This window comes from Mycobacterium aquaticum, assembly GCF_002086485.1.
In the GTDB taxonomy this organism is placed as follows: Bacteria; Actinomycetota; Actinomycetes; order Mycobacteriales; family Mycobacteriaceae; genus Mycobacterium; species Mycobacterium aquaticum.
Window position 1 is genome coordinate 1 of sequence record NZ_MVHF01000004.1, and the last position, 54,337, is coordinate 54,337.

The window sequence follows — 54,337 nt, forward strand, 5'->3', positions numbered from 1 at the left end:
AACGAGGCGCCGTCGGGGTCGCTCCTCGACGGCGCCTCCCCATGCCCACTTGACAGAATTCTCTACATATCAGTTGGGCGATGGTGGTGGTTGGGGTTGGAAGGGGGTGTACCACCACCAGTCGGCGCGTTCGCCGGTCGGCCCGCGGTAGGGCGGCACCTGGGGTGGGGGTGTGGTCGGTGGTCGGGCCAGCGAACCCCGGTGTAGTTCGCGGCCGGTGGCGTCGGTGACCGTGAGTTGGTGGGCGGGGCCGGTGATGGTGATGCCGCCCTTGTGGTGCAACCGGTGGTGGTAGGGACACAGCAAGACCATGTTGTCCAGGTCGGTGGGGCCGCCGTCCTCCCAATGGACGATGTGGTGGGCGTGTAGGCCGCGGGTGGCGCCGCAGCCGGGGACTGCGCAGCAGCGGTCGCGGTGCTCCAGAGCGCGGCGCAGCCGGCGGTTGACGGTGCGGGCGGCACGTCCCGCGCCGATGGGTTGCCCGTGGCGTTCGAACCAGACTTCGCAGGTGGCGTCGCAGGTCAGGTAGCGCCGCTCGTCGTCGGTGAGCACTGGGCCCAGGTGCAATGCGGCGACGGGCTTCTCGCTATGCTTGTCGAGATCGACGTGGACGACGACGGTGGTGTGCTGGCCGTGCGGGCGGGCCGCCACATCGGCAGCCCAACCCGCTTCGACCAGGCTCATGAACGCATCGACGGTGTTGGGGAAGGGTGGTGCCTGTTCCGATACCTGGTCCCCTTCGTCGTCGTCGCGTTTCCACGCCGCGATCAGCGCCTCCTGGTGTGAGCGCATCCCGGCGTCGAGTTTCGCTGCTTCCAGCCGGGGCAGGGTGATCTGGTAGGTGGTGCTGTCGTCGTGCTCGATTTTGGTGAACGACCGTTTCGGTTCCACAGCCGGCTCCGGCTCAGTGGGCGCGTCGGGATCGGGTTGGGGTTTGGGCTCGGGTTCGAGTTTGATCGCGGTGCGTAATTGGGTGACGGTGGCGACCGCGGCCAGCTCGGCAAAGTGCGCATCGGAGCCGTCGGCGGCGCGTTCGGCGATCACCCCCACCTGATCCAGGGATAACCGGCCCTCCCGCAGGGCTTGGGTGCAGAGGGGGAATTGCTCGGCGCGGCGTGCCACCGCCACGATCGTGTCGGCGTTGTTCGGGGTGACACCGGTTTTCCACGCCACGAACGCCGTGATCGAGCGGGCTCCGGTGGCGCCACACAATTCGTCGCGTTCCAGTTCGGCGACAATGTCGACGATGCGTCCGTCGATCGCATTGCGCTGCCCGCACAACTCCGACAACTCCTCGATCAACACCTCCAACCGCTGCGCAGGGCTCGGCCCGTCATCAGCGAAAGATGTTGGCTGCGAGGACATGCCACCATTATGGCGAAGGCCACCGACAAGTTTCGGGCCTGACCGCACCGACATTCACGTCATGGACAAAAGCTTCGAAATCTGTCCCTGTGGTGAATCTCGGTGGTCGCGAGCACTGATTCGACACCGAAAGACCTGCTGGCCCGAAGCCATATACCGCACCGAACCACAAGCCGCTTGGCGCAAATAGGAGCATCACGTTCACGCGTGGCCATGCTCAGATCAGCGCCTTGTTGTGCCTGATTCGGCGGCGCAGATCGGTCATCAGCACCGCGTAATTGCCGTTGCGCAAGGACTTCGGCAGGAACCGGTTGACGAAGGACACGAACAGGAACAGGTGCTCGAACCGGCGCCGGTCGGTGTCGGTCCAGTCGAACCCCATCACGTTGCGGAATACGGGGGCCAGAAACCCGATGGTGAGGAATCGCAGCAGCGGCGCCAGCATAAGGCGCAGCACAGGGTTGATCATCTTGAGTTGTACTAGGTGCATCAGGTATTCGTGGACGAACGGCGTCATCTGCACCCGCTCGCACGCAGTGTTCCAGTACGCGTCGAAGTCCGCGCGGGTGGCGGGCCACTGCGCTTCGAGCACCTGCAACGTGGTGCCGATCGGCATGGCGCTCTGATAGAACCCTTCGGCCTGCTCGTCGGTGAGCTTGCCGTAAAGCAGCTGATGGGTGTCCTCGTAGAAGATGAACAGGCATGCGGCGACCCATAACTGGAGTTCGCGGTGGAACGCGTTGTAGGACACCGGGCTCTCGGCGGTGGAGCGGACCTGCCGGTGCGCGGTGTTGACCGCCTCGCGGTAGGCGGCACGCTCCTCGTCGGTCCCCAGGATCGCCACGGCGAGATACTGTGCGGTGGTGCGCAACCGTTTCCAGGGATGACGCACCAGACTGCCGGACTCGACGCGGCTTTCCGCCACCCCGTAGCCGACCTCGGGCCAGCTCATCTGCATGATCACGTTGGCGGCGGCACCGGCGGCCGACCAGAAGTCCAGCGCATCGGTGAGGTCGACGTCCTTCTTCCGGTTCCACCGCGGTACCCGCTGGGTGATGGTGATCCTGGTCTCCGCGGTGGTCAGCCGGGGTGGCGCCGCGAGATCGACGTAAGTGGTTGGCATGGCGGTCCTTTCGAGTCACTCACACGGTCTGCACGTCGTTGACGATCCACCGGTCCCCGCTGCGGATCAGCGACACCACCATGCGGTACTTCTGGTTGCTGCCTTGCGGTGCAGTCACGTTGGTGACGTGCTGATCGACGAATGCGAACACGGTCGCGGAGTTGTCGTCGAGCCGCTCGACGGCAACGTGGTCGGCGGTCGCGGTGGCCACACCCTTGCTGGTGACCACGATGTCGCGCAACGCCCTGACCATCTCGTCGTATTTGGTGGCGAACTCCGGGCTGGAGTCGGAGACGATACGGGCACGGTTGGCGTCGAGGTTCTGGTAGTCGAATGCGGCCATCGCCACCAGATAGTCGCGTGACATCGAAACCGCCTGCACTCGAAGCGCTTCGGTGTGCCGGTGCCGGTACTCGCCGACGGACAGCAGGGCAACCGCGGCGACGGCGGCTGCCACCAAAAGCCCCACCAGGGCGATCATCGGCAGCCGCGGTAGCCGGCGCCGTGGCGCGGAGACGTCGGCCGAATCAGGCTCAGCGTCTGGGCGTTCCAGAGTCAGAACCGTCTCGCCGGCCTCGTCGTCATCGTCAGGATTCACTGCGGTCCGCCTTTCAGGATGCTGCGCCATTTGTAGACCAGTTGGGCCAGAGTCGGAATCTTCACGGGGTCGTCGACCACCGGTGGGCCGATCGGATATCCCGGCGTCTGGGAGTGCTGCAGGCCGAGATCGTTGGGCCGCGGCGCGTTGACTGCTCCGCGCATGCCGAGATCCGGTGCGGGCGGGCAGTACATCACCAGATTGGGCAGGGTGGGGCTGACGTCGCCGATGGCCCGCCGGTCCACGTCGTAGTTGCACACCGGGCCCTGGGTTGCGATCAGCGAGAAGTCGGCCCGGGTCTGGCCGGTGGCGTCGTGCTTGACGATCGAGGTCAGAGCCTGCAGCCCTTTCGGGATCGTGGAGAGGCCGGTCTGCAGGGAATCGGTGCGGTCGGCGACGACGGGCATCACGGTGGCGAGGTTGGCCAGGGTCGCGCCGAACGTGCCGCGGTAGGTATCCAGGACACGCTGCAACGAATTGAGCGTTGCCGGGGTGTGATCGGTCAGGTAGAGGAACACTGGTCCGCTGCCATCGAGTTGGGTCGCCAGTCGCGCGCCGGCCGCTACGCCCCGCACGAACGGGCCGTTCAGCGCGGCCATCGTTGTTACCAGGTCGGCGGTGCCGTCGACCAGAAATTGCAGCTGGCCGGCCTGGGTGTGGATGCGCCGCGAGATGTCGGCGCCGTTGTCGATCAGCGCGGCCAGGCTGGGGCCGAGCCCGTCGAACGCATTCGACAGTTCGGTACCCACCTCCCGGACCGACTGTGCATCAATGCCTTTCACGAGCTGCGCGGTGTCGCCCATGATGCGGTCCATCTGCACCGGCTGGCGGTCGGCGGGTGCTGCGATGGTGTCGCCGGAAGCCAGGTACGGTCCGGCGTCGGTTTGCGGCAGGATGTCCACGCTCTGGATCCCGGCCGCGGTGCCCATGCCGATGGTCATGATGCTGTCGTGCGGGATCCGCGTCTCGGGGTCGAGCGCCAACCGCACCATTGCGGTGCCGTCGCGGTCCAGCCACACCGCATCGACCGTGCCCACCTGCACACCCCGTACCGTGACGCTGGTCCCGGCGGTCAGCCCGAATGCGTCGGACATCGTCGCGTTCAGCAGCAGTGGTGTGCGGAAGCCTTGCGGGCCTGCCACATAACGCACCCCGAACGGCACCACGATGGCCGCGATGGCCGCGAAGATCGCCAGCTGGACCACCACCAGGCGTCTCACTTCAGACCTCCCGACAGGAACCCCTCGAGCGCCTGGTCGCCGGTGATCGGTGTGCCGTTGACGATCAGGCCACCGGTGAGCAGCTTGTCGACGGTGCCCGGAATATCCAGGGCGCCATCGAACATCAGGTAGTCGCCGTGCACCGACCGGCCGAATTTCTGCAGGAAGCCGTTCATCGCTGTCAGGGTTGCGCCGATGCGGTCGTTGAAGGTACCGAGGAGCCCCGCCACGGTGTTCGCGTCGGCGACCATGGCACTCAGATCGGTTCCGGCCAGCACGTTGTTGGCCGTCGCGGACAGCGCCGTAGTCGAGGCGAACAGGCTCTGCAGCTTGGCGCGCTGAACTTCGAGCATGGCCACGACTTTCGGAACCGCATCGAGATAGCCCGTGACGGCCTGCTGTTCCCGGTCGAACTGCCCGGTGATACTGGCTGCGAGGTTCATGGCCTGATCGAATTCACCCTGGTGTTCGGCAGCTTTCGCCGTCAGCTGCGACAGTGCCTCGACAAGACCACGCACCTTCCCGCCGCGGCCGCGCAGCGCCTTGTCCAGCTCGCCGACGATGGTGGTCAGTTGGTCGACGCCGCTGCGGCTGAGCAGGGCGCCGAAAGTGGCCAGCGCGCTCTCGATCTGCGGTCCGAGCTGCGGGTGACTCGGTGGGATGACGTCGCCGTCGCGCAGCTCCCGCTGTGGTGGATGATCGGGAGCCGTCAGCCGGACGAACGGATTGCCCAGCGCCGAGGGAAGTTCCACGCTGGCCGCGGTGTTGGTGCCCAGGCCGCTGGCGTCCTGCAGGCTGAGCCGCACTGCGGCACCGGACGCGGCCATTGTCATCGCGCTGACTCGGCCGACCACTTTCTGTCCGTTGCGTACGTCGGCCCCGATGGTGATGCCGTCAGCGGTCGGCAGCACCACGGTGATGGCCATGGTGTCGCCGGGTGCGGTGCGTCCCACGGGCAGATCCTGAATTCCGATGTCGCTCAAAGACCATATCGTCGCGGTGGCGATCGCGACGGCTGCGGCGCTTGTCACCGCGGGCAAGCTTGGTCTGCGCATGCCGATCACCTCGGGTACTTCGGGTTCGGAGCCGGAGTGGTGCCAGTGACGGCCGATACGATGCCCAGTGGGTCCGACCGGCTGATCGGGTAGGAGATCGGATTGGTGATCCCGGCGCCCACACACATCGGGAGCATCCACCGGTCGCAGAAGTTCTGCGCGGCGGCGAACTGCGTGAGCACCGTCGACACGTTCAGCCGGATGCGACCGCGGCGATCCGGTCCGATGGTGTTGGAGAGGTTCTGCATCATGAGCGGGACGAGATCCATGAACTCGGCGAGTTCGGGCTGTTTGGTGGTCAATACGTCGCCGACGGCATTGAGGTTGGCGGCGATGGTCCCGAGCTCGTCGCCGTGCTCTGTGACGAACCGGTCGATCTGCTCGAGTACCGACTTGAGATCCTGCAGCGTCCCGCCGATGTCGATGTTCGCGTCCGCCCACGTCCCGCCGAGCTGGTTGACCTCGGTGATCACTTGGTTGAGTGACACCTGCCGTCTGTTGAACGCCGCCATCAGCGTGGTCAGGTTGTCGACCACGGCGCCAATGTCGTCTGCACGTGCGCCCACCACCCCGCTGGCGGCACTGAGATTGCGCATGGCCTCGTTGAACTGCTTTCCCTGGCCACGCCATTCGTCGGCGCCGCGCGTCAGCACTTGGCCGATGTCACCCTGGCCCGGGCCGATGGCCGACGTCAGCGTGCTCAGGCTGCCTAGCATGGTGTCAAAGGTGATCGGCGCGTGACTGTGGTCGGCGGGGATGACGTGACCGTCGGCGAGCGTGGGACCCGACCCGCTGTACGCCGGCCCGAGTTCGACACTGCGATCGCTGATCAGCGCGGGGCTGAGCACGTACGCGTCGACATCGGCGGGCAGCACGACGTCGCCGGGAATGCTCATGCTGACCCGCACCGTGGTGCCCTGCGGCGTGACCGCGGTGACGCGCCCGACCGGGACGCCGAGCACGGTCACCTTGCTGCCGGGGTAGATGCCGTTGATATAGCTGAAGTCCGCGTGCACGGTGGTGGCCCGGTCGCTGCGGCCGAATACGAACCAGCCTCCACCGCCGAGGAAGGCCGCGATGACGAGCACGATCAGGATGCGACGGCTCATCGGCACTCCCGCTGAACGTTCAAGAAGCACAACAGGTTGTCGGGCATCACCAGCGATGGCGAGTTGACGTCCGCCCAGGTGCCATTGCCGGTCGCGTTGGTGACCGCGCGGATTGCCGGTGGCATCTGAACGAGGGTCTGCTCGATTTTGTCGGCATTGGCCTTCAAGGTCCCGGTGACTGCAGCCAGCTTGGTGACCAGTTCGCCGAAGTCTTGTTGCTTGGCGCCGTACACCGCGGACAATTGCCGCAGGATCGCACCCAAATTGGTGACGATGTCGGTCAGCGCCTGCCGGCGCGCGGTCAGTGCCGACACGATGTGCTGCGCGTTCGCTGCGGTGGCACTCAAGGAATCGCTCTGCTGGACCAGCAGTTCCGACAGCGAGCGCGAGATCCGCAGCAGCTCATCGACCTTGTCGCCGTTCTGTGCGAAAGCCGAGCTGGCGCTGCTGATCCCGGCCAGCACGCGGCCCAGTTCGGCGCTGTCGCCGGGCATGGACTCGGTCAGGGTGTTCATCATGTCGGCGAGTGGCTGCTGCTCGACGCCGGTCGTGGCGCGCGCGGCTTGACGGCCCACTTCGTCGAGGCTGTACGGCACGGTGGTGCGGGCCAGCGGAATGGTGCGGGAGTCCTGAGGATTGACGCTTCCGGCAGGCATCACGTCGAGGAACCGTTTGCCCAGTACGGTCCGTAACCGGACGGTGACGGTGGTGCGATTACCCAATGGTTGTGCCTTGTCGAGCCGGAAACCCACCTGCACGTGATTGCCCGCCAGCGCGACCTGCTCGACGCGCCCGGCGGGTACCCCGGCGACGTAGACCGGGTCGCCACTGGTCAGTCCGCTGGCATTGGCCAGTTCGGCGGCGTAGGCGTTGGTGCGTACCTGGTAGACCAGGCGCGGCACGCCGATCGAGACGAGCATGATGGCAATCAGCGTGATGGTGCCGATCATGCCGAGCGCCAGGGGGATTGACGGGTTGTGTTTGCGTTGATCTTTGACGAAGAGAAAAATCACCGCACCGACGAACAGGTCGATCAGTTTGACGAGAAACATCTATTGGCACACCTCGGAATGTCTGCGGCCGAAGATGTTCGCCTCGTGGCTGGCGATCTTCAGAGTGAAGTTGCACAGGTACAGGCTGACGAAGCCGCCGTAGCTGGTGGTGTGGTTGATCGCGGCACCGAACTGCGGCAGGTTGCCGAGCAGCGCGGCGAACTGCTCGCTGTTGGGCTGCCAGGAGCCGAGCATGTTCTTGAGGTTGGTGATGGTGTCGCCGTAATCCGCGCCACCGCTCCCGACGGCGCCTGCCAGCGTGGCCAGCACCGCGTTGCCCTGGTCGATGAGCAGTTCGAGTTGTCCGTCCCCGCTGGTGATCGCGGCGCTGAGCCGGCCCAGCCCGCCGAGCATTTCTTCCAGCTGGGGTTGGCGGGCGTGGATCGACCGCATCAGCGTCGACATATTGTCGATGAGCTGAGTGAAGATCCCTGCGTTGTTGCTCAACGAGGTTGTCATCGAAGCGATCTGGGTGAGCAGAGTGGTGAGGGTCTGGGCTTGGCCGCTGAAGGTCTCGACGAAGCCACGGGTCAGACTGTTGACCTGTTCGGGTGCGAGCGCGTCGAACAGCGGTTTGAAGCCATTGAGCAGCGCGGTCAGATCCACCGCGGGCGCGGTGTGTGCCAGTGGGATGATGCCGCCCGCAGCAAGTTTGGCCGGGGCGTCGTCGGTCGACACGTTCATGACGACGCCGTCGGGGTCCGTCAGCGCGACGTAGCGCGCGCCGAGCATGTCGCCGTAGCGGACCGCCGCGGTCACGTCGGTGGTGAAGGTGTACTCGGACTTGACCTCGATGCCGACGTCGGCACGGCTGGTGCCGTCGGGGTTACCGGCGAACGCGATGGACTCGACGCGCCCGATCCGAATACCGTTCATGGTCACCGGGTTTCCGACGTTGAGCCCCTCCACGCTGCTGAACTGCGCCAGATAGGTCACGGTGCTGCCGCGGACCGGCACTGACAGGGTGTTGGTCACGAGCATCGCGCTGACGACACCGGCCGCACAGTAGCCGCCGAGCTTGATCCAGGACCGGCTGCGGGTATTCATGCGATCCGCACCTCCGTTCCGCGGACCAGCGGGCCGAGCATGAGCACTGTGGCGATGTTCGGTGCGGTCGAGGGGCCCGCGGCCTGTGGTGCCAAGATGTCCTGCAGCACCGCGAGTGCGTGCTCCTGCCGATCGGTGTCGATGACCGCCGCCGCCGGTGCCGCGTCCGTCGGAATCGGTGCGGATGCGGGCAATCCCGGCCCGGGCGGCAACGCGGTCTGGTTGGGCAGGTGTGGTGTTGGTGCGGTGAACGGGGTGAGCGGCAGGTCCGTGGCAGGCCGGCGCAATGGGTCCTCCGGTTGCTCGGGGACTGTGCCCGACGGTGCCGAATCAGCGCAGTGTGCACCAGATCTGGCGCCGTAGACGGGACAGTCCGACACTGCATACGGCATGGGCCCGGCGAAGGTCGCCACCGCGGTGATGTTGAACTTGCCGGTGGCGAACACCTCGGCGCCGGCCTCGCCGAAAGCCTGCGCACCGGCAAGTGTGTCCACCAGCCCGAGCGGTTGGGTGGCCGTCGTCGCAAGGATCTTTCCTGTTGCATCGACGACGGTGATCAGCTGTTCGCGATGGTCGGCCAGAAATGAGGTGAGCACACCGGAGAACCGGGCGAAACCGTCCATCGCCGAGGAGAAGTGGCGCTGGTCCGCGACCATGCGGTTGGACACTGACGTCGCCGCCGACAGGGTCGTGACGATGTCCGGGGTGGCGGTGTGCAGCGCGGTCATCACGTCGCGGAATTGCGGTGTGCTGTCCAGGAAACGCGTCAGCGAAGGCGTCAACGTGTCGGCTGCCGCGCTCAGATCGTCAATGGTCGAACCGATTTGAGCGCCGCGGTGGTCCAATGACTGACTGATCGCCGTCAGCGCGGTCTGCATGCGTTCGGGCCGAATCTGCGAGAACAGGTCGACGATCTTGGTGAACACGTCGTAGAGGGCCATCGCATCGGGGCTGTGGTCGATGGAGATGGTCTCGCCGCGCCGTAGCCCGGACAGCGACCGATCACCGGGGCCGTCGACCAGTTGCAGGTAGATGTCTCCGAAGAAGGTCCGCGGCACGATCCGGGCCAGGACCGAGGATGGGATCATTTGCAGCGCAGCGGGTTCGATGGCCAGCCGGACCCGTGACGTCGCGGTGCCCGATTCGATGGCGGCAATGCGACCGACGTTGACACCGTGATAGCGCACCGGTGATTGGCTGGTGATCAGGCCGGCCGAGACGGGTACGCCGACGAAGACGTCGTCGGTGCGGTCGAGGTTACCCGTCGCCCGCGCCACGAGCGCAGCGGCGACGGCGATGCCGGTAAGGATGGCTGCCACGCCGCGCACGGCCAGCCGGGGGCGGCTGGTCGGACGGTTCCGTCGTCTGCGCAGCCTCATACGCCCATCCCCGGGATCTGGGGGACCAGGCCCCACAGTGCGAAGGTCAGGAGCACGTCGAGGATCCCGACGGCCAGAATGGCGGTACGCAGGGCACGGCCTGCAGCCTGACCCACTCCGGCCGGCCCGCCTGAGGCGAAATAGCCGTAGGTGCAATGCACCAACGCGACCACGATCGCGAAGACCACCGCCTTGATGCCCGAGTACAACAGGTCACGCGGACCGAGGGCCAGATGGAAGAAGTAGTCGTAGGTGCCGGGTGAGGCACCGTTGAAGATCACCACCACGGTGCGGGTGGACAGGTAGCTGGCGAGCAGTCCGATCATGTAGATCGGGATGACGCAGACCACCGAGGCCAGCACCCGGGTGCCGATCAGGTACGGCACCGACCGCAACGCCATGGCATCGAGCGCGTCGATCTCATCGGAGATCCGCATGGCTCCGATCTGTGCGGTGAAACCCGTTCCTACCTTGGCGGCCAACGCGATTGCCACCACAACGGGGGCGAGCTCACGGGTGTTGGCGATCGCGGCGAGCATGCCCGACAGTGTGTTCATGCCGACCAGGTCGAGTCCGCGCTGGGTTTCGACGCCGAGCATCATCGCAGCCGCGAGCGACATGGCGAAGACGATGCCGATGGTGCCGCCGCCCGAGAGCAATGAGCTGGTGCCGAACGTGACCTCGCCGATCTGGCTGAGGGTGTGCTTGCGGTAGCGCACCGCCGCGTACGGCAGCGACATGACCACGCGGACGTAGAAGCTGACATGCCGCCCGATGACCGTCAGAGCGTCGTAACCCGCTGACACCGGCCGCGAAAACCGGTGCAATGCAGCACTTGTGGTGATCGCGGTCATCGGTAGCTGCCCACCGCGGGAACCACGACGGTGTACAGCGCCGACATGGTGGTGTTCAGCACGAAGACCAGTGCGAAGGCCAGTACCACGGCCTCGTTCACCGAGTTCGCGACACCGCCGGGTCCGCCCTTGGTGTGCAGTCCCTTGAACGTCGCCACCAGTGTTGCAGTAAGGCCGAATACGGCCGACTTGATCAGTGCCATCACGAAATCCGACACCTGGCCGTATTGGCTGAAGGTGGCCAGGAACGTTCCGGCGGGCAGGTGCTGCACGCCGATGTGGTACAGGTAGCAGGCCATCACGCCGCCGAACGTCACGATCGAGCAGAGTGCCAGCGCGACAATGACAGCGGCGACCAGTCGCGGCGCCACCAGCCGTTCGATCACGTCGAGGCCCATGACTTCCATGGCGTCGATTTCCTCGCGGATGGTGCGCGATCCGAGGTCGGTGCAGATGGCCGACCCGGCAACTCCCGCCATCATGAGCGCGCACACCAGCGCCGCGGCCTGGCCGACGATGATGAATGCCACGACCGCACCCGAGTATCCGCCCGCGCCGATCCGTCCGGCGAGTTCGCCGACCGACACCGCGATGAACACGCCGATCGGCATCATCAGCAGCAGCGCTGGGCCTGTGCAGACCCGGCCGATGAACACGGTCTGCGCCACCACCTCGTCGGCGACCAGTCGGCGCCGGAGGATTGCGACGACGACGCTGACGATGGCCTGTACCGAGAACCCGAGCACGTAGCCGCCCTGGACCAGGACGTCACGCATCGGCCCTTTAGGTGCAGGCAGCTCGTAGCTCATCGACATCCTTCCGCGACGGGGTGCGCGTGGGGAGCTTTCGACCCCCCGGCCGCGTGTGGAGCATGTCACATCCGGCGGCCTCGCGGCAAGCATTAAGTAAATGACTATTCTTCGAGCTCCCGGGATCAATACTGCTGTTCAAGCGGTATGACAGCGTGGCTTTTGTGATCGCATGATTTCAGATTCGCCATTAACTTGGCCGAGAGGGGGTTGCGTCCGGTATTTACGATGGCCGAATGGCGGCGTCGGGATCGGTACCTGTACTTGCTGTCGCCGGACACCTCGGCGCGGGCAAGACCACGTTGCTAAACCACCTGCTGCGGAACAGTCGCGGAGTACGGATCGGCGCCCTGGTCAACGACTTCGGCGCAGTCAACATCGACGCCATGTTGATCGCGGGTCAGGTGGATGCGATGGCGTCGCTGTCCAACGGCTGCATCTGCTGCGCGGTCGACGCCGACGAGGCGGCCGACATGCTGGGCAAGCTGGCGGCGGTCAAGCCTCCGCTGGACCTCATCGTGGTGGAGGCCAGCGGCGTGGCCGAACCGTCGGCGCTGGCCCGCACGCTGGCCACCGCCGACGACAGCCGGTATCACTACGCGGGTCTGGTGTTGGTGGTCGACGCGGTGGAATTCGCCCGCGCCGACCTCGGACACAGTGTGCGCGTTGCGGATCTGGTCGTGCTCAACAAGGCCGATCAGGTCAGCTCCGCCGAGCTTGCCGCCGTCACCGACAAGGTGCGCGGGTTCAATCCGCGAGTTCCGGTGCTGCCCACCGAGTTCGGGCGCGTGGATCCGGCACTGCTGATCGACGTGCCGGAGCGGGCGCCGCGCTTAGGTCAGCTCAGCCTCGACGAATTGCTCTGGGACACACATGATCACGATCATCACGAGCATGCGGCCTATCAGAGCGTGGAGTTCACCACAGACCAGGCACTCGATCCCCGCCGGCTGATGGACTTCCTGCGAGACCGGCCCGCCGGCCTGTACCGGGCCAAGGGCTTCATCGATTTCGGCGCGGCCGGTTCGGGGCGCAAGTTCCTGCTGCAGTTGGTCGGCAGCTCGTTACGGTTTTCCCGGCGGCGCTGGGACAGCTCAGAACAGCGCGCGACCACGCTCGTGTTGATCGGCACGGACATGTGCGTCGACACCGTGCGGTCAGCGCTACAGGACTGTGTCAGTGTGGAGCCGCCCGACGACCAGGCGATCCTCGGAGTGCTGCGCTACGCCGACTGACGAATCGTGGTAGCAACGAATGATGCGACCAACCACATTGATCAAGACTGCATCTGCCGCGTTGGCCACTGCCGTGATCGGTGGTCTGGCGAGCCGGCCCGCGCAGTCACCGTGGTACACCGAGCTGCGCAAGCCGTCGTTTCAGCCGCCCCGCCAAGCCTTTCCGGTGGTCTGGCCGCTGCTCTACGCCGACATCGCAGCGGTGTCGGCGACGACGCTGGACACCTTGCGCGCCGAGAACCGCGATGATCAGGCCCGCGCGTTCAGCGCAGCGCTGGCCGCCAACCTCGTCATGAACGCCGGCTGGTCGTGGATCTTCTTCTCCCGGAAACGGCTCGGCACCGCGGCCGTCGTTGCAGCGGCGCTCACCGCGAGCAGCGCCGATCTCACCCGACGTGCCGTAGCCGCTCAGGGCCCGCGCGGCGCCGTGCTCGCGCCCTATCCGCTGTGGTGCGCGTTCGCGACGGCGCTCTCGACGCGGATCTGGATGCTCAACCGCTGAACGGCCGCCGTTGCATGGCTCGGTCTTGGTCACGGAAGCGGTTGTGCAGGTTCTGTTTTGAGACGCCGAGCGCAGTACCGATCTGAGCCCACGAGAGCCCGGCGTTGCGAGCTGTGAGCACTGCCTTCTCATACCGCGTCTGTAGGCGGTCGAGTTCTTCACGTATATGGGTGAGTTGACGCAGACTGGCCGTGGGCGAGAGATTTTCGACGACCGGCTCGGCTTGCAGTCCCGGCAGTGGTGCGCAGGCTTCGATTTCGCGTTGCAACTGCTCGGTTGAGCGACGAATGATCTCCTGCAGCTCAGGATCGTTGGCCCACCACGGTTCGGTGGCCGGTCCACTTGCCGGTTCGTCGGTCGTTCCCATCGGCTGTCTCCCTTGAAGATCGTCAAAACTTTTGACGATCTTCAAGGGAAGTATGCCGCCGAGCGGCGACACGCCCGACGGGTCAGCTCACGCGAACGGCTTGCGGTGATCGAACCGTCGCGACGCAAGCCCCGCAGCCCGCCACACCCGGGCTACCCAGTCGGCGTCTTCGTCGGTGACGAGGTTGCCCATCACCCGCACGGCGATGTTCATCAGGAACGTCGAGCGCATCGCCACCGGGCCGGTCAGCGGCAGGAAGCGCGGCAGCGTCAACAAGACGCCCAGCCGACGTGCCACCGAGAACCCGCGGGCGTAGTGCTCTTGCAACACCGCGGGCCACGCCGTCGCGTAGCCGGACACCCCGCCGGCGCAAAGCAGTTCAGCGGCCAGCCGGCCGGTCTCCAGACCGTAGTCGATGCCCTCGCCGTTGAGCGGGTTCACACACGCTGCGGCGTCGCCGATCAGCATCCAGTTCGGTCCGGCCACCCCCGACACCGCACCACCCATCGGCAGAAGTGCCGAGAGCGCGGCACGCGGCTGACCGGTCAGCCCCCACTCGTCGCGACGCAGTTCGGTGTAGTGGTTCAGCAGGGGTCGCAGCGCGGCGTCGGCGGGCCGTTTCGCGGTGGCCAGCGCGCCGACCCCGATGTTCACCTCCCCGTTGCCCAGCGGGAAGATCCAGCCGTAGCCCGGCAGCACAGCGCCTTCGGGCGACCGCAGCTCCAGATGCGAGGTGATCCACGGCTCGTTGGCTCGCGGCGAGGCGATGTAGGCGCGGATCGCCACACCGTAAACCGTTTCCCGGTGCCACGTGCGGCCGAGTTCGCGACCGAGTGTCGAGCGGGCCCCGTCGGCCACGATCAGGTCTGTGCATCGGATCGTGCTGCCGTCATCGAGGTGTAGCGCATCCACCCGGCCGCGGGAATCATGGCTCACGCCAACGGCTTTGACCCCAAGTAACATCTTCGCGCCGTCATCGGCGGCCACCGAGCGGATCCGGTCGTCGAGCTCGGTGCGCGGCACGGCGCTTCCGGTCGAGGGAAACGATGGGCCGGGCCACGGCACCTCGACATCGGCACCGAAACCCGACATTCGCAATCCGCGGTGACGCAGCTTGGTATCCAGCCAACCGCCCATGCCCAGCCGCTCCAGCTCGGCCACCGCGCGTGGCGTGAGCCCGTCACCGCAGGCCTTGTCCCTGGGGAATTGCGCGGCGTCGATCACCAGCACGTCGCGGCCGCTACGCGCTGCCCACGCCGCAGCGGCCGACCCCGCCGGACCGGCGCCCACAACGACCACATCTGCATTGGTGTCCATCGGTCCCAGTATGTTGGACGAATGAGGACACCAGCGACTGTGGTGGCGGGCGTGGATTTCGGGGACGAGGCGTTTGCCGCCGAAGTCCGCGGCGGCGTGGCCCGGATCGAAGATCTGATGTCCACTGAGCTGGGCAAAGCCGATGAGTTGATGGCCGAGGCCGTTCAGCACCTGTTCCAGGCCGGTGGGAAGCGTTTCCGCCCGCTGTTCACGGTGCTGGCCGCCTCCCTGGGGCCCCGGCCCGACGATCCCGACGTCGCGATCGCGGGTTCGGTCATCGAGTTGGTGCACCTGGCCACGCTGTATCACGACGACGTGATGGACGAGGCCCAGGTCCGCCGCGGCGCACCCAGCGCCAACGCCAGGTGGGGCAACAACATCGCGATCCTGGCAGGCGACTACCTGTTCGCGACCGCGTCTCGGCTCGTGTCGCGTCTCGGCCCGGACGCCGTACGCGTGATTGCCGACACATTCGCGCAGCTGGTCACCGGCCAGATGCGGGAGACTCGCGGCGCTGCCGAGCAGGCCGACCCCATCGAGCACTACCTCAAAGTGGTGTACGAGAAGACGGCCTGCCTGATCGCGGCGTCGGGGCGGTTCGGGGCCACTTTCTCCGGTGCCGACGACGAACAGATCGAGCGGTTGGACCGGCTCGGCGGCATCGTCGGCACCGCGTTCCAGATCTCCGACGACATCATCGACATCGACAGTGATCCCGATGAGTCGGGCAAGGTTCCCGGTACTGACCTGCGGGAAGGCGTCCACACCCTGCCGGTGCTGTACGCGTTGCAGGAGACCGGGCCCGAGGCCGACCGGCTGCGGGTCCTGCTGGCCGGGCCGGTGGAGCGCGACGAGGATGTCGCCGAGGCGCTGAGACTGCTGCGGGCGTCGCCGGGCATGGTCCGCGCGAAGGAGACCGTTGCGTCCTACGCGGCACAGGCACGTGCCGAACTGGACAACCTGCCCGACGTCCCCGGCCGGCAGGCGCTGCTGTCGCTCGTCGACTACACCGTGAACCGGCACGGCTGATTCCGGAACCCAGGCAGGCTTGCTGAGCGTTTAATCGGCGAAGACTTCCCAAGCTCGAGGAGGAAGCTGATGACCTGGAATCCTCACGCCAACCGACTCAAGACATTCCTGCTGTTGGTGGGCATGTCGGCGCTCATCGTGTTCGTCGGCTCGCTGTTCGGCCGCAACGTGATGTACCTGGCGGTGCTGTTCGCCGTCGGCATGAACACCTATGTGTACTTCAACAGCGACAAGTTGGCCTTGCGGGCGATGCACGCGCAGCCCGTCACCGAGCTGCAGGCCCCCGAGATCTACCGGATCGTCCGGGAGCTGGCCACCACCGCGCATCAGCCCATGCCGCGGCTCTATATCTCCGACACGGCCAATCCGAATGCCTTCGCCACTGGCCGCAATCCGCGCAATGCCGCGGTCTGCTGTACCACCGGCATTCTGCAGATTCTCAACGAGCGTGAGCTGCGTGCCGTGCTGGGCCATGAGCTGTCCCACGTGTACAACCGCGACATCCTGATCTCGTGCGTGGCGGGCGCGATGGCGTCGGTCATCACCGCGCTGGCCAATATCGCGATGTTCGCAGGCATGTTCGGCGGTAATCGCGACAATGCGAATCCCTTTGCACTGTTGCTGGTTTCGTTGCTCGGGCCCATCGCCGCCACAGTTGTGCGGCTGGCGGTGTCGCGGTCGCGCGAGTATCAGGCCGACCAGTCCGGCGCCGAGCTGACCGGTGATCCACTGGCCTTGGCGTCGGCGCTTCGCAAGATCTCCGGCGGCGTCGAGGCGGCTCCGCTGCCCCCGCAGCCGCAGCTGGCCGACCAGGCGCATCTCATGATCGCCAGCCCGTTCCGGGCCGGCGAGCGCATCGGCAAGCTGTTCTCCACGCATCCGCCGATCGCTGACCGCATCCGGCGGCTCGAGGACATGGCGGGCCGCGGCCCGGGCCACTACTAGCAGTTCCCTCCCGTTGACGGGTCCCACGTCCGATCCGCGCCGGCGCGTCACCACCGTCAACGCTCCCGGCGCCGAGGTCGGCCCGGGCCAGGTTGCGACGTGGGGCGTGGTCACCAAGGACGACGCCGTAGGGTTCGACTTCTCACACCAGTACCGGGGCGGCTCGAGCAAGCACTTCCCGTTCGACTGGCGGCCCTGACGACGCACGACGAGCGTGCGCGTACTGCTGTCCCAACACGGAGTGTCGGGCAGCAGACGCGCACGCTCGCGGTGCAAGGTGCAAGGTGCAAGGTGCAAACGGAGCCAGCTACGCAGCGTCGGCGAGGGCCTCGATCTGTGTGGGCGTAACGCGCAGCACGCCCGCGCTCGGGATGTCGTAGAACAGCCCGATCACGTTGACCCGCCGGGCCACTGGATGCGCCTGCAGCGTCTGCACCTGTATCGCGATGTTGACCATCGACAGCTGATCGACAGTGCTGAAGCCCGCCTCGGCTGCCGACCGTGCCACGGGATGACGGCCGTCGTCGAAGGCCTCCAGAGACGGATTGCCATGGGCCAGCCAGGAATTCAGGTGCCGGTCACCGGTGTCTGCCTGGCCGAGCAGAGCTGTCATCGCACCGCAGCTGGAGTGTCCGCACACCACGATCGAGCTGACGTCGAGCTTGTCCACCGCGAACGCGATGGCTGCTTCGATCGAGGCATCGCTCTGCCCGGCCGGAACCATGTTGCCGACGTTGCGCACGGTGAACAGGTCGCCGGGCCCGCTGCTGGTGATCACGTTGGGGATCACCCGCGAATCGGCGCACGTGAGGAACAGCGTCTCTGGGCGTTGGGCGTCGACCAGGTCTTGCATGTGTGGTCGCAATACCGCGGCGGTGCGGCGCTGATAGGCGGCCAGGCCATGCAGCACCGACGGCGACTCGTCGCGCTGCCACGAACGCCACGGCACCACACCGGAGCGCTTGTCGAACGGGCTGAACCCGCGCACGGGCGGACCTGCCACGGCACTGTGCATCTCGACCGCGCCCACGTCGTGGATGTCGACTGTGCCGCCGGTGGCCACGTGCTGGCGTTGCCACTCCTCGATTGTCTGGTGCGCGGCGTGGTCCAGGAAGTCGACCGAGAGTTCGACGGTGACGGGGACCCCGGGCGGAACTTCGCCCAGTGCGTTGGTCAGCTTGGGTAGCGACAGGAACGTGCAGGAACCCTCGATCACGACGCGCCAGGCGCCGCCACCGCTGGGCTCGGCGGCGATCTTGGTGCGCACCACGCGCCCGACGGTGAACGCCACCGCCAGGGCCAGACCGATCAGCACGCCTTCGAGCAGGTTCAGGAAGACCACGGCCAGGATGGTGACCACGTACACCGCGAGATCACCTGTGCGGCGGGCGGTTTCGATGTGTGCGCGGTTGACCAACTGGCAGCCGATGACGATCAGCAGGCCGGCCAGCGCGGCGGTCGGGATGAGCTGGACCAGACCGGCGAACGGCACCGCGAACACCAGCACCCAGACGCCGTGCATGATCGCCGAGGCTCGGGTGCGGGCGCCCGCGGCCACATTGGTGGAGCTGCGGACGATGACGCCGGTGACGGGCAGGCCGCCGACCGCGCCGGACACCATGTTGGCCGCACCCTGGCCGATCATCTCGCGGTCGAAGTTGGTGCGCGGGCCCGTGTGCATCCGATCGACCGAGACTGCCGACAGCAGGCTCTCCACGCTCGCGATCAGGGCCACGGTCAAAACGCCGGTGGCAAACGCTCCCCAGTTGCCGTCGGGCAGGCTCGGCAGTGCCAGGGCGTCCAACAGCGAGCCGTTCAGCACAATGCGGCTGACGTCGCCGAACATCGGCAGCAGCGAGAACGCCGTGACGCCCGCGATGGCCACCAGCGGACCGGGCACCTTCTTGACGGCCGCGGGCATCCATCGCCACCCGACCAGGATGGCGATGACCATCGCACCGAGGATCACGCCGTGGCCGTGCGCCCCCATCAGCTGCGCGGGCAGTTCCTTGACGTTGTCCCAGGCAGAGCTGTTGGAGCTGCCGCCGAGCAGCACGTGGGCCTGCTGCAGGACGATGGTCAGGCCGATGCCGGCCAGCATCGCATGCACGACGACGGGCGAGATGGCCAATGCGGCGCGGGCCACCCGGCTCAGCCCGAACAGCACCTGCAGCACGCCCGCGAGCACCGTGATGGCGCACGTGACGGCCCAGCCGAACTGGGCGACGAGCCCGGCGACGATCACGGTGAGCCCGGCGGCAGGTCCGCTGACCTGTAGCGGGGATCCGCCCAGTGCTCCGGCGACGATGCCACCGACGATCGCGGCGATGAGTCCGGCCAGGACCGGCGCCCCGGACGCGACCGCGATGCCCAGAGATAGCGGTAATGCGACCAGGAAGACCACCAGCGAGGCGGGCAGGTCGTAGCGCAGGACGGATCTGGCCCTGTCCGCCAGTTGAGAAGTTTGCTGCATCACGTACTCCAGTTCGAGTCGGGCGGTTGTCGGTACGCGGGCGAGCGCACACCGATCGGTGAATTGACGACGGTGTCATTGAAAGATGTTGCAGCGCAGCAATACACAATCCGGAGTGTGTTCACAGCTGGCTTCAAGCATCGAATTGCTATGGGCGAGCGTATTTATGGCTGTGAACCAGCGTCAACGCGAAATGGGGGACGCATAGAGAACGCAAATCTTCTGCGCGAGCCACCTCACACTCGAATTGCCCTGCTGTGCAGGCAAAACCCGCCGCACGCGGCGAACCGCGTAACCAAGAGTTCACGTGAGTGATTGAAACCGTATGTATTGCAACAATTCTCGACTGGCTCACCAGGCGGCGTATATGGTGACTTGCGTCATAGCTTTGGCGCCGAATGGGTTTGTGTAAGAACTCGATATGAACTCCGTGACAACTAACTGTGTGCTCAGGAGAATGGCAGTATGACCACGATGTCGGTATCTCCACGTGCTCACCAGCCGCGCCAGGCCATTCTCGGGCAGTTGCCCCGGATCAATCGGGCTGACGGTTCGCCCATTCGGGTGTTGCTGGTGGACGACGAGCCGGCGCTGACCAACCTCGTCAAGATGGCGTTGCACTACGAGGGTTGGGTCGTCGAGGTGGCCCACAACGGCCAGGAGGCCCAAGCCAAGTTCGATGAGATGGAGCCCGATGTCGTGGTGCTCGACATCATGCTGCCCGACATCGACGGTTTGCAGATTCTGCAGCGGGTGCGCGAAGCCGCCGGCTATACGCCCACCTTGTTTCTCACTGCGAGGGACTCTGTGCTCGACCGGGTGTCGGGGCTGACCGCCGGTGCCGACGACTACATGACGAAGCCGTTCAGCCTCGAGGAACTGGTTGCGCGGTTGCGTGGTTTGCTTCGCCGGTCCAGTCACGCCACACCGCCGGCCGACGAGGTGCTCAGGGTGGGCGACATGGTGCTCGACGGTGCCAGCCGGGAGGTCACCCGCGGTGGTGAGCCGATCGCCCTGACCGTGACGGAGTTCGAGCTCTTGCGCTACCTCATGCGCAATCCGCGCCGCGCGTTGAGCCGCGCCGAGATCCTCGACCGGGTGTGGAACTACGGGTTCGGCGGCAAGTCGAGCATCGTCGACCTCTACATCTCCTACCTGCGCAAAAAGGTCGACGCGGACCGCGAACCGATGATTCACACGGTCCGCGGCGTCGGCTATATGCTGCGGCCCGCTGAATAGCCGCGCGATGAGCCGGGTCGGCCCTTGGTGGCGGCCACGTTCGCTCCGCAGGCAATTGGTACTCGGCGTGACGGCGATCGTCACGGTGGTGCTGGCCGCGGTCGGCGCGTTGTCCGTCTACAGCCTGCACACCTACGTGTCGACGATGAGTGATAACGAGGTGGCGCGGTCCTTGGCCGCGTTCAGCCATTCCTTCGAGAAGCTGCGTGGTCAGGATTCCGCGCATCAGATCGACGCGGCGCCCGATGCGCTGACCGCGTTCGTCGGTCAGGCTCCCGGCAACCTGATCGCGGTGGTCCGCGACGGTGAGGTGGTGCAGTCGGCGATGTTCTCCGACGGCGAGCCGCGGCCGGCGCCTGCCGCGGTGACGCAGGCGCTCGATGCGCAGTCCTGGACCGACCACAATCCCCGCACGGTCAAACTGCCGGTGCTCGGCTCCTATCGGCTGGCCAGCCAGGCGGCAGGCGACGGGGACGTGCTGGTCTCGGGGGTCTCGCTCGACAGCGCCAACCGGGTGATCGCCCGCAAGACCGTGACGGTCGCGGTGATGATCGTCATCGCGCTCATGGTGACCGCCGTGGGAACGGTTCTCGTGGTGCGCTACGCGCTGCGGCCGCTGCGCCGGGTCGCCGCGACCGCGGCCAAGGTCGCCACCCTGCGGCTCGACGGTGAGGATCACCGCATCACCGCCCGGGTGCGGGAACGTGACACCGACCCGGACAACGAGGTCGGCATCGTGGGGGAGACCCTCAACCGGCTGCTGGTCAACGTGGACAGCGCGCTGGCCGAACTGGCCGCATCGGACCGGCGCACGCGGCAGTTCCTCACCGACGCCAGCCACGAGCTGCGCACACCGCTGGCCGCGATCCAGGGCTACGCCGAGCTGACCCGGCAGGACAGCACGATGCTGCCGCCGACCACCGAATACGCGTTGGCCCGCATCGAGGCCGAAGCACGCCGGATGACGGTGCTGGTCAGTGACCTGCTGCTGTTGTCACGGCTGGGCGAGGGGCAGGACCTGGAGACCGACGACGTCGATTTCAACGATCTCGTGGTCGACGCGGTCAACGACACCGCGGTCGCGGCGCCCAGCCATCATTGGGTGACCCGGCTGCCCGACGATCCGGTCTGGGTGCGCGGCGACCTGGCCCGGCTGCACCAGGTGGTGAGCAATCTGCTGACCAACGCGAAGGTGCACACGCCGCCGGGCGTGACGGTGGTGGTGACGCTGACCGTCGCCGGGGAATTTGCCGAACTGACCGTTGCAGATGACGGTCCGGGAATTGAAGCGGAATTGTTGCCGAACCTTTTTGGGCGCTTTGTGCGTGCCGATAAAGCGCGGTCCAGAGAATTGGGCAGCACGGGCCTCGGGCTGGCAATTGTGGCGTCGATCGTACAGGCTCACGACGGCGCCGTCGCCGTCGCATCAACGCCGGGAAAGACCGTATTTACCGTGCGTATACCGCTTGCCGCCCAGTCGGCCGACGTGGCCTCTGCCACATCGTGAATGATGTGAATTCAGCCTGAATTAGTCCTATGCGCAATATCGTATGCGTTCGATATGAATTGATGGCCGACGCGTGAATGCCCACCTAGGCTGGAAGAGAATTCAGCGAAATAGGAAGGGTGAATTCGAAATGATAAAGCCTGTTGTCGCCACCGTTGCCGTCAGCCTGGCTGCCACCGGAATCGCACTGGCCGCCCCGGCCTCGGCGGCGCCGTCGGGGCAGACCGCCCGGCAGACCATCCAGCAGCTCGAATCCGAGGGTTACAAGGTGATCCAGACCAAGGTCGGCAGTGGATCGATCGACAACTGCACGGTCAGCGCTGTGCGGCCCGGACGCCCGATCACCGATCTGACCGCCGCACCGCGCGGCAACACCGTCGAGGTGGTCCGCTACACCACGGTCTACGTCGATCTGGCCTGTGGCTGATCCGGTGGCTTCACGTTAGGGTGTCCGGGTGCTGAGCAGACTGGTGATCGGCCTGATGAGCGCCGCGGGGGCGGCTGTGATGAGCGTGCCCGGGGTCGCGACGGCGGATGATCCGCCGCCGCTGCCCAACGTCAACGCGTTCGCGCCGGTGAAGACGTCGGAATACGCGGTGATGGACAACCAGTGGTACGCCTTCAGCACGCCTGATGGGATCACCTGCGTGTTGCAGCGCGACGGCGGGTACGGCTGCAGTGGCGCCATCCCCGCCGCGCCGGGCGGCGCCAACATGGTCAGCGGTGGTACCGGAGCCCCCGGGTTCGCCAGTGCCGCGGCCCCGCTGTTCTCCGTGGTCGACGGCGCCAAGCCGCTGCCTGCCAACACCCGAATCAGCTACCAGACCGTCAGCTGCGGCACCGACGGGGTGATGACGGCCTGCGTCGACGGGCGTAACCAATCGGGCTTCGTGATCAGCCCGGCGGGCAGTTACGTCGTCGGCGACCGGCCGTCGGGCATCAAGCCCTCGGTGCGGATCGGCTGATCAGCCGATCCCTTCCAGGGTCTCCACCTCACTGGTGCCGATCGCCGAAATCACGTGTGGTGAACGACGACTCAGGAACCAGTACCAGGCGAGCGCCGCGGCTACGGTCGCGATGAACAGCCATGGGATGACATTGAGTGGGTACGCCGGAACGGGATACACGTTGGCGTAGAACACATATGCCATCGACACGATCGCGACGGCCGCGGCGGGCCACACCAGCGGAACCCGCGCGTTGATGCCGCGCAGGAACACCACGGCAGCCAGCGCCGCGGCCGCATAGGCCACCATGTAGCCGTAGGTCCCGTACGTGTCCACCCACGTGACGACGTTCATCGGGTCTGCGCCGAACAGGTACATCACCACGGGCACGGCGATCACCAGCGGTCCGACCGACACGAGTGCGCGGTGCGGGGTCAGGTGCGTGGGATGGGTCCGCCCGATTGCCGGGCTGACGACGCCCTCCTTGCCCATCACGTAGAGGATGCGGCCGACGACATTCAGCGGGGCCACCACGACGGCGAAAAACGATGCGGCAACACCGAAGTTGAGGATCGGGTTGAACCATGTCGGCATGCCGACCAGTGTCGCGATGTCATCGAGCGGCTGGGCCGACGAGCCCAGTGCAGGCCCCAGGGCGGCCACCTGCGTGTAGGCGGCGAACACGTACAGCACACCGACACCGGCCGCACTCCACATGATCGCGCGCGGCACCGCACGGTAGGGGTCCTTGGCCTCCCGGGCCAGGGCGTCCGAGCTGGAGAAGCCGACGAAACCGAGGATCGCCAGCACCATGCCCACCACGATGCCCGACGGCTTCACGTCGGTGAGCTCGAACTGGTCGGCGTCGAACGCACCGCCACCCAGGTGCACCAGCGTGATCACCAGCAGCAGCGTGATGATGGACACCGAAACCAGTTCCAGCACAAGCGAAACCCGCGCCGACAGCCGGATGCCACGAATGGTGAACAGGGTCGCCAGCGCGCCGAGGACGACAGCCAGCACGATCTGCGCGACGGTGCCGTGGATCGGGATGCCGAGCTGGTTGAGCAGGGTCGCGGTGTAGGCCACCGACCCGCTGAGTGATCCGGCGGCGATGCCGAAGCAGCCGATCAGGAGGCTGACGCCGGTCAGGTAGGCGCCGAACGGACCCAGCGCGGTCGCCGCGTAGCTGTAGAGCGAACCTGCCGACGAGCGGCGTTTGGCGAACTGCGAGATGCAGTACCCGACCGACAGGATGACCACGGTTGCCAGGGCGAACGACACCCAGGTGCCGTTGGTGGCGGTGTTGTAGATCGCGGCAGCCGTGAACGCGATGACGGCACTCGGTGCGATGTTCGCGATGGCCTGGGCGGCGAGTTCGCCCCCGCCCATCACGCCGCGGCGCAGCCCGGCATCGCCGCTCGTGGCGTCGGGACCCATCTGAATGTCTTCGGACACTGGGGTTCTCGTTTCCTGTCAGGCTGAGGGGATGAGGAGTTGACGCAGTGCATGCCCGGCGGCGAGATCGTCGAGCGCGGCCGCGGCTTCATCGAGCGGGCGCCGGCCCGAGATCATCGAGGCGAGATCGAGGTTGCCCGCCATCACCTCGTCGACGAGAGCGGGGATGTCGCGCTCGGGCACCGCCGAGCCGTAGTTGGATCCGAGGATGCGCTGATCGGCTTCGGCCAGGGCGAGGGGGTCGAAGCTGGCCCGCTCGCCCTGCGGCGGCAGTCCGACGATGACCGCCGCGCCGCCGAGACCCAGTGCGGCGATGGACTGTTCGATCGTGACGATCTTGCCGATCGCGTCGAACACGTAGTCATACCCGTCGGCGACCACGTCGCGCAGCGCGGCCACCACGTCGTCGGTGGCGGATGCGTCGACGACATCGGTGGCGCCGAGTTTGCGTGCCAGGCCGAGTTTTTCGGCGACGACGTCCACTGCGACGATGCGTGCGGCCCCTGCCAGCCGGGCGCCCTGCACGCAGGCCAGGCCCACGCCGCCGCAGCCGATCACCGCCACCGTCGAATCCGGTTCTACGCCGGCAGTATTGCGGACAGCGCCGACGCCGGTGGCGATCGCGCAGCCGACGATCGCGATGTCTTCCAGTGGTGCGTCCTTGCGCACCTTGACCGCACCGCTGCGCGGGACCACGACCTCTTCGGCGTAGGACGAGACGCCCAGGTAGTGGTGGATGGTGCCGCGTTCGTTGGACAACCGGGTGGTGCCGTCGTACAGCGTTCCGCCGGTGGCGACGACTGAAGCGACCAGAGAGCACTGGGCGGGCCTGCCCGCCAGGCAGGCCCGGCACTCGCCGCAGCCGGGCACCCAGCTGAGCACGACGTGGTCGCCGGGTTCGAGATCGTCGACGCCGGCGCCGATGGCGGTGACCACGCCTGAGCCTTCATGCCCGAGCACCACCGGTGCGGGGACGTCCCACGCGCGGGTGGTGACGTGCAGATCGGAGTGGCAGACGCCGGCGGCGGCGACCTTGACGCGGACCTCGCCCGGGCCGGGGGCGGCGAGGTCGACGTCTTCGACGGAGATGCCGCCGTTCCCGTCGAACACCGCGGCTCTGATGCGGGTGCTGTCCTGGGTGTCGTGAGCTGCGGACACTACGTGCCTTTCTGGTCGGAAGGGGCCGTCACCGCGAGTAGGGTTCAATGCCATAAAACACTGCTCGGTGTTTTACACCACTAAACGAACAGGCGTCAACAGTCCAGGGGAGGGTTTTCAGTGGCGGACGGTGAGGAGACCGGAATGGGCCGCGCGGGGGCGCGGCTACGGGAATTCCGCACCCAGCGCAGGTTGAGCCTCACCGAAGTGGCAGCTCGGGCCGAGGTGACCAAGGGCTTTCTCAGCCTGGCCGAGCGGGGCATGACCAACGTGTCGGTGCCGGTCCTGATGCGCATCTGCGACGCCGTCGGGATCGGCATCGGCGATCTCTTCGAGTACCCGGCTGCGCCCATCGTCCGCAGCGGCGCGGGGGCGCCCTTGGAGATGGGCGGCCACGATGTCCGCGAAGAGCTGCTCACCCCGAAAGCCGAGCGGCACGTCCAGGTGATGCACACCGTCATGCGACCCGGCGGCGGGTCGGGCGGCGCCTATCGGCTCGATGCCACAACGATTTTCGTATATGTGCTCAAGGGGGCGCTGAGCATCACGGTCGACGGGCAGACCACGTTGTTGGAGACCGGCGACAGCATGACGTTCGGAGCGACCCAGTTGCACGACTGGCACAACCCGACCGATGGCGAGGCCGAGGTGCTGTGGACCATCGCGCCGCCGGTCGGCGCCGAGGACTTCAGCGCCGCGCTGCGCGGGAGCTGAGGCTCAGAACCCCGAGCCGTGCACCTCGTGCCCGGGCTTCTCCGCGGCGAGCCCGCGATAGGCATCCTCGACCGTCGCGCCATGGTTGATCACCCCGTCGACCTCACGGGCGATGGGCATGTTCAGGCCGTACTTCTCGGCGAACTCCATGATCACGCTCGCGGCCTTGACGCCCTCGGCCACCTGGTTCATCGAGGCGATGATCTCGTCGATCTTCTTGCCCTGGCCGAGCTGTTCGCCGACGTGCCGGTTGCGGCTGCGCTGCGATGTGCAGGTGACGATGAGGTCACCCATGCCCGCCAGGCCGGCGAAGGTGTCGCGATGGCCGCCCATGGCCTCGCCGAGCTTGGACATCTCCCGGACCGCCCTGGCCATCACCATGGCCCGGGTGTTCTCCCCGATGCCCAGCGAATACCCCATGCCGACCGAGATCGCATACACGTTCTTCAGCGCCCCTGCCATCTCGACGCCGATGACGTCGTCGGTCGTGTAGGTGCGGAAACGCTTGGTGCGGAACAACTCTGCCAGCTTAGCTGCCAGATGCTGATCGGGCATGGCCAGTACCGCGGCTGCGGCGTAGCCCTCGGCGACCTCGCGCGCGATGTTGGGTCCGGCCAGGATTCCGGCCGGATGCCCGGGCAGCACCTCGTCGACGATCTGGCTCATCCGCATGTTGGTGCCCTGCTCCAGGCCCTTGACCAGGGACACCACCGGAACCCATGGCCGCAGCTCCTTCGCCAGCTCCTGCAGCACACCGCGGAAACCGTGCGACGGCACGCCCATCACGATCACGTCGGCGCAGTTGGCCGCCTCGGAGAAATCATGGGTGGCGCGAAGGCTTTCCGGCAGCACCACCTCGTCGCCCAGATACCGCGAGTTGCGGTGATTCTCGTTGATGTCGGTAGCGGTCTCGTCCGAGCGCACCCACTGCAACGTCGGGCCCCGTCTTGCGCAGATCGAAGCCACCGTGGTGCCCCACGAGCCTCCACCGAGGACGACGACGTTCGGTTCGCGTTGCGCTGGTGCCATGGCGATCAGACTAGGTCGGCGGCGGCGGCCTGGGACGCGATTCGGTTGCTGGTTACGCAGGTCCCTGGTTCTGGGCCCGCAGTGATCGAGCTCCGATGGCGGCTGCGGTGAGGCACGCCAGCGCGACGGCCGCGGCGAACCACGGGAACACCGTGGCCAGGTCCCATCGGGTGGCCGCCCAGCCGGCGAGCAGCGTCGGCACCGCCATCGCGGTGTAGGCGAGTACGTAGAACGCCGACATGGTCTCGCCACGCTGATCGGCGGGCACCACATGCGACAGGTGACGCAGCGAGCCACCGAACCCGAGCCCGAACGTCGCGCCCAGCAGCGCGGCGGCCACGAACACCAGTGGCCAGGAATGGGTCAGCAGCACCGGCACGGTCAGCAGCAAGGTGACGGCCATGCCGACGTCGCCGGCGATCGCCGCGCGGTGCGCCGGGATCCGGGTGGCCGCCAGCTGTGCGATCGCGGCGGCGAAGGCGGTGACGCCGACGACCCCGCCGCCGAACAGCAGGTTGTCGATGTGGGTCTGGTGCGCCGCCAGTGACGGGTACAGCGACAGCAGGACGCCGAGCACCGACCAGGACGCCATCGCGCCGATCGCCGAGAACCAGAAGTCGGACCGGATATCCTGAGCCACTGCGGGTTTGGAGATGCGGATCGGGCCGGATGGGCGCACGGTGTGCGTTTCGCGCAAGGCCACCACGCCGACGCCGAGGATGGCGCACAACACCGCGACGACGGCGTACGGCGTGCGCAGCGGATGCGGGGCGTACTGGGCCAGGAGCGCGGAGCCGACGATCGCGACGGTCATCCCGATGTTGAACGCGACGCCGCTGAGTTGTCCGGATCGCACGCCGTGCTGTGGCCGCAGGTCGAGCAGGGCAGCCGCGGCGACCACGACGATCGAGCCCACCGCAGCGCCATGGATGGCCCGCGCCACGAGCAGCAGCGTCATGTTGTCGGCCGCGAGGAAGACGCCGAGCCCGGCGATCATCGCGACGAGCGCGCCCAGCAGCACGGGTTTGCGGCCGACCACGTCGGAGATCCGGCCCGAGATCAACACCGCGCCCAGCGCGGCCACCGCGTACACCGCGAACACGATGGTGGTCGCCAGCGGAGTCAGGTGCCAGACCGTCTCGTACAGCCCGTACAGCGGCGCAGGCAGGCCGGACACACCGAGCGCGACACCGCATAAGACCAGCAGTAGCGGATACGCCCATCGCTGAGCGTCACTGCCGACAGTGCGGTCTGCTTCCAGCGTCACCGGGACTCCCGTGGGGTAAGTTTGATGTTCATCGAACTTCGATGAGGCTACCCGGGGTTTGATGATGATCAAACCGAATTATCGCGTGATGGAGGGCACAGCATGGTTCAGGCGCAGTCGGCCGAGCCGGTCCGGCACCCTGTCGCGCCCCTTCGGCAGGTGCTGTGCGCACTGCAGGACCCGGTGCGGTTGGAGATGGTGCGCCGGCTCCACAACGCCGCGCGGCCGGTGAGGTGCGCGGAGCTCTACGACGGCATCAACAAATCGACGGCCACCCATCACTTCAACATTCTGCGTGACGCAGGGATCATCGAGCGCGAGCCCGTCGAGGGGCACACGCATCAGCGCCTGCGCATCGAAGACGTCGACGACGCGATCCCCGGCCTTTTGGATTCTGTTGTGGCGCAAGCCAATCGTGAGGCGCTCAGCTGATCAGCGGCGCACCACGGTTCCCCAGCGTCGGCCCGATGGCCTTCCGTGCGCCGGGCGTGCGACCCTTGCCCCATCCGATCTGCTCGCGGTAACTGCCGAGCAGGCCGCTGGTGGCCAGCGCGTGCTCGTCGGCCGACGGCGTCGGCGTGGTGAACGGGGATACGTACAGCGCGTCGACCGGGCAGTTGGCCTCGCACTGGAAACACGTCTGGCAATCAGAATGCCTGCTGATCACCGGTATTCCGGCCGGCCCGCGGTCGAAGACGTTGGTGGGGCAGACCTCGATGCACTTGTCGCAGGAGATGCACCGCTGCGCTGAGACGACCTCGATCACGAGGCCATGCCCGCGGTCGTCGGTATCGGTTCGGGTCGCACCCAGATGTCGTCGAGACCACCCGTGATGAGCCGACGGTGTTGAGCCGGGTCCTGATCGGGGAAATCGAGCCGTTTGGCCATGCCGCGCGTCTCGGTGCGAGCCAGGGCGGCGGTGTACATCCACCGGGCGTGCGCGGCCATCGCCGCGGCCTCTCGCGTCCTGAACCGCAATTAGCCATCGCCGGAGAGTGATTCGCGTACCGAGGCCCAGATGCCGTCCAGCGCGGCGAGCGCCTTGGTCAGCACGGGACCGCGCCGTAGGTAGTTCTTGTCGTAGGGCAACACTTCGCGCTGCACGGCGGTGACGACGGCTCGGTGATCGGTGCTGCGGCGGGATCCGGTGGGGCGGACCCCGCCGCAGCCGATCGGGTGCAGCCGTCGCGACTGCGCTTGCGGCCCAAGGCTGCGCGCGTGGCGCGCGGCACCGCGTCCGGCCCACGTGCCCGACGACATCGCCCATGCCGCGTTATGGCTGCCCCCGCCGGTGAACCCGCCGCAGATCAACTCGCGCGTCGCGGCATCGCCGGCCGCGTACAGGCCGGGGACCGTCGTCGCGCAATCGTCGGTGACGACGCGGATTCCGCCGGTGCCGCGCACGGTGCCCTCGGCGAGCAACGTGACCGCGAATTTCTGCGTGAACGGGTCGATGCCCATCCGGTCGAAGGTCAGGAAGAAGTTCGGCTGCGCGCGGCGCATCGCATCCCGATCAGCCGGGGCTGCCCGGTCCAGTTGGCAGAACACCTTGTCGCGCAGCAGTTCAGCGGCGATGGGGGAGCGCTGCTGGCTGCTGGCGCCGTCCAGCACGCTGCCGTCGGAGCGGTAGAACGTGGCGAAGTGATAGAAGGCCGTCTTGGTCACCGACGTGCCTGCGGGGGCGATGCCGTAGGCGTTGGAGAATTCCATGCCGGACAGTTCTGCCCCGGCCTCCACCGCGAACAGTGCGCCGTCGCCGGTGTTGACGTCACAGCCCAGTGCTTTGGATTGGAAGGCACAGCCGCCGGTCGCGGCGACGACCGCGCCGGCCCGCACCCGGAAGTCCCGCCGGGCCTGCCTGCGGTAGCCCGCTGCGCCGGAGACCGCACCCTCGGCATCGACGAGCAACTCGGTGACGGGACTGTGGTCGAGGATCCGAACACCCGCGCGTTTGACCAGAATGCGCATCCGGCGCATGTACTCGGGCCCCTGCAAGCCATTGCGCAATTGCGTACCGTCAGCAGCCGTCGGAAACGGGAATCGTGCGATGTCGGCCAATTCATTGACCCGGGCATAGGTTTCGTCGAGCACCCGCACCGACCACCGGTGATCGGCAAGATGGCCACCGAGCGCCGCCCTCGCGGCGATGGCCGCCTCACGTTCGGCGGGGCCAGGGCGGACGTACCAGACGCCGGTGCCGGCCGAGGCTGTCGCGCCGCTCGTGCCGCAGTAGCCCTTGTCGGCCAGCACGACGTCCGCGCCGTCACGTGCTGCGGTCAAGGCGGCCCAGGTTGCCGCCGGGCCACCGCCCACCACCAACACGTCCGCGACGAGATCGAGCATGCCTCGACGGTGGCAGATATCGAAAGTGATTGTCAGGGTTGTGCTCACGCCAACCGGAACTGTTCTTCGAGGAGGTGAGGTTTGACTCCGCGCGAGATTAAGGGGTTACCCCGCAGATGTTCGTTGTCACCATGGGCGAGGTGTACCGGCAGTTGCACAGGGGGAGAACCGTCATGCGGTCAACACGATCCAGGTCCGTTGCCGTGGCATTCGTGGCGCTGGCACTACTTCTCGCTGCGTGTGGCTCGTCCGGCGGTGCGGCCCGCAGTGCCGACGGCAAGACCGTGGTGCGTTATCAGGGCTGGGCCGGCGAGGTCGAGTTCCAGGAACTCGCCGAGGAACTCGGCTACTACAAGAACATCAAGCTCGACTGGGTCGGCAACACCACGAGCGGCCCGCAGGACATCCAGTCCGTGGCCACCGGGGACATCGATGTGGGCTCGGCGTTCAACGGGGCAGTGGTCAAGCTCAATGCGGCGGGCGCACCGATCACCTCGGTGCTGAGCTCATACGGCGCCGACGAGGACGAGTACACGGGCTATTACGTTTTGGCCGACAGCCCGATCCACACGGCACGGGATCTGATCGGCAAGAAGGTCGGGATGAACACTCTCGGCGCCCATCACGAGTTCCTCACCCGGGAATGGCTGGCCGAGCAAGGCCTGACCAACGACGAGATCAAGACCGTCACCCTGACCGTGGTGCCGCCCGTCAACACTGAACAAGCGTTGCGGGAAAAGCAGATCGACGTCGCCGCACTCAACACCATCTGGCGTGAGACGGCGACCGAACGTGGCGGCATCAGACCACTGTTCACCGACAAGTCGCTGTTCGGCGCGTTCAGCTACGGCACCTATGTGATGCGCGACGACTTCATCGCCAAGAACAAAGAAGCCGCAGCAGATTTCGTACAGGGCACCGCCCGGGCTATTCGCTGGGCCCAGATCACCCCACGTGACCAGGTCGTGGCCAAGTTCCACGAGATCATCAACAAGCGCAACCGCAACGAGGACACCAAGACCATCGAGTACTGGCGTAGCTCCGGTATCCCGGTGCCGGGCGCGGTGATCGCCGAGCGCGAGTTGCAGATCTGGATCGACTGGCTGGTCCGCAACGGTGAACTCAAGGACGGTCAGCTCAAGGCGAAAGACCTGTACACCAACGAGTTCAATCCGTACGCCAACGGAACCTATCCCGCGGACGGCGGTCCCGACGGCCGAGCACTGGCGCAGAAATGAGCACGACACCGAAGTTGCAGCTGCGCAACGTCACCAAACAATTCGAGATCCGCGGCGATAAAGCTCGTTTCACCGCCATCGAGGACATCAGCCTCGAGCTGGCCGCCGGAGAGTTCCTGGTGTTGGTCGGGCCCAGCGGCTGCGGCAAGTCGACGCTGCTCGACCTGCTCGGCGGCCTGAGCGCACCCACGTCGGGGGAGATCCTGCTCGACGGACGACCGATCACCGGACCGGGACTGGACCGCGGCATCGTGTTCCAGCAGTACGCGTTGCTGCCCTGGCGCACCGCCCGCAAGAACATCGAATTCGGGCTGGAAGCCAAGGGTTTACGAGCAGCCGAGCGCCGTCACCTGGCCGAGCATTACCTCGAACTGGTGGGGCTGCACGCCTTCGCTGATCGCTACCCGCATGAACTGTCGGGCGGCATGCGGCAACGCGTCGCGATCGCCCGCAGCCTGGCATTCGATCCCGAGGTGCTGTTGATGGACGAGCCGTTCGCCGCGCTCGACGCGCAGACCCGCGAATCGCTGCAAGGAGAGTTACTGCGGATCTGGCAGGCCACCGGCAAGACCATCCTGTTCATCACCCACGGCATCGACGAGGCGCTCTACCTCGGGCAGCGGGTCGCTGTTCTGACGTCACGGCCCGGCCGGGTCAAGACCGTCGTCGATGTCGACATCGACCGCAGCGCCGAGGATGTGCGGTCCAGTGCGGGCTTCCGCGCTCAGCGTCACCACATCTGGACCTTGCTGCACGACGAGGTGCAACGGGCACAGTCTCAGGAGGTTCAGCATGTCTAGTGCCATCGCGCAAGCCGCCGCTCCCGTCGTCACCCAGCCCGCCCCGCCGGCGCCGTTGCCCTCGTCTCGGCGCACCGCGGCGGTGCTCTGGCGGGTGGTCCGCTACTCCAGCGCCGTAGCCGCTTTCCTGGCACTGTGGGAGGTGGCACCGCGAATCGGGCTGGTGGACAAGGTGTTCCTGCCGCCGTTCAGCAACGTCGCGGGCGCCTTGTTCGCGCTGGCCGCCAATGGTCAGCTCTGGGAGCATGTTTCGGCGAGTCTGTCGCGCGCACTGGTCGGCCTGCTCATCGCCATCGTCGTCAGCATCCCGCTGGGTGTGGCCATCGCGTGGTATCGACCAGTCGCCGAGTTCCTCAACCCGTTGCTGGAGCTCTTTCGCAATACCGCGGCGCTGGCCCTGCTGCCGGTGTTCGTGCTCATCCTCGGGATCGGGGAAACGTCCAAGGTCGCGCTCGTGATCTACGCGTCGGCCTTCCCGATCCTGCTCAACACCATCTCCGGGGTGCGCACCGTCGACCCGTTGTTGGTGAAATCGGCACGTTCCCTCGGCCTTTCCCCGGTGCGGTTGTTCCAGAAGGTGGTGCTGCCCGCCGCGGTGCCGACGATCTTCACCGGCCTGCGGATGGCGGCCGCCTCGTCGATCCTGGTGTTGATCGCCGCGGAAATGGTCGGTGCTAAGGCCGGGCTCGGCTATCTGATCACGGCGGCACAGCTGAACTTCCAGATCCCGAACATGTACGCCGGCATCGTCACCATCGCCCTCGTCGGGGTCGCCTTCAACGGTGTGCTCGTGGCGATCGAAGGGCGCCTTTCGGGCTGGCGTCACACCACATAGAAGAGGAGTACCTTGCCGCGTCAACTGCATCTCAACGGCTTCCTGATGGGTGTCGGCCACCACGAAGCCGCGTGGCGACATCCGCGAACCGACAGCCGGAACCTCGTCAGCGTCAAGCACTTTCAGAATCTCGCACAGATCGCCGAACGCGGCCTGCTGGACTCGGTGTTCTTCGCCGACGGATTGGCCGTCGACCCGCGCGTCAAGCACAACATCCAGGCGATCTTCGAACCGATCACGCTGCTGACCGCGATCGCCTCCGCCACCGAGCACATCGGCCTGATCGCCACCGCGTCGACCGGGTACCTGCATCCCTATACGCTGGCTCGCAGTTTCGCCTCACTCGACCACATCAGCGGCGGCCGGGCCGGATGGAACATCGTCACGTCGGCCGGGGCTGACGAGGCCGCCAACTTCGGTTTCGACGGCATTCCCGATCACGCCGGAAGATATCGGCGCGCAGCGGAATTCGTCGACATAGCCACGGCTTTGTGGGACAGCTGGGAGGACGATGCGCTGGTTCTCGACGAGGCCACGGGCATCTTCGCCGACCCCGCCAAGGTCCACTCGATCGACCATGCGGGGGAGCAGTTCACGGTGGCGGGCCCGCTCAACTCGCCTCGGTCGCCGCAGGGCAGGCCGCTGCTGGTTCAGGCGGGGTCGTCGGAAACCGGTAAGGATTTCGCGGCCCGCTACGCCGAGGCGATCTTCACTGCCCAGCGGTCGGTCGAGGAAGGGCGTGCGTTCTATCGCGATGTCAAGGCCCGTGCCGTCGGGTTTGGCCGCAGTGCCGAGGAGGTGTTGATCCTGCCCGGCATCGTCCCGTTCCTGGGGCCCACCGCCGAGGCCGCCCGCGAGCTGGAGCAGGAATTCACCGACCTCATCTCTCCGGAGTACTCGCTGCGCCAGCTGTCGCAGATGCTCGGCGTGGACCTCACGGCCCACGCTCTGGACGCCCCGCTGCCCCCGCTGCCGCCCATCGAGCAGATCCAGGGCAACAAGAGCCGCTATCAACTCGTCAAGGATCTGGCGGACCACGAAGCGCTGACAGTGCGGCAGTTGATCGCCAAGCTCGGTGGCGGCCGCGGTCACCGCACCATCGCCGGCACGCCCGAGCAAGTCGCCGACGATCTGCAGGAGTGGTTCACCGCAGGCGCCGCCGACGGGTTCAACATCATGCCGCCGTATCTGCCCGGTGGTCTGGAGGACTTCGTCGAACAGGTGGTGCCGATCCTGCAACGGCGTGGGCTGTTCCGCACCGAGTACACCGCCACCACGCTGCGCGGCCACTACGGCCTCTCCCACCAGCCGAGCCGGTTCACCCTGCCTCGGCTGCATCGCTTGGGCATAACGCCTGGTCGCGCCGCTGAGCAGTCGACTAGCGCCACATCGAGTCTGCGGTGAGGGCACAAAACACCGAGAGGTGAGCGCCCTCAACGCAGAATCAACGCGTCAGCTCAGCGGTAGTTGACGAACTGCAGGGCCACGTCGAGGTCGGCGCCCTTCAGCAGGGCAATGACGGCCTGCAGATCGTCGCGCTTCTTCGAGCTGACCCGGATTTCGTCGCCCTGGATCTGGGCCTTGACGCCCTTGGGGCCGTCGTCGCGGATGATCTTGGTGATCTTCTTGGCCTGCTCGCTGCTGATGCCCTGCTTGATGTCCCCGGACACCTTGTACGTCTTGCCGCTGGCCTGAGGGTCGCCCGCATCGAAGGCCTTCATCGAGATGTCTCGGCGAACCAGTTTCTCCTTGAACACGTCGACGGCGGCCTTGACGCGCTCCTCGGTGCTGGACGTGAGTTCGATCACCTCGTCGCCCTTCCAGGCGATGGTGGTGTCGGTACCGCGGAAGTCGAACCGGGTCGCCAGCTCCTTCGCGGCCTGGTTGAGTGCGTTGTCGACCTCCTGGCGATCGACCTTGCTGACGACGTCGAAGCTGGAATCCGCCATTGGAACGCCTCTCCTCTCCCTCTGCGTGTGCTGCCGGTTTGTAACTTTGGTACATCCTCGTTGTACCCTGCTAGTCGCACCAAACCGGAGACGGGGCGGATGCGACACCAGGCAGGTTGCCCGAGCGGCCAATGGGAGCGGACTGTAAATCCGTCGGCTTACGCCTACAGTGGTTCGAATCCACTACCTGCCACACTGATCAGGCCCCCTTTCGAGGGGGCCTGACGTGTTTCTAGGACCCAGAATTGTGACGGTTTGTGACAACCCGCGTGAAACTCTGCGCCGCGATAGCCAGAGCCTCGGGCTTCGGGTTCACATAGGTCTGCAGCGTGAACGCCTTCGAAGCGTGGCCAAGCCATGCCGAGATGAGCGCGGTAGGCACCCCGCGAAGGTGCATCAGCGTGCCGCAGGTATGGCGGGCATCGTGCAATCGGACATGCCGAACCCCCGCGGCCTGAAGCATTCGGGCCCAACGGTTCTCGATCGCGTTCGGCGTCAGTGCCCGGCCAGCCTCGTTCACGACCACATAGCCGCTCGCTTCGTACTCTCCGCCCAACCGGAGTTGGTCGGCGGCCTGCGTCTTGCGCGCCGCCTTGAAGGCCACGTACAGGTCATCCGGCAGCGGCAGCTCCCGCCGGCTGGCCCGCGACTTGGGCGCCTTCTCGATGCTCTTCTTGCCGCGCTGCAGTCGGGTGTTGACCACCGCAACGGTTTTCGCTTCTAGATCCACGTCGCTCCATCGCAGGCCGCTGATCTCGGCGAGCCGGAACCCGGCCAAGGCGAGCTCCCAGGCGATGGCGTAGCGGTTGCCCGCGATGTGCGCTAGCAGCTTCTCCACCTCCACCTCTGTGAGGGGGTCGGGCGGAGCTGGGTCGGCCTCGATGCGGTCCACCAGCGCGGCGACGTTGCGCACCGTGTGGCCCTGCTTCTGCTCGGACTCGAGCATCGAGACCAACAGGCCGAGCAGGTAATTGACCGAGCGCGGCGACCACGGCTTGCGGGGTTTCCCGGTGGGCGCCGTCAGTCCGCCCTCCCTCAGCGCCGTCACGAGGTCGTCAATGTGCCGCTTGGTGAGCTTCTGCACCTCGACGTCGCCGAGCTGGTCGATCACCACCGACAGCTTCTCGGCGTACCCGTCGACCGTGGACTCTGCTCGGTCGGCCGCGCGCTTCCCGGCCAGCCAGTCATCACACGCTTCGCTCACGGTCCGTTGTGTCGGCTGCACATACGTGCCCCTGGCGACGTCCCCACGGATCTGGTCGAGAGCGTCACGGGCCTGGGCTTCGGTGGGGTATCGCTTCCGGAAGCGTTTGCGCTTCCCGTCGACGACGCCGACGTCGACGGTGAGCTGGTACCGCACGACCGGCCGGCCGCCGCGGCGCGATTCCAATTCGACGCGCTTGATCTGTGGTGGCAGTTGCCGACGTTCAGCCATCGGCGCGTCCTTTCGCTCGGGTCCGTCGGAGACGGTTCACGGTGACGGGGTCGTGAGCCAGTGCCGCCGCGGTGTCGAGCAGCCGATTGAGCCGCTGGTAATAGCGCACGGGACTGAGACCGACGCGTTCGACGATCGCTGTCTCTTTGCCGCCCGACGTCGACCACCACTCGCGCTCCAGGTCGAGCATCGCGCGGTCCTGGGCGGTCAGGGAATCCATAGCCATTCGTCTCCAAACTCGCGTTCCAGCTCGGCGGTCTCGTCGGGGGAGAGGTTGGACAGCCGGACCTCGACGGTGTGCCGATCGACCCACAGTTCCTCTGCGAGGGCATCGGGGTCTCGGGTCGATCGCAGGGCGCGCGCCAGGTCAGCTATCGCGATGAGTCGGCGCGCGGCGAGCTCGTCGACGATGCGTTCTTCACGGTCCCGGTACTGAGGGGAGGGGAGCCCGCGTTGTAGGTGCTGCAGTTCGTGGGTCAGCACCGAGCGCCGTTCGGCTTGGTTCAGGGTCGAACAGAGCCAGATGGTGTTGTCGCGCCAGATGCCCGCAACCCGCTTCGGGAGACGGTGCTCGCAACTCACGACGATGTGCGGGTAGTGCTCGCCTACCCAACGCCACGGGTTCCAGGACATTCACAGGAATCTAGGGTTGGGGTCCGACAAAAGTGTCGCTGACCAGTAACTACACCGATGGGATTCAGTCGGCATCTTGGTCGTCTTCCTCTTCGTCAGACCGCTTGCGTCGGGTCGATGCCGCTGCCTTTTCGTCGATCACGGGGGGTGGCGGGTCGCTCTTCCCCCAGTGCGGAAGGTGCGTGACGGTGCCTACCTCCTGACTTTGGTCGTCCGTCGCCGGTGCATCCGATTCCGTCGCATTTTCCACGGTGTTGCCACCTTGGTCTCCTTTCTGAAGTTGCCGCAATGAGGCAACTGCGTCAGTGAACATTTGGTTGATTTCGGCCCGTGCAGCAAACGAGGTCTTGAGTTCGTCAGCCACTGTGTCGACGTATTCGCCGTACCAGTCGGTCACGCTGACTAGCGGGCCTGCCGCGGCCGACATCATTCGTCTGAATGTCGGGATCTGGTCTTCGGGGATCTGTGTCTCGACCCACTCGTAGAGATCGGCGGTTTCTCTGAGCGAGTCCGCAATGTTGCCCATGAGTTTCGTCATGACCGACCACTCGCGCTGTCCGCGGTCCCATTCCCGTTGGTGATGTTGGGTGAAGGCGCGGAGTACTTCGACGACTGCGCGGCGTTCGCTGGGGCCGAGGTTGTCGACGCCGGGAGGTAGGACGCTGGCGAATGGTGTGCCGGGCACGTTTTGGCCTGCGGCTCTGAAGGCCTCCTCTTCGGTGACGCCGGCGAGCCAGGCGATGGCTTTGATCGTCGTCGTGGTTGGGGCACCGCTGTAGGTGCCGCTGCGGATTCGGTTGAGGGTGGTGTGTGACACATCGAAGCCCGCTTCGGCTGCGACGTCCGCGAGGCGTCTTCCTGACGCCCCGTTGTGCTTGGTGCTCGCGGCCTCTACGAGGTCTGCGAGCGTTGGTTTCTCGGTCACGTCGGTAATGGTGATCACCCCTTGTTCACTCGTGCCAGAGTCGTGCACAAATTTCGTGACAAGTGAATCACGCTCCGTGATACGCCCACCTGCAAAGTAGCCAGTTGTCATCTTGACGAGTAGATGGTTCATGGTGCACGCTTCACTTGTCAACCTGAAGATTGGAGCGCATGATGGCTAAATCACAACGGCGTAAGCCCCCGCAGCGAAGAAAGGACGTCTGGATGTACGTCCCCGATGGAGCGAAAGTCCGCCGCTGGCGCAAGCAGCGGCATTACTCCCAGCGGGATCTCGCATACCTGGTCCGTCGAACTCAGTCGACGATCTATCTGATCGAGACCGGGAAGTTGCGGGCCATCAGCGAGGACTTGGCCCTGGCTATCGCGGCCCGGCTCGACGTGCCCTGGGAGGACCTCTTCGAGGCCCGCGACGATTCTTTGCCGGCCGAAGCGGCAACTGCTGCATGCATCACTAGTCAAAGTGCCTAGCCGCTCGTGCGGCGACCACCAAATAGAGAGGACACCTCAGTGTCGGATCAACAGTCGGGCGATGTGACCGCCCGCGTTGAGAAGTTGCTGCTGACCATCCCCGAGACGGCGGAGGTCTTGCGGGTTCACAAGGCAACCATCTATCGCCTGTTCGACCGTGGGGAATTGCGGTGGGTGCAGGTAGGTGGCCGCCGGTTGGTGCGTCGCAGCGAGGTCGACCGGTTCATCGGTGAGCACGAGCAAGGCGCGGCTGCCTGATGACCATCACTGATCTGGCCGCCGCGGTTGCGGCGCATCACCGTCCGTTCACCGGTCCGGCGCAGCGCCGCCTCAGCATGTCGTATAGGCACTGGCCGATCCCGGCCACCTACGACGCGGCGATCGCCGAGTTGCACGCCACCCGTGAGGAACTCAACGAGGTCCTGGCTGAGCACGAGAATTTCCGCCCGCTACTCCGGTCGGCGTGCGAGGCGAACGCCGCCATCGCACGCGAGTTCACCGAACTGCTAGGGGACCGCGAGCAGATCCGCGATGAGCGCGACGAGCTGCAGGTCCGCGTCGACGAACTGACTGCCGAACTCGACGAATTGCGCGAACGCCTGGAGTTCCTCGGCAAGGAACCCGTCGAGGGTCGGCGCGACCGGTCGGCGGTGAAGCCGTGATCACCGACTTGATGCGTGGCGCAGCCGATTTCATCGACGCGGTCAACCAGGCGCTCGAGGAACGTCGCTCGGGCTTCTCTGAGCGTGAGGCCGGCGACTATCTCGACGCGGCCGGGCTGGCTGACGCGATGGTGCCAGACGAGTTCGCCGATGACGTGGTCGACGCCGAGGTGCACTGCGAGGGATGCCGCTGCCCGTCGTACTGCGCCTGCGGACGTGAGATGTACGGCGAACCTGAGAGTCCCGACGGCCCGACGCACTGGTTCCACCGCGACGACGATTCACCGATCACCGACCAGTGCCGTCAGGTCCGCGACGAGCAGACCACTGCCCGGCCCGTTGATCAGTGCAAGACCTGCGGAAAGCTGCTCGCCGATCCTGTTGCAGCAGTCGCTATCTGCGCGTACCCATCGGGTTACTACTGCTCGATCGAGTGCTGGAAATCCACGTGGCGCCCGATCCACGAGGACGGGACCGTTTACCTGCCAGGCGATTTCGACGCTGTTACGGCCGCGTGCAGGGCTGTCATGGAGTGGGTCGACCGATCGGACAACAACGCGGCGCTGATCGGTTGCACGCCTTCGATGGTCGCCGGGGTCGCGGTGAATGCCTATCGGGCGGCACTGCTTTCGGTCGGTCACGCGGACCTCGCTGCCCACATCACCGGAATTCAGGTCAGTTGCCTGCGACGCGGCATGACAGTCGACGCGACCTACGACGAGATCGCCAGCGATCTGCTCTCCGGCTACTCGATCACCAAGAAGTAGGGCCCCGTGCTGCGTCACCAGCTCGAAGCCCTCGACACCAGCAACACCCCATCGAAAGGAACGCCAGTGCCAACCGCAGAGTCTACCTATCAGATCAACGAGCGCGAGGACGGCGCGTTGGTCGCCACCGTCGAGCGCCCGGAGTGGCCCGAGGTGCCGAGGCAGGTCGGTGTGGCGATGCCGCACCCGTCCGGCGAACGCTGGCTCGTGATCGTCTGGGACGAGAACGCTGGCAGCGCTGACTTTCTCGCCGAGGACCGGGCAGCGGCGTTACAGGTCTTGGATTTTCACGCTGCCCTGGTGGCGCGTCTCGTCGAGGCCCGTGAGAATGCGGCGGTGTCGGCGTGACGGCGCGAGCAGTGCGACGCGGCCTGGCGCTCATCGTCTACGGCGCGATCCTCGCCGGCGTCGGAACCGTGTGGGCCGCAGGCACAGCGAAGGCCTCGCCGAACGTGGGTTGCGAGACGATCGCCGCGCCGGGCCTGCTTGCCTGGGGGCAGAAACGCACCATCTGCGACTCGCCCCGCAACGCGGACGGCAGCTGGTGGCGCACCCGGCAGTATTGGACGCCGGCGCATTACGTGCCGGTGTCGTGCTACCGGTGGTCCTGCTCGGGTGGCTACCCGGTCGGTGACAGCGTCGCGCGCTACGAGGAATACCCCGTCACCGACGCCACGGTCCTGCCGGATGAACCTGGTTGGCTGCCAACCGGATCGGTGGCGATCCGATGACGGCGCTGCAGCCGGTGTGGACGCCGGACGATTTCGACGCCATGGTGGCAGCCGCCGCTCTGCACGAGCCGGTCGCAGCGGTCCCTGCCGCGACGCGTGGCCGCCGATACCGGGGCAGGCACCGCGCCAATAGGTTCAGCCGACGAGTCACCGACCTGCAGACCGAGATCCGGGAGGAGCAGGCGTACGACGAGTTCAGACGAAACCTGGCCTTCGTTCTCAGGTCGCTCAGACCAGGCGGTGCGCAGTGAAGCCGCCGGTGGTTGACCAGACGCTGGACTCGAACCTCGATCGCGTCGCCGAGGTGGCGCTGGGGTTGGCGGTGAAGATCCGCGACGACGACCCTCGTCGGCTGTTCGAGGAGTTGCGGTTGTTGGCGCAACGCTATCCGGCGAAATACGCCCAGATCACCATGGCGCTCGCGGCTTTCGTAAATCCCGATGAGGGCACGGTTGCGCTGCAGGAGCGCGTGGAGGCCATCACGGAGTCGCGGGTGGGGCGGCACATATCGGCGGTGGCGTCGTGACGCGCTCGTTGTGGCTCGCCGCGTGGGTGTTCGGCGCGCTGGCCTACATCGGGCTGGCGGTGTGGATGCCGCTATTCGTGACGGCCGCGATCCTTTCCGCCGCATCGGTATTGGCGTGGGGTTTCCGTGTCCACCCGGACCCCGACGAATGGGCCAACGACGAGTGGTGGACAGACGAATCGGAAGAACAAGCAAGGGGTGAATCGGTGATGGCGTACGAATTCGAGTCCGACGAGTGGGCGAGGGCCAACCACCAGCTATCCGAGATGGACCGCGCCACAACGGAGATCAGCACCCGCCAGTCGGTCGGCATGTGCGGAGACCTGGATGACGTGCGTTACGGGGGAGGCGACTACCGATGACCGTTGCACCGTTCTGGGCCGAGCACGCCGAGCTGGCTGGCCACTACAAGGACCGCGAAGAGTGGCTCGAGTTGCGCCGCACCGGCATTGGCTCGTCGGACTGCTCGGCCGTGCTGGGGCTAGGGAAGTACGGCTCCCCGTTCTCCGTGTGGGCTGACAAGACGGGCAAGTCGCGGCCGGACGACGAGACCGAGGCGATGATGTGGGGCACCCTGCTGGAGCCCGTCATCCGCGCCGAGCTCGCGCGCCGCCTGGGTGTCGACATCGTCGAGTGCCCGACGCTGAGATCACTGGAGCGGCCGTGGCAGCTGTACAACCCCGACGGTCTCATCCTGGCGCAGAACGCCCTGGTGGAGATCAAGAACGCGTCCGCCTGGCTGGCCTCCGATTGGGCCGACGGCGAGGTGCCGGACCACGCGGAGCTGCAGATCCAGCACGGCTGCGCGGTCACCGGCGCTGACGGCGCCTACGTCGCTGGTCTCATCGGTGGGAACCGGTTGCGGTGGGAGTACGTGCCGCGCGACGACGATCTGATCGCCACGATCAACGCTGCCGAGCAGCACCTGTGGGACACGTACATCGTGCCGGACGTGGCCCCGCCGATCGACGGATCGGACGCGACGGCGGAGGCGATCGCCGCACGCTGGCCACGCCGGTTCGACGTCGTCGAGGTGGCCGAGGATATCGCGGCTGTGGAGGCCGAGATGGTCGCCTACCGGGCAGCGCTCGACGCCGAGAAGGCCGTGAAAGCTGACAAGGCGCAGGCCGTCAACCGGTTGACCGATCTCCTGCACGGCGCCGACGCCATCACCGACGAGACCGGCCGGAAGCTCGTGGCGCTGCGACGTGGCCAGTTCCGCGAGAAGGCGTTCCGCGAAGAGCAGGAAGACGCCGGCTGGCTCCACAAGGTCGAGGTGATCGACCGTGACCGGCTCAAGGCCGAAGACCCCGAGTTGTACCGCCGCTATCAGGCGGCGTCCGTTTACCTACCGAAAGGCAAATAACCACCATGGCACGTGATTTGGCGCGTCGCGCCCAGCAGTCCGTCGCTACCCAGGGCCGCGGCGACGAGGACTCGCTGCAGGTCAAGATCCAGAAAATGGAGAAGTCGTTTCAGCTGGCCATGCCGCGCGGTGTCGAGGCCACCCAGTTGATCCGGGACGCGTTGACCTGCCTGCAGGTGAACCCGAAACTCGCCGAGTGTGAGCCGAAATCGGTGCTCGGCTCACTGATGACGTGCGCCCAGTTGGGTCTTCGTCCGGGCGTTGGGGCGCTCGGGCAGGCGTACCTGCTGCCGTTCTGGGACAGCAAGACTCGCGGGCAGAAAGCCCAGTTGGTCATCGGTTACCAGGGGTACGTCGAACTCGCGCACCGGTCGGGCCGCATCGCCAGCATCCATGCCCGCACCGTGTACAGCAACGACTACTTCGAAGTCGAATACGGTGCCGCTGAGGACAAGTGGATTCACAGACCTTGCATCGACGGTCCGCGGGGCAAGCCGATCCTGTTCTACGCAGTGGGCCGCACTGTCGACGGCGGGTATTCGATGACGGACCCGATGACGGTCGCCGACATGGAGGCGTACCGGGACAGGCACGCGACGGCGAAGAACCGTGACGGCAAGGTGTTCGGCCCGTGGGTAGACCACTTCGAGGCGATGGCGCACAAGACGATGGTGCGCAAGCTGATGAAGCTGTTGCCGAAGTCGACAGAGGCTCAGCGGGCGATCGCGCAGGACGAGGGTGTGCGGCTGGATCTGTCGCCGGATGCGATCAACCAGACGCCGGACTTTATCGACGGCGAGGTGGACGACTCGCCAGTGGAAAACGAGCAGGTCGTGGACGGTCAAGCGACCGAGACCATGATGGCCACCGAGGATCAGCTGGACCGCATGGCGCAGATCCAGAAAGCCGAGAAGTACGACTCCGACGACGAGTGGTTCTCGTACCTCGGTGATGCGGCTGGGGTGAAGGCTAGGCGTACGGCTGATATGACGTACGACGAAGCCGCCGCGGTTATTTCGCTGTTCGACGGGCCGGGCGCATGAGTCTCACGTACGAGCAGGCACTGAGCCTGGTCCATTGCGCCGCGTGCGGTGTGCCGTTCGGCATGACGGCCGACATGGAGCAGCGGCGTCGCCAGGACCACGCGAATTTCTACTGCCCGGCCGGTCACAGGAATGTGTTCAACGGCAAGAGTGAAGCGGAGAAGCAGCGCGTGCTGGCGTTGCGGCTGGCCGAGAAGTTGTCGGATCGGGACGAGTTGTTGCGGGCTGAGCGGAAGTCGCACGCGGTCACGAAGGGGCAGTTGACGAAGGCACGCAACCGCATCGCGAAGACCGCGGAGGCTGCGCAGTGACGTGGGCCGAGGCAGCCGTGTGGGTCGCGCTATTCGTCGTCTTCGGGTGGATCTACCGATGACGCTCACCCCCGCCGAGCACTACCAGCATGCTGACGCTCTGCTCGCGGAACTGGCTGAGGCTAAGCCGGAGGCGTTCCGGTTCCCGTTCGTGCAGGCGAAGGTGGCGCGCGCTCAGATCCACGCCCAGCTCGCCCAATCCCCGTGGTGGCCCGGACTAGTCGACGAGCCGGACTATGCCGACTTTGACGACCTGGACCCCGGTTCCCAGCGCCACCGGATCACGCAGCTGATCCTTGGCCGCCACCCCATCGACACCCGCAAGGCCACAGGCGACCGCCTGTAATCCCCATCCTCGGAAAGGAACAAGCATGGGCATCACTGTCCAGACCACGAAGCTGATCGACATCCTGTCCGACGCGTTGCAGACCGCCAGCAACGACGTCGGCGGCGTCCACCTGACCACCACGAGGGCGCCCTGGCGCGACGAACCCAGCGACGTCGACCTGCTCGCCGCATCGTCCACCAACAGGTACGTGCTCGGGCACACGTGGATTCCCTGCGATGGCCGCATCGACCCCATGGTGTGGCCGTGCGAGTCCGTCGCCAACGTGCTGTCGCTGATCAAGTCATGGAAGAAAATCAAGGGCGACCAGCACACCGTCGACATCAGCCTGGTGCTCGCCGATCCACCGGAGGACGGCAAGGACGACGAGCACCCCGGCTGGACGGTCACACTCGCTGAGACGCCAGCATTGTTCGACTCGGACAATGAGTTTCAGTTCCACGCGCACCACGAAACGAAGTTCCCGATCAGCATCGTGCACCGGATCGGCACCGACACGTTCGTCACGAAAGAGGACTACGCCGAGGTACCGCTGACCCTTTGGTCGGCGACAGTGCTGGCTCCGCTGGTGGCCGTAGCCAGGCGCCGCAACATGCAGATCCAGATGTTCCGGTCGCCGACTCGACTGCTGCAGATCGTGCAGATCGGCGACACGTGGATCGGCATCGCGATGCCGGGCACGCCTGTGCCCGGCGATGCGACGGACGGCCCCAGCATCGAGCCCGTCCTGGCCGCTGACGCCGATCTGGTTGCGGCGCTGCGCGACATGAAGGCGAGCGGTGTGTCCGTGTCGGTGGAGAACCCACAGACGGAGCTGGGCGGGATCATCGCCGACGCCGCCGCGAAGGTGAGCGACCAGTGACCGCCCCGACACTGCCAGGGGCCGACGCCTCGGTGCGGTTCTTCGTGCCGGGGAAGGCCGCCCCGCAGGGCAGCAAGCGGCACGTCGGGCGCGGCATCTTGGTCGAGTCGTCGAAAGAGGTTGGGCCGTGGCGTGAACGCGTCGCCCTGGCCGCGCACCAGGCGATGGCTGGCCGGCCGCTGTTCGGCGGCGCAGTGACGGTGTCGCTGAACTTCGTGATGCCGCGCCCGAAGTCGGCGCCGAAGACCAGGACCCCGGCGGCGGTGAGAAGGCCGGATATCGACAAGCTCTCGAGGGCCTGTCTCGATGCCTTGACGGACGTATGTTTTTCCGACGATTCGCAGGTCATCGGCCTATCCGCGTACAAGCGGCTCGCTGAGATCGGGGAGACGGCGGGCGTCGAGATCCGAGTGGAAGGCGACGAACTGTGATGCTGCAGTGGACATCCCACGACCACATCATCGGCACCCAGACCGCGGTTGGGATGCGCGGCGTGTACAGCGTGCAACGAGTCGGCCCGGAGTGGATCCTGCAGGGCCAGGGCCACGACGGTCTCACGATGCTCGCCATCCCGGTCGAGGGGAAGGCGTTCGCGTCGCTGGACTCGGCGAAGACGTGGGCCGGCGAACTGGACCGCGTCAAAGCCGTTGAAGCCCAGGCGAGTGGGTGCTGATGGCGACCGTTCGGGAGTTCCTGCGCGACAGCATCGCCGACATCATCGCGGCATTGGATGAGCACGAGGCCGGGCTGTACGACCGGCAGACGCCCGTGATCTACCGGTGCCAGTGCGGATTCCGTGGCCACCAACAGGAGTGGGAGCAACACGTCGCGGAACGCATGGCCTGCAAATTCGACGACCAGACGGAGCTGACCCTGCTATGAACACCTGCGAAGACCAGTCCGAACCGCTCGGTGAGAGCCCCGATGTCCCGGCCCGGTACGACGCCGGCATCGGCACCGTTCTGGCCGCGATAGACCGTGGCGCGACTCTGGGCATCCTTTCGGCCGCCGATGAGGTGTTGGCCACTAAGCAGCTCGCCGAACGACAAGGCCGGGCGATCAACGCTGTTCGGGAACTGCACACCGAGTCGACCTATTGGAAGAACTGCTGCGAATGCCATGACTCGTGGCCCTGCGCCACCATCCGCGCGATCGACGAGGCGTGCGCGTGATGGGCTCATTGGACGATCGCAAAGTCGAGATTGTCGACACCGATGAGACGGGTCTTGCCATCCTCGTGTACCCGGACGGCAAGACCCGGTTCCGCACCGATCAGTCCCTGGCGTGGGTCGCGGAAACCCTGCAGACGCTCACCGATTCGGTGCGCGCCAAGATCGAACGCGAGGCCCCGAAATGCTGACCCTCACCGATCTGTTCTGCGGCGCTGGGGGATCGAGCACCGGGGCCATCGCGGTCCCTGGCGTCTCGGTCCGGATCGCGTCGAACCACTGGGATCTCGCGGTGGAGACGCACAACACGAACCACCCCGACGCGGATCACCTGTGCGCGGATATCTCGCAGACCGACCCACGAAGGTTCCCACGCACCGACATCCTGTGGGCCAGCCCCGAGTGCACGAATCACAGTGTGGCCAAGGGCAAGAAAAAGCTGATCCAGGCCGACCTGTTCACCGAGGAACCGCCGCTGCCGGACGAAGCGGCCGAGCGGTCCCGCGCCACCATGTGGGATGTGCCGCGGTTCGCCGAGGCGCATGGCTACCGATCGATCATCGTCGAGAACGTCGTGGACGCGATCGAGTGGGCGCCAGAGTGGTCACCCGACAAGGGCTGCCTGTTCCGGTCCTGGCTGTCCGCGATGGACAACATGGGCTACGACCACCAGATCGTGTTCCTGAACAGCATGCACGCGCAGCTGCTCGGCCTCGGGGCCCCGCAGTCCCGCGATCGGATGTACGTGTTGTTCTGGCGCCGCGGCAACCGGCGGCCCGACGTCGAACGCGTCACCCGGCCTGAAGCTATTTGCCCGAAGTGCGGCCCGGTGCGGGCAATGCAGGCGTTCAAACCGGGCGGGTCGCCGAAGGCGAACTACCGCCGCCAGTACGTCTACCGATGCCCCAACACGTCGTGCCGCAACGCGACTGTCGAGCCCAGCGTCCGCGCTGCTGAGGAGATCATCGACTGGTCGCTGGAAGGCAAGCTGCTCTACGACCGGCCGCTGAAAAAGTTCGTCATCAAGGCCACAGGCGAAGAGGTGTGGTTGCCGCTCGCACCGTCGACGATGGAACGCGTCCGCGCCGGCATCGACCGCTATTGGTCGCCGCTACTGGTCCCGGTGGAGGGGCGCGCCGGTAAGCACGCCCAGCCGGTGTCGTCGCCGTCGCGGACGATGACGACCCGCAACGAGACAGGGCTGGCGTTCGTCGCCGAGCTGCGCGGCGGCGGGTCTGATGCCCGACAGGTGACCGATCCTCTGGCCACGGTTACAGCGTCGGGCAATCACCACGCTCTGGTGACGACGTTCTACGGCAATGGAGGCACTGTGCGGGCGGCCAGCCCGCTGCCGACGGTGTCGACGGTCGAGAAGCACGCGTTGATCATGCGGAACAACACCGCGCGCGGCGACCAAGGGCAGATGACCACGCCGGCCGCTGAGCCGATCCGGACCGTGACGACGACGGGCCATCAGTCGCTGCTGACCGCGGACCAGCCGACCGTCGACCTGCGTGATGTTCGATTCCGGATGTTGGAGCCCAGGGAAATCATTGCGGCGATGGACTTTCCGTCCGACTACGTGGTCTTGGGTGATCGTCGGGAACAAGTGAAGTTGGCCGGCAACGCGGTGACGCCGCCGGCCGCGCGGGATCTCGTCGGTGTCGTGGCCGAGTCGCTCGGGGTGGTCGCGTGACCGCCCCGCCGATGGCGTACTACGGCGGCAAGACACGGCTGGCCACGAAGATCGCCGCGCTGCTGCCGGCGCACGAGCACTACGTTGAGCCGTTCGCGGGAGGCCTCTCCGTTTTGCTCGCGAAGCGACCGAGCCGGATGGAAACCGTCAACGATCTCGACGGTCTGCTGATGACATTCTGGCGAGTACTCCGCAACCAACCAGAGCAGCTGGCCCGGGCGTGCGCGCTCACCCCGCACTCGCGCGCCGAGCACGCACTTACCCGCGGCGCGATCCTTGACGGGCTCGACGACGTCGAGATCGCCCGCCTCGTGTGGGTGCAGATCACGCAATCCCGTGGCGGCACCATGCGATCTAGTACCGGGTGGAGGTATTACGTAAACCCGGGCGGCAACTCGACCGGCATGCCGGGCTACCTCGCCGCCTACGTCGACCGGATGGCCGCAGCTGCCGAACGTCTCCACCACGTCAGCCTGGAGAGCAAACCAGCCCTCGAAATCATCGCGGCCTACGGTTCGCACCCGAAGTGCTGCCTGTACGTCGACCCGCCATATCTCGGCGCCACGCGCAGCACACGAGGTGGCGGCAACGGGTACCGGATCGACATGCCAGAGCACAGCGACCACGTCGAGCTGCTCTGGGCGCTCATGGCTTGCCAGGCGTCGGTGGTGCTGTCCGGCTATCCGTCCGACCTCTACGAGACCGCGCTCAAGGGATGGGACCGCATCGAGATCCCGCACATGACCGGCCAAGGCAATGGCGCCAATCAGGGCCGCACCGAAGTGATTTGGTCGAACCGGCCGATCAGCGATCAGCGATCACTGTTCGACGTCGACGGGCGCACGTCATGACGGTCGATGAGTTGGTGGCGGTCCTGCGTGTTCATCAGGGCCCGTTCTTTCATGGCACGCACACGCGGTGTGGGTGTCGGCGGATCGTGCAGACCGCCGACGAGTGGACCCGGCACGTAGCCGAGGAGATCCAGCGCGCTTCAGGGGTATGCGCGTGGTGTTCTGCCCCGGCGTGTGGCGACGCGCTTCACAACGACGGGTGTCGCCATCCATCCTGCGGCGCGGCAGATCACGGACAGGACTTCCGGTCGTGACCGCGGAATCGATGTTCCGACACCGTTATAGACGACGCACCACCGGATCAACCAGGAGGACACGATGAGCGACCCAGCAGTCGAAGCCGCACAACGGGCCGAACAGGCGTCGGGCTGGTGGAAGTCGGGCCACTCGACGCCATGGGATGCGGGTTACGCCGTGGACGCTGCCCGTGAGGCGTTGCGGCCGATACGCGAACTGCACCGCGAACTATCCGTGTCCGCACTGGACGAGGACGCCGAGGTCGAGCACGGGATGCGCCTCGTGCTCGACAACCTCGCACCACTGATCTATTCAACCGAGGAGCTGATGGAACGATGAGCGACAACACCGGCATCGAATGGACCGACGCCACATGGAATGTCGTGATCGGATGCGACAAGGTGAGTCCGGGCTGCGACCACTGCTACGCGATCCGCACGGCGCACCGGATGCAGTCGAATCCGAACCCGAAGGTAGTCGAACCGTACGCGGGCACCGAGTCTGGTGGTGAGTGGACGGGACGCGTCAATCTCGTCGAGGATCGGCTGTCGTTGCCGCTGCAGTGGAAGCGCCCGCGGCGGATCTTCGTCAACGCGCAGTCCGACCTGTTCCACGACCAGGTGCCCGACGAGTACATCGCGAAGGTGTTCGCGATCATGCTTCTCGCGCAACGCCACACCTTCCAGGTGCTCACTAAGCGCCACGGTCGGATGCGGTCGCTGCTGAACAGCCACGCCTTCTGGACGCGCGTCCTCTACGAAGCGCTCGACCCCGGATTACCGGCCGGAGATCGTGACGGGCTGCAGCTCAGCCTTCACTACCTGCCAAACGTGTGGCTCGGCGTCTCCACCGAAAACCAGCAGTGGGCCGACATCCGCATCCCCGCGCTGCTCGACACCCCGGCCGCCGTCCGGTTCATCAGCGCCGAACCACTTCTTGGACCCATCGATCTGCTCAACGTCGCGCGCCGCAATGTCCTCACCGGGGTGGGCAATCGGATCGCGATGACCACGCTGCGGTCGCCCCGGGAGACGCACATCATCACCCCCGCATGCCTCGACTGGGTGATCACCGGCGGTGAGTCGGGGCCAGGTGCGAGACCCGCTCACCCGCAATGGTTCCGCTCGATTCGAGACCAATGCCAGTCGGCTGGCGTCGCGTATCTGCACAAGCAGCACGGCGAGTGGATCGAGGACGTCACCGAGCACCCGGCTGATCCCGAGCTTGGCATCGATGAGCCCTATCGGGTGCTCAACGTGCCGAGTGATGCCAAGAGTGGCAACCGGTGCGCGATGCACCTGTCGGGCAGCATGGCGCTGACGCCTGATAACCCGTTCAACCCGTTCCGCGCCGGCCATGGCGGCTGGACCGCGATGCGCCGCGTCGGCAAGACCCGCGCTGGTCGCGTGCTCGATGGACGCACCTGGGACGAGTACCCGGGGGTGGCGGGGTGATGGATGAAATCGTGTGCGCGCTCTGCGATCACCCGCGGGACGACCACGGCGACGGTGTGGTGCACACCGGCTGCTGCCACCTACCGCCCGGGGCGCGACTCGACGAGATGTGCGACTGCCCCGGGTTCGAGCAACCCGCCGACGACGAAGTGGAGGACTGATGGCTCGGCTGATGTCGGTGTCGCTCACCGAGGCGCAGGTGGTCGCCCGCACCAAGGACGTGACGCGCCGCATGGGGTGGCTGATCCTCAAGCCCGGCGACCGTTTGACCCTGTGCCGCAAGGTGATGGGCCGCCGCAAGGGCGAACCGTTGGTGCGGATCACCGATGTCGAGGTGGTGTCGGTCCGGCGGGAACCGCTGAACCACATCGACCTCGACGACGTTGCACGCGAAGGCTTCCCCGAGCTGACACCCGACGAGTTCTTGCGGTTCTTCTGCGACTCCCACAAGGGCTGCCGGCCCGACTCGATGGTCACCCGAATCGAGTGGCGCTATGTCTGAACTCGACCTCGATGAACTCGAAAACGCAACCCGCGGACTGGTGTACATGTCCGACGGCACCCGGGCGAGCGAGAAGCTGGGCCGCATCGTCGACGCGCACCGACTGCTGATCGCCGAGGTGCGTCGCCTGCGCCCGGCACTCATCGAGACCGTGGAGCAGCTCGACGCGCTGCCTGACCGCAGCATCGTCCACGAGTCGCACCGCGACGTCGCATGGATGAAAGACGGTAGATACACGCCCAATGAACCGTGGTGGGCGACTGGGGCCGAAGTCGAGGAACCGGCGACCGCCATCGTGCTGCCCGTGCGCGTGCTCTACACACCGGAGCTTGACAGGTGAGCGCCTCGAGCGACCTGCTCGCTCAGCTCGAGCGGCACTACATCAAACCCTCGGCGCCGATGCCTGGCGGCGTGTTCCTCCCCGAAGTCGGGCAGAACGGCGGATGGGGCAACGGCAGCCGCTGCGACGCCATCTACGTCGGATTCACCAGCAGCAGCGGCCGAATCCTCATCGGCCACGAACTCAAGATCAGCCGCAGCGACTGGCTCAACGAACTGAACAAGCCCGGCAAGGCCGACGCCTGGGCCGACGAATGCCACGAATGGTGGCTCGTCGTCAACGATCCCGCGATTGTGCACGACAGCGAACTACCCGCCGGGTGGGGCCTCATGAGCCCGTCGCCGCGGTCGAAGAACCGCATGCAGGTCCACACCCAGGCCCACCGCAAGGACCCCCGCGTGCACCGGCCGGCGTGGAATGCGGTGCGCAGCATCATGGCCCGCCAGGACACACTGCGCGCCCAGGCCGCCGAGGCCTTGCGCCGCGACGCCCGCGAGGACGCGCGCCGCGACTTCGACAAGCAGGTGCAGGCTGCCGTCGACCGCCGCGTGGCCGCCGGTGGCCTGCACGACGCCGCCCAGATCCGCGAGCGCCTCGCCCAGGTCGAACAGGCACTTGGCGCCAAGATCGATTTCACCGCCGGCGCGACTGATCGGTCGTCGGGTCGGTACGGGTGGAGCGGCGAGGTCACGCTCGCGCAGATCCGCGAGATCGCCGCAGCGGTCCGGGCGTTCGGCGACGTGCAGCGCGCGGTGTCGGCGCTGACCGACCGGTGGGCCAACCCCGTCAAGAACACGCAGGGCGCACTCGACCGGCTCGGCGCGGCGCTCACCGAACTCGGCAAGGCCGGCCGCCCAGCGAAACCACCACGGCCAGCACCAGGCTCGGCAGCTGCGGAGTCTCCACCCGCGGGTGCCCGGCCGTCATCGGACCTGTTCGACGAGATCCCGCTATGAGCTCCGCGCCCGCGCAGCCCGACGATGCCGGCGAGCCGTGCCCGACGCCGGAGAAGCGCACCTACCGGTCGAAAGCCAAAGCCAACCGCTACCAACGCCGTCGTCGGCCACCCGCCGGGGAGAAGAAAGACCGGCTCTACCCCTACCTGTGCCCCTGCGGCGAGCACTGGCACCTCACCCACCAATCACCCGCGCAGCAGGCGCGTATCGCTGCCCGCATCGCCGCGCAAGCAGCAGCCGCAGCCGCTGCCCAGGCCGCACGAGACGAGGAGCGCGAAGCCTCATGACCACCACCGACCCGACATGGCGCGCCCGCGCCGGATGCCGCGATGAAGACCCAGAGCTGTTCTTCCCCAACGAAGCCGACGACGCCACCCGGGCCCGCGCCAAGGCCATCTGCGCCACCTGCCCCGTCGCCTTCCAATGCCTCGCCGACGCCAACGCCCGACGCGAACGCCACGGCATCTGGGGCGGATTCGAACGCACCGACAAGGGCCGCGCCCAACGACCAGTCGGCCGACCACCCAACGGGGGCCACCGCATCAGGAGTGGCGCCCAATGAGCGACCCGAAGATCCGCCTGCTGTTCACCCGCGCCCAACTCATCGCCATGAAACGCTGCGCCGACTGCGGATGGCACCCACCAACACAGGGCCACCATCCCGACTGTCCCACAAAGGAACCCGAGCCTGCACCAGTCGGCTCTACCGTCCAACCCCGACCATGAGCCGCCAAGCCCCACCAGGAGCCGAAACGATGACGGAACGTCGCTGGGCGACCGAAGGCGAAGCCTCAGACCACGCACGCGTCAGCGGAAACACGTTGCGCCGCTGGCGCGCCCAAGGCCGCATCACCGGCTACAAAGTCGGTCGCACCGTCCGCTACGACCTCAACGAAATCGACGCCATGCTCACCGCCACCACCACCGCAGAGGCAGCAGCACAGTGACCACCCGCGAATACGCCAAAAACCTGTTCTCCCAGTGGTCCGACGAAGATTTCTGCGACCAACCCATCTTCGACAAGCTGTTCTTCCAGGTGCTCAACGGGCAGCGTGCCGTCAACGCGGCCGGCAT

The 54,337-nt window shown here is 66.3% G+C and carries 69 protein-coding genes, 1 tRNA gene and 2 pseudogenes (1 of these 72 cut by a window edge); 47 read left to right on the plus strand and 25 right to left on the minus strand.

What is annotated here, in order from left to right:
* Positions 1-69: 69 nt before the first annotated feature.
* The 11 genes from BST13_RS05345 to BST13_RS05395 form a co-directional block, all read right to left on the minus strand.
* Positions 70-1,365 carry an HNH endonuclease signature motif containing protein gene (locus tag BST13_RS05345; protein ID WP_083161438.1) on the minus strand — a complete coding sequence of 432 codons (1,296 nt, stop codon included), beginning with the start codon at positions 1,363-1,365 and terminating at the stop codon, positions 70-72.
* Between the two features lie 217 nt (positions 1,366-1,582).
* Positions 1,583-2,488, minus strand: a complete 906-nt coding sequence (locus tag BST13_RS05350) for an oxygenase MpaB family protein (protein ID WP_083161440.1) — start codon at positions 2,486-2,488, stop codon at positions 1,583-1,585.
* A 19-nt stretch (positions 2,489-2,507) separates the two neighbouring features.
* Complete coding sequence (locus BST13_RS05355; RefSeq protein ID WP_083161442.1) at positions 2,508-3,086, minus strand: hypothetical protein; 579 nt, start codon at positions 3,084-3,086, stop codon at positions 2,508-2,510.
* Positions 3,083-4,306: an MCE family protein gene (locus tag BST13_RS05360; RefSeq protein WP_083161444.1), complete on the minus strand. Its 1,224-nt coding sequence runs from the start codon at positions 4,304-4,306 to the stop codon at positions 3,083-3,085. Before BST13_RS05360 ends, BST13_RS05355 begins: the two co-directional genes overlap by 4 nt.
* Entirely contained in the window at positions 4,303-5,361 is a 1,059-nt protein-coding gene (locus tag BST13_RS05365) for an MCE family protein (protein ID WP_083161938.1), read from the minus strand. The genes BST13_RS05360 and BST13_RS05365 overlap by 4 nt, the downstream gene beginning before the upstream one ends.
* 5 nt (positions 5,362-5,366) lie before the next feature.
* Entirely contained in the window at positions 5,367-6,470 is a 1,104-nt protein-coding gene (locus BST13_RS05370) for an MCE family protein (RefSeq protein WP_083161446.1), read from the minus strand.
* Positions 6,467-7,522, minus strand: a complete 1,056-nt coding sequence (locus BST13_RS05375) for an MCE family protein (protein ID WP_083161448.1) — start codon at positions 7,520-7,522, stop codon at positions 6,467-6,469. The genes BST13_RS05370 and BST13_RS05375 overlap by 4 nt, the downstream gene beginning before the upstream one ends.
* Positions 7,523-8,569, minus strand: a complete 1,047-nt coding sequence (locus BST13_RS05380) for an MCE family protein (protein WP_083161450.1) — start codon at positions 8,567-8,569, stop codon at positions 7,523-7,525. It lies immediately after the preceding gene.
* On the minus strand, positions 8,566-9,948 hold the full coding sequence (locus BST13_RS05385; RefSeq protein ID WP_083161452.1) for an MCE family protein: 1,383 nt from the start codon (positions 9,946-9,948) through the stop codon (positions 8,566-8,568). Before BST13_RS05385 ends, BST13_RS05380 begins: the two co-directional genes overlap by 4 nt.
* Positions 9,945-10,802, minus strand: a complete 858-nt coding sequence (locus BST13_RS05390) for an MlaE family ABC transporter permease (RefSeq protein ID WP_083161454.1) — start codon at positions 10,800-10,802, stop codon at positions 9,945-9,947. Before BST13_RS05390 ends, BST13_RS05385 begins: the two co-directional genes overlap by 4 nt.
* Positions 10,799-11,611 (minus strand): MlaE family ABC transporter permease, encoded by an 813-nt coding sequence (locus BST13_RS05395; protein ID WP_083161940.1) that lies wholly within the window; start codon positions 11,609-11,611, stop codon positions 10,799-10,801. The genes BST13_RS05390 and BST13_RS05395 overlap by 4 nt, the downstream gene beginning before the upstream one ends.
* A gap of 236 nt (positions 11,612-11,847) precedes the next feature.
* Between BST13_RS05395 and BST13_RS05400 the strand changes: the two genes are divergently transcribed.
* Both BST13_RS05400 and BST13_RS05405 read left to right on the plus strand, forming a co-directional pair.
* Positions 11,848-12,846 (plus strand): CobW family GTP-binding protein, encoded by a 999-nt coding sequence (locus BST13_RS05400; protein WP_083161456.1) that lies wholly within the window; start codon positions 11,848-11,850, stop codon positions 12,844-12,846.
* A 22-nt stretch (positions 12,847-12,868) separates the two neighbouring features.
* Positions 12,869-13,348 (plus strand): TspO/MBR family protein, encoded by a 480-nt coding sequence (locus BST13_RS05405; protein ID WP_083161942.1) that lies wholly within the window; start codon positions 12,869-12,871, stop codon positions 13,346-13,348.
* Here BST13_RS05405 and BST13_RS05410 read toward each other — a convergent pair.
* A complete protein-coding gene (locus BST13_RS05410) occupies positions 13,338-13,787 on the minus strand; it encodes a hypothetical protein (RefSeq protein ID WP_245839372.1) in 450 nt (149 codons plus the stop codon). The two genes, BST13_RS05405 and BST13_RS05410, sit on opposite strands and share 11 nt — an antisense overlap.
* A gap of 15 nt (positions 13,788-13,802) precedes the next feature.
* Complete coding sequence (gene menJ, locus BST13_RS05415; RefSeq protein ID WP_083161460.1) at positions 13,803-15,032, minus strand: menaquinone reductase; 1,230 nt, start codon at positions 15,030-15,032, stop codon at positions 13,803-13,805.
* A gap of 21 nt (positions 15,033-15,053) precedes the next feature.
* On the opposite strand from menJ, the gene grcC1 reads away from it, so the two are divergent.
* The 3 genes and pseudogenes from grcC1 to BST13_RS05430 all read left to right on the plus strand — a co-directional run.
* Positions 15,054-16,061, plus strand: a complete 1,008-nt coding sequence (gene grcC1 / locus BST13_RS05420) for a nonaprenyl/(2E,6E)-farnesyl/geranylgeranyl diphosphat synthase (protein WP_083161462.1) — start codon at positions 15,054-15,056, stop codon at positions 16,059-16,061.
* Between the two features lie 69 nt (positions 16,062-16,130).
* Positions 16,131-17,006 (plus strand): zinc metalloprotease HtpX, encoded by an 876-nt coding sequence (gene htpX, locus BST13_RS05425; protein WP_029371346.1) that lies wholly within the window; start codon positions 16,131-16,133, stop codon positions 17,004-17,006.
* A gap of 13 nt (positions 17,007-17,019) precedes the next feature.
* Positions 17,020-17,202 (plus strand): annotated as a pseudogene (locus tag BST13_RS05430) (DUF1326 domain-containing protein); the annotation flags it as partial.
* A 111-nt stretch (positions 17,203-17,313) separates the two neighbouring features.
* Here the strand turns inward: BST13_RS05430 and BST13_RS05435 are convergent.
* Positions 17,314-19,479 (minus strand): SulP family inorganic anion transporter, encoded by a 2,166-nt coding sequence (locus BST13_RS05435; protein WP_083161464.1) that lies wholly within the window; start codon positions 19,477-19,479, stop codon positions 17,314-17,316.
* A 465-nt stretch (positions 19,480-19,944) separates the two neighbouring features.
* On the opposite strand from BST13_RS05435, the gene BST13_RS05440 reads away from it, so the two are divergent.
* The 4 genes from BST13_RS05440 (at position 19,945) to BST13_RS05455 (ending at position 23,190) form a co-directional block, all read left to right on the plus strand.
* Complete coding sequence (locus tag BST13_RS05440; protein ID WP_083161466.1) at positions 19,945-20,718, plus strand: response regulator transcription factor; 774 nt, start codon at positions 19,945-19,947, stop codon at positions 20,716-20,718.
* A gap of 7 nt (positions 20,719-20,725) precedes the next feature.
* The gene (locus BST13_RS05445; protein ID WP_083161468.1) at positions 20,726-22,225 is read left to right on the plus strand and encodes a sensor histidine kinase; all 1,500 of its coding nucleotides are present in this window, start codon (positions 20,726-20,728) and stop codon (positions 22,223-22,225) included.
* Between the two features lie 130 nt (positions 22,226-22,355).
* Complete coding sequence (locus BST13_RS05450; RefSeq protein WP_083161470.1) at positions 22,356-22,652, plus strand: hypothetical protein; 297 nt, start codon at positions 22,356-22,358, stop codon at positions 22,650-22,652.
* Between the two features lie 28 nt (positions 22,653-22,680).
* Positions 22,681-23,190 (plus strand): hypothetical protein, encoded by a 510-nt coding sequence (locus BST13_RS05455; protein WP_083161472.1) that lies wholly within the window; start codon positions 22,681-22,683, stop codon positions 23,188-23,190.
* On the opposite strand, the gene BST13_RS05460 is transcribed toward BST13_RS05455, so the two are convergent.
* Together BST13_RS05460 and BST13_RS05465 are read right to left on the minus strand one after the other, a co-directional pair.
* Positions 23,191-24,630 carry an APC family permease gene (locus tag BST13_RS05460; protein WP_083161474.1) on the minus strand — a complete coding sequence of 480 codons (1,440 nt, stop codon included), beginning with the start codon at positions 24,628-24,630 and terminating at the stop codon, positions 23,191-23,193.
* 18 nt (positions 24,631-24,648) lie between these two features.
* Complete coding sequence (locus BST13_RS05465) at positions 24,649-25,788, minus strand: zinc-binding dehydrogenase (RefSeq protein ID WP_095533420.1); 1,140 nt, start codon at positions 25,786-25,788, stop codon at positions 24,649-24,651.
* 120 nt (positions 25,789-25,908) lie between these two features.
* On the opposite strand from BST13_RS05465, the gene BST13_RS05470 reads away from it, so the two are divergent.
* On the plus strand, positions 25,909-26,502 hold the full coding sequence (locus BST13_RS05470; protein ID WP_029371358.1) for a helix-turn-helix domain-containing protein: 594 nt from the start codon (positions 25,909-25,911) through the stop codon (positions 26,500-26,502).
* 3 nt (positions 26,503-26,505) lie between these two features.
* Here BST13_RS05470 and BST13_RS05475 read toward each other — a convergent pair whose 3' ends face one another.
* Both BST13_RS05475 and BST13_RS05480 read right to left on the minus strand, forming a co-directional pair.
* Positions 26,506-27,531, minus strand: a complete 1,026-nt coding sequence (locus BST13_RS05475) for an NAD(P)H-dependent glycerol-3-phosphate dehydrogenase (protein ID WP_083161476.1) — start codon at positions 27,529-27,531, stop codon at positions 26,506-26,508.
* A gap of 52 nt (positions 27,532-27,583) precedes the next feature.
* Positions 27,584-28,798 carry an MFS transporter gene (locus BST13_RS05480; RefSeq protein ID WP_083161478.1) on the minus strand — a complete coding sequence of 405 codons (1,215 nt, stop codon included), beginning with the start codon at positions 28,796-28,798 and terminating at the stop codon, positions 27,584-27,586.
* Between the two features lie 102 nt (positions 28,799-28,900).
* Between BST13_RS05480 and BST13_RS05485 the strand changes: the two genes are divergently transcribed.
* A complete protein-coding gene (locus tag BST13_RS05485; RefSeq protein WP_083161479.1) occupies positions 28,901-29,230 on the plus strand; it encodes an ArsR/SmtB family transcription factor in 330 nt (109 codons plus the stop codon).
* Here the strand turns inward: BST13_RS05485 and BST13_RS05490 are convergent.
* Both BST13_RS05490 and BST13_RS05495 read right to left on the minus strand, forming a co-directional pair.
* Positions 29,223-29,564: a 4Fe-4S dicluster domain-containing protein gene (locus BST13_RS05490; RefSeq protein ID WP_083161481.1), complete on the minus strand. Its 342-nt coding sequence runs from the start codon at positions 29,562-29,564 to the stop codon at positions 29,223-29,225. The two genes, BST13_RS05485 and BST13_RS05490, sit on opposite strands and share 8 nt — an antisense overlap.
* A pseudogene (locus BST13_RS05495) lies at positions 29,561-31,141 on the minus strand (FAD-binding protein). Before BST13_RS05495 ends, BST13_RS05490 begins: the two are co-directional and overlap by 4 nt.
* Positions 31,142-31,314: 173 nt before the next feature.
* Between BST13_RS05495 and BST13_RS05500 the strand changes: the two are divergent.
* Genes BST13_RS05500 through BST13_RS05515 form a run of 4 tightly spaced genes read left to right on the plus strand, consistent with a single transcriptional unit; the run spans position 31,315 to position 35,418 of the window.
* Positions 31,315-32,379, plus strand: coding sequence for an ABC transporter substrate-binding protein (locus tag BST13_RS05500; protein ID WP_083161946.1), 1,065 nt, complete (start codon positions 31,315-31,317; stop codon positions 32,377-32,379).
* Positions 32,376-33,179, plus strand: coding sequence for an ABC transporter ATP-binding protein (locus tag BST13_RS05505; protein WP_083161483.1), 804 nt, complete (start codon positions 32,376-32,378; stop codon positions 33,177-33,179). Before BST13_RS05500 ends, BST13_RS05505 begins: the two co-directional genes overlap by 4 nt.
* A complete protein-coding gene (locus BST13_RS05510) occupies positions 33,172-34,014 on the plus strand; it encodes an ABC transporter permease (RefSeq protein ID WP_083161485.1) in 843 nt (280 codons plus the stop codon). Before BST13_RS05505 ends, BST13_RS05510 begins: the two co-directional genes overlap by 8 nt.
* A gap of 12 nt (positions 34,015-34,026) precedes the next feature.
* On the plus strand, positions 34,027-35,418 hold the full coding sequence (locus BST13_RS05515; protein WP_281254731.1) for an LLM class flavin-dependent oxidoreductase: 1,392 nt from the start codon (positions 34,027-34,029) through the stop codon (positions 35,416-35,418).
* Between the two features lie 53 nt (positions 35,419-35,471).
* On the opposite strand, the gene BST13_RS05520 is transcribed toward BST13_RS05515, so the two are convergent.
* Positions 35,472-35,963: a YajQ family cyclic di-GMP-binding protein gene (locus tag BST13_RS05520; protein ID WP_083161489.1), complete on the minus strand. Its 492-nt coding sequence runs from the start codon at positions 35,961-35,963 to the stop codon at positions 35,472-35,474.
* 110 nt (positions 35,964-36,073) lie between these two features.
* Here BST13_RS05520 and BST13_RS05525 point away from each other — a divergent pair.
* Positions 36,074-36,156: transfer RNA gene (locus tag BST13_RS05525), tRNA-Tyr, on the plus strand.
* Between the two features lie 39 nt (positions 36,157-36,195).
* On the opposite strand, the gene BST13_RS05530 is transcribed toward BST13_RS05525, so the two are convergent.
* The 4 genes from BST13_RS05530 to BST13_RS05545 form a co-directional block, all read right to left on the minus strand.
* Positions 36,196-37,398 (minus strand): site-specific integrase, encoded by a 1,203-nt coding sequence (locus BST13_RS05530; protein WP_083161491.1) that lies wholly within the window; start codon positions 37,396-37,398, stop codon positions 36,196-36,198.
* Complete coding sequence (locus BST13_RS05535; protein ID WP_425436982.1) at positions 37,391-37,624, minus strand: DUF3263 domain-containing protein; 234 nt, start codon at positions 37,622-37,624, stop codon at positions 37,391-37,393. Before BST13_RS05535 ends, BST13_RS05530 begins: the two co-directional genes overlap by 8 nt.
* Complete coding sequence (locus BST13_RS05540) at positions 37,606-38,031, minus strand: hypothetical protein (protein ID WP_083161495.1); 426 nt, start codon at positions 38,029-38,031, stop codon at positions 37,606-37,608. The genes BST13_RS05535 and BST13_RS05540 overlap by 19 nt, the downstream gene beginning before the upstream one ends.
* A gap of 64 nt (positions 38,032-38,095) precedes the next feature.
* Positions 38,096-39,088: a hypothetical protein gene (locus BST13_RS05545; RefSeq protein ID WP_083161497.1), complete on the minus strand. Its 993-nt coding sequence runs from the start codon at positions 39,086-39,088 to the stop codon at positions 38,096-38,098.
* Between the two features lie 92 nt (positions 39,089-39,180).
* Here BST13_RS05545 and BST13_RS05550 point away from each other — a divergent pair, with 92 nt between their 5' ends.
* The 31 genes from BST13_RS05550 to BST13_RS05695 all read left to right on the plus strand — a co-directional run.
* On the plus strand, positions 39,181-39,444 hold the full coding sequence (locus tag BST13_RS05550; protein WP_083161499.1) for a helix-turn-helix transcriptional regulator: 264 nt from the start codon (positions 39,181-39,183) through the stop codon (positions 39,442-39,444).
* Positions 39,445-39,507: 63 nt separating this feature from the next.
* Positions 39,508-39,702, plus strand: coding sequence for a helix-turn-helix domain-containing protein (locus BST13_RS05555; RefSeq protein WP_083161947.1), 195 nt, complete (start codon positions 39,508-39,510; stop codon positions 39,700-39,702).
* Positions 39,702-40,106, plus strand: coding sequence for a hypothetical protein (locus BST13_RS05560; RefSeq protein WP_083161501.1), 405 nt, complete (start codon positions 39,702-39,704; stop codon positions 40,104-40,106). Before BST13_RS05555 ends, BST13_RS05560 begins: the two co-directional genes overlap by 1 nt.
* A complete protein-coding gene (locus BST13_RS05565; RefSeq protein WP_083161503.1) occupies positions 40,103-40,873 on the plus strand; it encodes a hypothetical protein in 771 nt (256 codons plus the stop codon). The genes BST13_RS05560 and BST13_RS05565 overlap by 4 nt, the downstream gene beginning before the upstream one ends.
* A 66-nt stretch (positions 40,874-40,939) precedes the next feature.
* Positions 40,940-41,221 carry a hypothetical protein gene (locus BST13_RS05570; RefSeq protein WP_083161949.1) on the plus strand — a complete coding sequence of 94 codons (282 nt, stop codon included), beginning with the start codon at positions 40,940-40,942 and terminating at the stop codon, positions 41,219-41,221.
* The gene (locus BST13_RS05575) at positions 41,218-41,604 is read left to right on the plus strand and encodes a CDGP domain-containing protein (protein WP_245839374.1); all 387 of its coding nucleotides are present in this window, start codon (positions 41,218-41,220) and stop codon (positions 41,602-41,604) included. Before BST13_RS05570 ends, BST13_RS05575 begins: the two co-directional genes overlap by 4 nt.
* Positions 41,601-41,855: a hypothetical protein gene (locus BST13_RS05580; RefSeq protein ID WP_083161507.1), complete on the plus strand. Its 255-nt coding sequence runs from the start codon at positions 41,601-41,603 to the stop codon at positions 41,853-41,855. Before BST13_RS05575 ends, BST13_RS05580 begins: the two co-directional genes overlap by 4 nt.
* 8 nt (positions 41,856-41,863) lie before the next feature.
* Complete coding sequence (locus BST13_RS05585; protein WP_245839376.1) at positions 41,864-42,130, plus strand: hypothetical protein; 267 nt, start codon at positions 41,864-41,866, stop codon at positions 42,128-42,130.
* A complete protein-coding gene (gene mip1 / locus BST13_RS05590) occupies positions 42,127-42,492 on the plus strand; it encodes a microaggregate invasion protein 1 (protein ID WP_083161511.1) in 366 nt (121 codons plus the stop codon). The genes BST13_RS05585 and mip1 overlap by 4 nt, the downstream gene beginning before the upstream one ends.
* Positions 42,489-43,496: a YqaJ viral recombinase family nuclease gene (locus tag BST13_RS05595; RefSeq protein WP_083161513.1), complete on the plus strand. Its 1,008-nt coding sequence runs from the start codon at positions 42,489-42,491 to the stop codon at positions 43,494-43,496. The genes mip1 and BST13_RS05595 overlap by 4 nt, the downstream gene beginning before the upstream one ends.
* 5 nt (positions 43,497-43,501) lie before the next feature.
* Positions 43,502-44,539, plus strand: coding sequence for a recombination protein RecT (gene recT, locus BST13_RS05600; RefSeq protein ID WP_083161515.1), 1,038 nt, complete (start codon positions 43,502-43,504; stop codon positions 44,537-44,539).
* Positions 44,536-44,850 carry a hypothetical protein gene (locus BST13_RS05605; RefSeq protein WP_083161517.1) on the plus strand — a complete coding sequence of 105 codons (315 nt, stop codon included), beginning with the start codon at positions 44,536-44,538 and terminating at the stop codon, positions 44,848-44,850. The genes recT and BST13_RS05605 overlap by 4 nt, the downstream gene beginning before the upstream one ends.
* Before the next feature lie 58 nt (positions 44,851-44,908).
* Positions 44,909-45,196, plus strand: coding sequence for a hypothetical protein (locus BST13_RS05610; RefSeq protein ID WP_083161519.1), 288 nt, complete (start codon positions 44,909-44,911; stop codon positions 45,194-45,196).
* Positions 45,197-45,221: 25 nt separating this feature from the next.
* Positions 45,222-46,058, plus strand: coding sequence for a DNA translocase FtsK (locus BST13_RS05615; protein WP_232491050.1), 837 nt, complete (start codon positions 45,222-45,224; stop codon positions 46,056-46,058).
* Positions 46,055-46,489 (plus strand): RusA family crossover junction endodeoxyribonuclease, encoded by a 435-nt coding sequence (locus BST13_RS05620; protein WP_083161521.1) that lies wholly within the window; start codon positions 46,055-46,057, stop codon positions 46,487-46,489. Before BST13_RS05615 ends, BST13_RS05620 begins: the two co-directional genes overlap by 4 nt.
* Positions 46,489-46,731 (plus strand): hypothetical protein, encoded by a 243-nt coding sequence (locus tag BST13_RS05625; RefSeq protein WP_245839378.1) that lies wholly within the window; start codon positions 46,489-46,491, stop codon positions 46,729-46,731. The genes BST13_RS05620 and BST13_RS05625 overlap by 1 nt, the downstream gene beginning before the upstream one ends.
* Positions 46,731-46,940 carry a hypothetical protein gene (locus BST13_RS05630; RefSeq protein WP_211296018.1) on the plus strand — a complete coding sequence of 70 codons (210 nt, stop codon included), beginning with the start codon at positions 46,731-46,733 and terminating at the stop codon, positions 46,938-46,940. Before BST13_RS05625 ends, BST13_RS05630 begins: the two co-directional genes overlap by 1 nt.
* Positions 46,937-47,230, plus strand: coding sequence for a hypothetical protein (locus BST13_RS05635; protein WP_083161525.1), 294 nt, complete (start codon positions 46,937-46,939; stop codon positions 47,228-47,230). The genes BST13_RS05630 and BST13_RS05635 overlap by 4 nt, the downstream gene beginning before the upstream one ends.
* A complete protein-coding gene (locus BST13_RS05640) occupies positions 47,230-47,418 on the plus strand; it encodes a DUF7433 family protein (RefSeq protein WP_083161526.1) in 189 nt (62 codons plus the stop codon). The genes BST13_RS05635 and BST13_RS05640 overlap by 1 nt, the downstream gene beginning before the upstream one ends.
* Positions 47,412-48,923 (plus strand): DNA cytosine methyltransferase, encoded by a 1,512-nt coding sequence (locus BST13_RS05645; protein ID WP_083161528.1) that lies wholly within the window; start codon positions 47,412-47,414, stop codon positions 48,921-48,923. Before BST13_RS05640 ends, BST13_RS05645 begins: the two co-directional genes overlap by 7 nt.
* Positions 48,920-49,774, plus strand: coding sequence for a DNA adenine methylase (locus tag BST13_RS05650; RefSeq protein ID WP_245839380.1), 855 nt, complete (start codon positions 48,920-48,922; stop codon positions 49,772-49,774). The genes BST13_RS05645 and BST13_RS05650 overlap by 4 nt, the downstream gene beginning before the upstream one ends.
* A gap of 318 nt (positions 49,775-50,092) precedes the next feature.
* Entirely contained in the window at positions 50,093-50,350 is a 258-nt protein-coding gene (locus BST13_RS05655; RefSeq protein ID WP_083161530.1) for a hypothetical protein, read from the plus strand.
* Entirely contained in the window at positions 50,347-51,465 is a 1,119-nt protein-coding gene (locus BST13_RS05660; protein ID WP_083161532.1) for a DUF5131 family protein, read from the plus strand. Before BST13_RS05655 ends, BST13_RS05660 begins: the two co-directional genes overlap by 4 nt.
* Positions 51,465-51,626 carry a hypothetical protein gene (locus tag BST13_RS39000; RefSeq protein WP_158087110.1) on the plus strand — a complete coding sequence of 54 codons (162 nt, stop codon included), beginning with the start codon at positions 51,465-51,467 and terminating at the stop codon, positions 51,624-51,626. The genes BST13_RS05660 and BST13_RS39000 overlap by 1 nt, the downstream gene beginning before the upstream one ends.
* On the plus strand, positions 51,626-51,967 hold the full coding sequence (locus tag BST13_RS39655) for an ASCH domain-containing protein (RefSeq protein WP_245839382.1): 342 nt from the start codon (positions 51,626-51,628) through the stop codon (positions 51,965-51,967). Before BST13_RS39000 ends, BST13_RS39655 begins: the two co-directional genes overlap by 1 nt.
* Positions 51,960-52,307, plus strand: coding sequence for a hypothetical protein (locus BST13_RS05670; protein ID WP_083161533.1), 348 nt, complete (start codon positions 51,960-51,962; stop codon positions 52,305-52,307). The genes BST13_RS39655 and BST13_RS05670 overlap by 8 nt, the downstream gene beginning before the upstream one ends.
* Complete coding sequence (locus BST13_RS05675) at positions 52,304-53,263, plus strand: hypothetical protein (protein WP_083161535.1); 960 nt, start codon at positions 52,304-52,306, stop codon at positions 53,261-53,263. Before BST13_RS05670 ends, BST13_RS05675 begins: the two co-directional genes overlap by 4 nt.
* Positions 53,260-53,550, plus strand: coding sequence for a hypothetical protein (locus BST13_RS05680; protein ID WP_083161537.1), 291 nt, complete (start codon positions 53,260-53,262; stop codon positions 53,548-53,550). The genes BST13_RS05675 and BST13_RS05680 overlap by 4 nt, the downstream gene beginning before the upstream one ends.
* Positions 53,547-53,825 (plus strand): WhiB family transcriptional regulator, encoded by a 279-nt coding sequence (locus BST13_RS05685; protein WP_083161539.1) that lies wholly within the window; start codon positions 53,547-53,549, stop codon positions 53,823-53,825. Before BST13_RS05680 ends, BST13_RS05685 begins: the two co-directional genes overlap by 4 nt.
* Positions 53,826-54,018: 193 nt before the next feature.
* The gene (locus BST13_RS39005) at positions 54,019-54,210 is read left to right on the plus strand and encodes a helix-turn-helix domain-containing protein (protein WP_083161541.1); all 192 of its coding nucleotides are present in this window, start codon (positions 54,019-54,021) and stop codon (positions 54,208-54,210) included.
* Positions 54,207-54,337, plus strand: partial view of a hypothetical protein gene (locus BST13_RS05695; RefSeq protein WP_083161543.1) — the start only. Its footprint extends 1,051 nt past the window's final position; 131 of the gene's 1,182 nt are visible here — the first part of the coding sequence; it begins with the start codon at positions 54,207-54,209; the stop codon falls past the right edge of the window. Before BST13_RS39005 ends, BST13_RS05695 begins: the two co-directional genes overlap by 4 nt.

Coding starts and splice junctions, on each gene's coding strand:
- BST13_RS05345 (WP_083161438.1), bottom strand. CDS start 1,365: ATGTCCTCGCAGCCAACATCTTTCGCTGATGACGGGCCGAGCCCTGCG.
- BST13_RS05350 (WP_083161440.1), bottom strand. CDS start 2,488: ATGCCAACCACTTACGTCGATCTCGCGGCGCCACCCCGGCTGACCACC.
- BST13_RS05365 (WP_083161938.1), bottom strand. CDS start 5,361: ATGCGCAGACCAAGCTTGCCCGCGGTGACAAGCGCCGCAGCCGTCGCG.
- BST13_RS05370 (WP_083161446.1), bottom strand. CDS start 6,470: ATGAGCCGTCGCATCCTGATCGTGCTCGTCATCGCGGCCTTCCTCGGC.
- BST13_RS05375 (WP_083161448.1), bottom strand. CDS start 7,522: ATGTTTCTCGTCAAACTGATCGACCTGTTCGTCGGTGCGGTGATTTTT.
- BST13_RS05380 (WP_083161450.1), bottom strand. CDS start 8,569: ATGAATACCCGCAGCCGGTCCTGGATCAAGCTCGGCGGCTACTGTGCG.
- BST13_RS05385 (WP_083161452.1), bottom strand. CDS start 9,948: ATGAGGCTGCGCAGACGACGGAACCGTCCGACCAGCCGCCCCCGGCTG.
- BST13_RS05390 (WP_083161454.1), bottom strand. CDS start 10,802: ATGACCGCGATCACCACAAGTGCTGCATTGCACCGGTTTTCGCGGCCG.
- BST13_RS05395 (WP_083161940.1), bottom strand. CDS start 11,611: ATGAGCTACGAGCTGCCTGCACCTAAAGGGCCGATGCGTGACGTCCTG.
- BST13_RS05400 (WP_083161456.1), top strand. CDS start 11,848: ATGGCGGCGTCGGGATCGGTACCTGTACTTGCTGTCGCCGGACACCTC.
- BST13_RS05405 (WP_083161942.1), top strand. CDS start 12,869: ATGCGACCAACCACATTGATCAAGACTGCATCTGCCGCGTTGGCCACT.
- menJ (WP_083161460.1), bottom strand. CDS start 15,032: ATGGACACCAATGCAGATGTGGTCGTTGTGGGCGCCGGTCCGGCGGGG.
- grcC1 (WP_083161462.1), top strand. CDS start 15,054: ATGAGGACACCAGCGACTGTGGTGGCGGGCGTGGATTTCGGGGACGAG.
- htpX (WP_029371346.1), top strand. CDS start 16,131: ATGACCTGGAATCCTCACGCCAACCGACTCAAGACATTCCTGCTGTTG.
- BST13_RS05435 (WP_083161464.1), bottom strand. CDS start 19,479: ATGCAGCAAACTTCTCAACTGGCGGACAGGGCCAGATCCGTCCTGCGC.
- BST13_RS05440 (WP_083161466.1), top strand. CDS start 19,945: ATGACCACGATGTCGGTATCTCCACGTGCTCACCAGCCGCGCCAGGCC.
- BST13_RS05445 (WP_083161468.1), top strand. CDS start 20,726: ATGAGCCGGGTCGGCCCTTGGTGGCGGCCACGTTCGCTCCGCAGGCAA.
- BST13_RS05450 (WP_083161470.1), top strand. CDS start 22,356: ATGATAAAGCCTGTTGTCGCCACCGTTGCCGTCAGCCTGGCTGCCACC.
- BST13_RS05475 (WP_083161476.1), bottom strand. CDS start 27,531: ATGGCACCAGCGCAACGCGAACCGAACGTCGTCGTCCTCGGTGGAGGC.
- BST13_RS05485 (WP_083161479.1), top strand. CDS start 28,901: ATGGTTCAGGCGCAGTCGGCCGAGCCGGTCCGGCACCCTGTCGCGCCC.
- BST13_RS05500 (WP_083161946.1), top strand. CDS start 31,315: ATGCGGTCAACACGATCCAGGTCCGTTGCCGTGGCATTCGTGGCGCTG.
- BST13_RS05505 (WP_083161483.1), top strand. CDS start 32,376: ATGAGCACGACACCGAAGTTGCAGCTGCGCAACGTCACCAAACAATTC.
- BST13_RS05510 (WP_083161485.1), top strand. CDS start 33,172: ATGTCTAGTGCCATCGCGCAAGCCGCCGCTCCCGTCGTCACCCAGCCC.
- BST13_RS05520 (WP_083161489.1), bottom strand. CDS start 35,963: ATGGCGGATTCCAGCTTCGACGTCGTCAGCAAGGTCGATCGCCAGGAG.
- BST13_RS05530 (WP_083161491.1), bottom strand. CDS start 37,398: ATGGCTGAACGTCGGCAACTGCCACCACAGATCAAGCGCGTCGAATTG.
- BST13_RS05535 (WP_425436982.1), bottom strand. CDS start 37,624: ATGGCTATGGATTCCCTGACCGCCCAGGACCGCGCGATGCTCGACCTG.
- BST13_RS05540 (WP_083161495.1), bottom strand. CDS start 38,031: ATGTCCTGGAACCCGTGGCGTTGGGTAGGCGAGCACTACCCGCACATC.
- BST13_RS05545 (WP_083161497.1), bottom strand. CDS start 39,088: ATGAACCATCTACTCGTCAAGATGACAACTGGCTACTTTGCAGGTGGG.
- BST13_RS05550 (WP_083161499.1), top strand. CDS start 39,181: ATGTACGTCCCCGATGGAGCGAAAGTCCGCCGCTGGCGCAAGCAGCGG.
- BST13_RS05560 (WP_083161501.1), top strand. CDS start 39,702: ATGACCATCACTGATCTGGCCGCCGCGGTTGCGGCGCATCACCGTCCG.
- BST13_RS05580 (WP_083161507.1), top strand. CDS start 41,601: ATGACGGCGCTGCAGCCGGTGTGGACGCCGGACGATTTCGACGCCATG.
- BST13_RS05595 (WP_083161513.1), top strand. CDS start 42,489: ATGACCGTTGCACCGTTCTGGGCCGAGCACGCCGAGCTGGCTGGCCAC.
- recT (WP_083161515.1), top strand. CDS start 43,502: ATGGCACGTGATTTGGCGCGTCGCGCCCAGCAGTCCGTCGCTACCCAG.
- BST13_RS05605 (WP_083161517.1), top strand. CDS start 44,536: ATGAGTCTCACGTACGAGCAGGCACTGAGCCTGGTCCATTGCGCCGCG.
- BST13_RS05610 (WP_083161519.1), top strand. CDS start 44,909: ATGACGCTCACCCCCGCCGAGCACTACCAGCATGCTGACGCTCTGCTC.
- BST13_RS05615 (WP_232491050.1), top strand. CDS start 45,222: ATGGGCATCACTGTCCAGACCACGAAGCTGATCGACATCCTGTCCGAC.
- BST13_RS05625 (WP_245839378.1), top strand. CDS start 46,489: ATGCTGCAGTGGACATCCCACGACCACATCATCGGCACCCAGACCGCG.
- BST13_RS05630 (WP_211296018.1), top strand. CDS start 46,731: ATGGCGACCGTTCGGGAGTTCCTGCGCGACAGCATCGCCGACATCATC.
- BST13_RS05635 (WP_083161525.1), top strand. CDS start 46,937: ATGAACACCTGCGAAGACCAGTCCGAACCGCTCGGTGAGAGCCCCGAT.
- BST13_RS05640 (WP_083161526.1), top strand. CDS start 47,230: ATGGGCTCATTGGACGATCGCAAAGTCGAGATTGTCGACACCGATGAG.
- BST13_RS05645 (WP_083161528.1), top strand. CDS start 47,412: ATGCTGACCCTCACCGATCTGTTCTGCGGCGCTGGGGGATCGAGCACC.
- BST13_RS05655 (WP_083161530.1), top strand. CDS start 50,093: ATGAGCGACCCAGCAGTCGAAGCCGCACAACGGGCCGAACAGGCGTCG.
- BST13_RS05660 (WP_083161532.1), top strand. CDS start 50,347: ATGAGCGACAACACCGGCATCGAATGGACCGACGCCACATGGAATGTC.
- BST13_RS39000 (WP_158087110.1), top strand. CDS start 51,465: ATGGATGAAATCGTGTGCGCGCTCTGCGATCACCCGCGGGACGACCAC.
- BST13_RS39655 (WP_245839382.1), top strand. CDS start 51,626: ATGGCTCGGCTGATGTCGGTGTCGCTCACCGAGGCGCAGGTGGTCGCC.
- BST13_RS05670 (WP_083161533.1), top strand. CDS start 51,960: ATGTCTGAACTCGACCTCGATGAACTCGAAAACGCAACCCGCGGACTG.
- BST13_RS05680 (WP_083161537.1), top strand. CDS start 53,260: ATGAGCTCCGCGCCCGCGCAGCCCGACGATGCCGGCGAGCCGTGCCCG.
- BST13_RS05685 (WP_083161539.1), top strand. CDS start 53,547: ATGACCACCACCGACCCGACATGGCGCGCCCGCGCCGGATGCCGCGAT.
- BST13_RS39005 (WP_083161541.1), top strand. CDS start 54,019: ATGACGGAACGTCGCTGGGCGACCGAAGGCGAAGCCTCAGACCACGCA.